Origin of the sequence: Planomonospora corallina (assembly GCF_042650625.1) — a bacterium.
In the GTDB taxonomy this organism is placed as follows: domain Bacteria; phylum Actinomycetota; class Actinomycetes; order Streptosporangiales; family Streptosporangiaceae; genus Planomonospora_B; species Planomonospora_B corallina.
Map to the genome: position 1 here is coordinate 1 of NZ_JBHSBM010000003.1, position 57,671 is coordinate 57,671.

48 protein-coding genes (1 of these 48 running past the window's edge) are annotated in these 57,671 nt (G+C 73.1%); 20 read left to right on the forward strand and 28 right to left on the reverse strand.

The annotated features are described in order from the left end of the window. From ACFOWE_RS00165 to lgt, 6 genes are all read left to right on the forward strand, one after another. A partial coding sequence (locus ACFOWE_RS00165; RefSeq protein WP_377284654.1) for an RICIN domain-containing protein occupies positions 1-594 on the forward strand: 594 nt, incomplete at its 5' end. A 180-nt stretch (positions 595-774) separates the two neighbouring features. After that, positions 775-2,208: a non-reducing end alpha-L-arabinofuranosidase family hydrolase gene (locus tag ACFOWE_RS00170; RefSeq protein ID WP_377284717.1), complete on the forward strand. Its 1,434-nt coding sequence runs from the start codon at positions 775-777 to the stop codon at positions 2,206-2,208. Positions 2,209-2,373: 165 nt separating this feature from the next. Further along, complete coding sequence (locus tag ACFOWE_RS00175; RefSeq protein WP_377284655.1) at positions 2,374-4,206, forward strand: serine hydrolase domain-containing protein; 1,833 nt, start codon at positions 2,374-2,376, stop codon at positions 4,204-4,206. Positions 4,207-4,224: 18 nt separating this feature from the next. After that, entirely contained in the window at positions 4,225-5,361 is a 1,137-nt protein-coding gene (locus ACFOWE_RS00180; RefSeq protein ID WP_377284656.1) for a sensor histidine kinase, read from the forward strand. Continuing rightward, on the forward strand, positions 5,358-6,023 hold the full coding sequence (locus ACFOWE_RS00185; protein WP_377284657.1) for a response regulator: 666 nt from the start codon (positions 5,358-5,360) through the stop codon (positions 6,021-6,023). Before ACFOWE_RS00180 ends, ACFOWE_RS00185 begins: the two co-directional genes overlap by 4 nt. Before the next feature lie 65 nt (positions 6,024-6,088). Then, on the forward strand, positions 6,089-6,949 hold the full coding sequence (lgt, locus tag ACFOWE_RS00190; RefSeq protein WP_377284658.1) for a prolipoprotein diacylglyceryl transferase: 861 nt from the start codon (positions 6,089-6,091) through the stop codon (positions 6,947-6,949). A 115-nt stretch (positions 6,950-7,064) separates the two neighbouring features. Here lgt and ACFOWE_RS00195 read toward each other — a convergent pair whose 3' ends face one another. The 3 genes from ACFOWE_RS00195 to ACFOWE_RS00205 form a co-directional block, all read right to left on the reverse strand. Beyond that, positions 7,065-7,562, reverse strand: a complete 498-nt coding sequence (locus ACFOWE_RS00195; protein ID WP_377284659.1) for a protein-tyrosine phosphatase family protein — start codon at positions 7,560-7,562, stop codon at positions 7,065-7,067. 52 nt (positions 7,563-7,614) lie between these two features. Further along, positions 7,615-8,259: a response regulator transcription factor gene (locus ACFOWE_RS00200; protein ID WP_377284660.1), complete on the reverse strand. Its 645-nt coding sequence runs from the start codon at positions 8,257-8,259 to the stop codon at positions 7,615-7,617. A 123-nt stretch (positions 8,260-8,382) separates the two neighbouring features. Further along, positions 8,383-9,000: a DedA family protein gene (locus ACFOWE_RS00205; RefSeq protein ID WP_377284661.1), complete on the reverse strand. Its 618-nt coding sequence runs from the start codon at positions 8,998-9,000 to the stop codon at positions 8,383-8,385. Positions 9,001-9,124: 124 nt separating this feature from the next. Here ACFOWE_RS00205 and ACFOWE_RS00210 point away from each other — a divergent pair, with 124 nt between their 5' ends. The 6 genes from ACFOWE_RS00210 (at position 9,125) to ACFOWE_RS00235 (ending at position 12,449) form a co-directional block, all read left to right on the forward strand. Further along, positions 9,125-9,268, forward strand: a complete 144-nt coding sequence (locus ACFOWE_RS00210; protein WP_377284662.1) for a hypothetical protein — start codon at positions 9,125-9,127, stop codon at positions 9,266-9,268. A gap of 508 nt (positions 9,269-9,776) precedes the next feature. Then, complete coding sequence (locus ACFOWE_RS00215) at positions 9,777-10,229, forward strand: iron chaperone (protein WP_377284663.1); 453 nt, start codon at positions 9,777-9,779, stop codon at positions 10,227-10,229. A gap of 131 nt (positions 10,230-10,360) precedes the next feature. Beyond that, positions 10,361-10,801: a MarR family winged helix-turn-helix transcriptional regulator gene (locus ACFOWE_RS00220; RefSeq protein WP_377284664.1), complete on the forward strand. Its 441-nt coding sequence runs from the start codon at positions 10,361-10,363 to the stop codon at positions 10,799-10,801. 142 nt (positions 10,802-10,943) lie between these two features. Next, entirely contained in the window at positions 10,944-11,468 is a 525-nt protein-coding gene (locus ACFOWE_RS00225) for a hypothetical protein (RefSeq protein WP_377284718.1), read from the forward strand. Positions 11,469-11,471: 3 nt separating this feature from the next. Next, entirely contained in the window at positions 11,472-11,762 is a 291-nt protein-coding gene (locus ACFOWE_RS00230) for a hypothetical protein (protein ID WP_377284665.1), read from the forward strand. A gap of 6 nt (positions 11,763-11,768) precedes the next feature. Then, the gene (locus ACFOWE_RS00235) at positions 11,769-12,449 is read left to right on the forward strand and encodes an HD domain-containing protein (RefSeq protein ID WP_377284666.1); all 681 of its coding nucleotides are present in this window, start codon (positions 11,769-11,771) and stop codon (positions 12,447-12,449) included. A 42-nt stretch (positions 12,450-12,491) separates the two neighbouring features. Here the strand turns inward: ACFOWE_RS00235 and ACFOWE_RS00240 are convergent, their stop codons facing one another. Beyond that, positions 12,492-13,034: a GNAT family N-acetyltransferase gene (locus tag ACFOWE_RS00240; protein WP_377284667.1), complete on the reverse strand. Its 543-nt coding sequence runs from the start codon at positions 13,032-13,034 to the stop codon at positions 12,492-12,494. A 32-nt stretch (positions 13,035-13,066) separates the two neighbouring features. Continuing rightward, complete coding sequence (locus ACFOWE_RS00245) at positions 13,067-14,026, reverse strand: GlxA family transcriptional regulator (RefSeq protein ID WP_377284668.1); 960 nt, start codon at positions 14,024-14,026, stop codon at positions 13,067-13,069. Positions 14,027-14,297: 271 nt separating this feature from the next. Here ACFOWE_RS00245 and ACFOWE_RS00250 point away from each other — a divergent pair, with 271 nt between their 5' ends. Further along, on the forward strand, positions 14,298-14,753 hold the full coding sequence (locus ACFOWE_RS00250; RefSeq protein WP_377284669.1) for a hypothetical protein: 456 nt from the start codon (positions 14,298-14,300) through the stop codon (positions 14,751-14,753). 149 nt (positions 14,754-14,902) lie between these two features. Continuing rightward, on the forward strand, positions 14,903-15,766 hold the full coding sequence (locus tag ACFOWE_RS00255; RefSeq protein ID WP_377284670.1) for an LLM class flavin-dependent oxidoreductase: 864 nt from the start codon (positions 14,903-14,905) through the stop codon (positions 15,764-15,766). 38 nt (positions 15,767-15,804) lie between these two features. Here ACFOWE_RS00255 and ACFOWE_RS00260 read toward each other — a convergent pair whose 3' ends face one another. The 4 genes from ACFOWE_RS00260 to ACFOWE_RS00275 are packed head-to-tail and all read right to left on the reverse strand — an operon-like array spanning position 15,805 to position 22,163. Next, complete coding sequence (locus ACFOWE_RS00260) at positions 15,805-17,136, reverse strand: UDP-glucose dehydrogenase family protein (RefSeq protein WP_377284671.1); 1,332 nt, start codon at positions 17,134-17,136, stop codon at positions 15,805-15,807. A gap of 33 nt (positions 17,137-17,169) precedes the next feature. Next, a complete protein-coding gene (locus ACFOWE_RS00265) occupies positions 17,170-18,321 on the reverse strand; it encodes a right-handed parallel beta-helix repeat-containing protein (RefSeq protein WP_377284672.1) in 1,152 nt (383 codons plus the stop codon). 3 nt (positions 18,322-18,324) lie between these two features. Then, positions 18,325-20,235: a right-handed parallel beta-helix repeat-containing protein gene (locus ACFOWE_RS00270; RefSeq protein WP_377284673.1), complete on the reverse strand. Its 1,911-nt coding sequence runs from the start codon at positions 20,233-20,235 to the stop codon at positions 18,325-18,327. Then, entirely contained in the window at positions 20,232-22,163 is a 1,932-nt protein-coding gene (locus tag ACFOWE_RS00275; RefSeq protein ID WP_377284674.1) for a right-handed parallel beta-helix repeat-containing protein, read from the reverse strand. The genes ACFOWE_RS00270 and ACFOWE_RS00275 overlap by 4 nt, the downstream gene beginning before the upstream one ends. Here ACFOWE_RS00275 and ACFOWE_RS00280 point away from each other — a divergent pair. Further along, on the forward strand, positions 22,162-22,644 hold the full coding sequence (locus ACFOWE_RS00280; protein WP_377284675.1) for a hypothetical protein: 483 nt from the start codon (positions 22,162-22,164) through the stop codon (positions 22,642-22,644). The genes ACFOWE_RS00275 and ACFOWE_RS00280 overlap by 2 nt on opposite strands. A gap of 6 nt (positions 22,645-22,650) precedes the next feature. On the opposite strand, the gene ACFOWE_RS00285 is transcribed toward ACFOWE_RS00280, so the two are convergent. After that, a complete protein-coding gene (locus ACFOWE_RS00285) occupies positions 22,651-23,730 on the reverse strand; it encodes a glycosyltransferase family 2 protein (RefSeq protein ID WP_377284676.1) in 1,080 nt (359 codons plus the stop codon). A gap of 847 nt (positions 23,731-24,577) precedes the next feature. Between ACFOWE_RS00285 and ACFOWE_RS00290 the strand changes: the two genes are divergently transcribed. Continuing rightward, the gene (locus tag ACFOWE_RS00290; RefSeq protein ID WP_377284677.1) at positions 24,578-25,582 is read left to right on the forward strand and encodes a GlxA family transcriptional regulator; all 1,005 of its coding nucleotides are present in this window, start codon (positions 24,578-24,580) and stop codon (positions 25,580-25,582) included. Between the two features lie 233 nt (positions 25,583-25,815). Further along, complete coding sequence (locus ACFOWE_RS00295) at positions 25,816-26,568, forward strand: MBL fold metallo-hydrolase (protein WP_377284678.1); 753 nt, start codon at positions 25,816-25,818, stop codon at positions 26,566-26,568. 126 nt (positions 26,569-26,694) lie between these two features. Here the strand turns inward: ACFOWE_RS00295 and ACFOWE_RS00300 are convergent, their stop codons facing one another. From ACFOWE_RS00300 to ACFOWE_RS00325, 6 genes are all read right to left on the reverse strand, one after another. Then, positions 26,695-27,354: a response regulator gene (locus ACFOWE_RS00300; RefSeq protein ID WP_377284679.1), complete on the reverse strand. Its 660-nt coding sequence runs from the start codon at positions 27,352-27,354 to the stop codon at positions 26,695-26,697. A 38-nt stretch (positions 27,355-27,392) separates the two neighbouring features. Next, complete coding sequence (locus ACFOWE_RS00305; protein WP_377284680.1) at positions 27,393-28,568, reverse strand: sensor histidine kinase; 1,176 nt, start codon at positions 28,566-28,568, stop codon at positions 27,393-27,395. Positions 28,569-28,571: 3 nt separating this feature from the next. Further along, on the reverse strand, positions 28,572-29,267 hold the full coding sequence (locus tag ACFOWE_RS00310; RefSeq protein WP_377284681.1) for an ABC transporter permease: 696 nt from the start codon (positions 29,265-29,267) through the stop codon (positions 28,572-28,574). 13 nt (positions 29,268-29,280) lie between these two features. Then, complete coding sequence (locus ACFOWE_RS00315) at positions 29,281-30,192, reverse strand: ABC transporter ATP-binding protein (protein WP_377284682.1); 912 nt, start codon at positions 30,190-30,192, stop codon at positions 29,281-29,283. Between the two features lie 150 nt (positions 30,193-30,342). Next, complete coding sequence (locus tag ACFOWE_RS00320) at positions 30,343-31,893, reverse strand: sigma-70 family RNA polymerase sigma factor (protein ID WP_377284683.1); 1,551 nt, start codon at positions 31,891-31,893, stop codon at positions 30,343-30,345. Beyond that, positions 31,894-33,759, reverse strand: coding sequence for an RICIN domain-containing protein (locus tag ACFOWE_RS00325; protein ID WP_377284684.1), 1,866 nt, complete (start codon positions 33,757-33,759; stop codon positions 31,894-31,896). It lies immediately after the preceding gene. A gap of 211 nt (positions 33,760-33,970) precedes the next feature. On the opposite strand from ACFOWE_RS00325, the gene ACFOWE_RS00330 reads away from it, so the two are divergent. Further along, positions 33,971-36,355, forward strand: a complete 2,385-nt coding sequence (locus ACFOWE_RS00330) for an ATP-binding cassette domain-containing protein (RefSeq protein WP_377284685.1) — start codon at positions 33,971-33,973, stop codon at positions 36,353-36,355. Between the two features lie 171 nt (positions 36,356-36,526). Here the strand turns inward: ACFOWE_RS00330 and ACFOWE_RS00335 are convergent, their stop codons facing one another. The 4 genes from ACFOWE_RS00335 to ACFOWE_RS00350 form a co-directional block, all read right to left on the reverse strand. Then, positions 36,527-38,314, reverse strand: coding sequence for an ABC transporter ATP-binding protein (locus ACFOWE_RS00335; protein ID WP_377284686.1), 1,788 nt, complete (start codon positions 38,312-38,314; stop codon positions 36,527-36,529). A 305-nt stretch (positions 38,315-38,619) separates the two neighbouring features. Next, the gene (locus ACFOWE_RS00340; protein ID WP_377284687.1) at positions 38,620-39,894 is read right to left on the reverse strand and encodes a Dyp-type peroxidase; all 1,275 of its coding nucleotides are present in this window, start codon (positions 39,892-39,894) and stop codon (positions 38,620-38,622) included. Continuing rightward, positions 39,891-40,571, reverse strand: coding sequence for a copper chaperone PCu(A)C (locus tag ACFOWE_RS00345; RefSeq protein WP_377284688.1), 681 nt, complete (start codon positions 40,569-40,571; stop codon positions 39,891-39,893). Before ACFOWE_RS00345 ends, ACFOWE_RS00340 begins: the two co-directional genes overlap by 4 nt. A gap of 303 nt (positions 40,572-40,874) precedes the next feature. Next, positions 40,875-41,474 (reverse strand): MFS transporter, encoded by a 600-nt coding sequence (locus ACFOWE_RS00350; RefSeq protein WP_377284689.1) that lies wholly within the window; start codon positions 41,472-41,474, stop codon positions 40,875-40,877. A 138-nt stretch (positions 41,475-41,612) separates the two neighbouring features. On the opposite strand from ACFOWE_RS00350, the gene nhaA reads away from it, so the two are divergent. Continuing rightward, on the forward strand, positions 41,613-42,935 hold the full coding sequence (gene nhaA, locus ACFOWE_RS00355; RefSeq protein WP_377284690.1) for a Na+/H+ antiporter NhaA: 1,323 nt from the start codon (positions 41,613-41,615) through the stop codon (positions 42,933-42,935). 9 nt (positions 42,936-42,944) lie between these two features. Here the strand turns inward: nhaA and ACFOWE_RS00360 are convergent, their stop codons facing one another. The 7 genes from ACFOWE_RS00360 to ACFOWE_RS00390 are packed head-to-tail and all read right to left on the reverse strand — an operon-like array spanning position 42,945 to position 54,050. After that, positions 42,945-43,220 carry an FCD domain-containing protein gene (locus ACFOWE_RS00360; RefSeq protein ID WP_377284719.1) on the reverse strand — a complete coding sequence of 92 codons (276 nt, stop codon included), beginning with the start codon at positions 43,218-43,220 and terminating at the stop codon, positions 42,945-42,947. After that, on the reverse strand, positions 43,135-44,493 hold the full coding sequence (locus ACFOWE_RS00365; RefSeq protein ID WP_377284691.1) for a cation:proton antiporter: 1,359 nt from the start codon (positions 44,491-44,493) through the stop codon (positions 43,135-43,137). Before ACFOWE_RS00365 ends, ACFOWE_RS00360 begins: the two co-directional genes overlap by 86 nt. Next, entirely contained in the window at positions 44,490-47,372 is a 2,883-nt protein-coding gene (locus ACFOWE_RS00370) for an NHLP bacteriocin export ABC transporter permease/ATPase subunit (protein ID WP_377284692.1), read from the reverse strand. Before ACFOWE_RS00370 ends, ACFOWE_RS00365 begins: the two co-directional genes overlap by 4 nt. Continuing rightward, a complete protein-coding gene (locus ACFOWE_RS00375; RefSeq protein ID WP_377284693.1) occupies positions 47,369-49,609 on the reverse strand; it encodes an NHLP family bacteriocin export ABC transporter peptidase/permease/ATPase subunit in 2,241 nt (746 codons plus the stop codon). The genes ACFOWE_RS00370 and ACFOWE_RS00375 overlap by 4 nt, the downstream gene beginning before the upstream one ends. Before the next feature lie 14 nt (positions 49,610-49,623). Then, positions 49,624-50,436 (reverse strand): HlyD family efflux transporter periplasmic adaptor subunit, encoded by an 813-nt coding sequence (locus ACFOWE_RS00380; RefSeq protein ID WP_377284694.1) that lies wholly within the window; start codon positions 50,434-50,436, stop codon positions 49,624-49,626. Between the two features lie 6 nt (positions 50,437-50,442). Then, on the reverse strand, positions 50,443-51,807 hold the full coding sequence (locus tag ACFOWE_RS00385; protein WP_377284695.1) for a SagB family peptide dehydrogenase: 1,365 nt from the start codon (positions 51,805-51,807) through the stop codon (positions 50,443-50,445). A 14-nt stretch (positions 51,808-51,821) separates the two neighbouring features. Further along, positions 51,822-54,050 (reverse strand): TOMM precursor leader peptide-binding protein, encoded by a 2,229-nt coding sequence (locus ACFOWE_RS00390; RefSeq protein ID WP_377284696.1) that lies wholly within the window; start codon positions 54,048-54,050, stop codon positions 51,822-51,824. A gap of 303 nt (positions 54,051-54,353) precedes the next feature. Here ACFOWE_RS00390 and ACFOWE_RS00395 point away from each other — a divergent pair, with 303 nt between their 5' ends. Then, positions 54,354-56,792 (forward strand): AAA family ATPase, encoded by a 2,439-nt coding sequence (locus tag ACFOWE_RS00395; protein ID WP_377284697.1) that lies wholly within the window; start codon positions 54,354-54,356, stop codon positions 56,790-56,792. Here ACFOWE_RS00395 and ACFOWE_RS00400 read toward each other — a convergent pair whose 3' ends face one another. Further along, a protein-coding gene (locus tag ACFOWE_RS00400) for an NAD(P)/FAD-dependent oxidoreductase (RefSeq protein ID WP_377284698.1) crosses the window boundary here: on the reverse strand, positions 56,793-57,671 show its 3' portion. 537 nt of this gene lie beyond the right edge of the window; 879 of the gene's 1,416 nt are visible here — the last part of the coding sequence; its start codon lies beyond the right edge, outside the window; it ends in the stop codon at positions 56,793-56,795. It abuts the gene before it with no gap.

Sequence of the window (57,671 nt, forward strand, 5' to 3'; positions counted from 1 at the left end):
AACGTCGTCAACGACTGCCTGGCGGTGCCGCGCTGCACCGGCATCACGGTCTGGGGAGTGCGCGACAGCGACTCCTGGCTCGGCTCCGGCGCCACCGCGCTGCTGTTCGACGGCAACGGCAACAAGAAGGCCGCCTACACCTCCGTCCTGAACGCGCTCAACAACGCGGGCCCCCGCCCCTCGCCGACCGCGACGCCCACGCAGAACCCCGGTGGCGCCGGTCAGATCCGGGGGACGGCGTCCGGGCGGTGCGTGGACGTGCCGAACGCCACCAGGACCGACGGCACGCAGCTGCAGCTGTGGGACTGCAACCCCAACGCCAACCAGCGGTGGTCCTACACCTCCGCGCAGGAGATCCGCGTCTACGGCGACAAGTGCCTGGACGCCGCCGGCACCGCCAACGGCGTCAAGGTGCAGATCTACTCCTGCTGGGGCGGCGAGAACCAGAAGTGGCGCCTCAACTCGGACGGCTCGATCGTGAACGTCCAGTCGGGCCGGTGCCTCGACGCCGCCGGCTCCGGCAACGGGGCCCGGCTCCAGCTCTACTCCTGCTCCGGTGGCGGCAACCAGAAGTGGACCTGGAACCGGGGCTAGGAATCGGATCATGAATCGGCACCGGCCGGTGCCGATCGGGGACCGAACGGTGCTCGCCGCAGTGGTCGCTGCGGTGAGCACCATCCCAACCGGCCGTCCCTCTGCGGGCGGCACGGCGACGAAGCCCTGATGAGATCGGAGCACGAAGTGAGAATCAGACCCCTGGCCGTCCTCACGGCCGTGACCGCACTGCTGGTGAGCCTGTTCGTGGCCGCCCAGCCGGCGAACGCGGCCACCATCGACACCAACGCCTGGTACGTCCTGGTCAACCGCAACAGCGGCAAGGCCCTGGACGTCTACAACCTGGCGACCGGCGACGGCGCCCGCATCACCCAGTGGACCAGGAACGACCAGAACCAGCAGCAGTGGCGGTTCGTCGACTCCGGCGGCGGCTACTACCGGCTCAAGTCCCGCCACTCCGGCAAGGTGCTGGACGTCCACAACTGGTCGACCGCCAACGGCGGCGCGATCGTCCAGTGGACCGACCTGAACGCCACCAACCAGCAGTGGCGGCCGGCCGACAGCCCGGACGGCCACGTGCGGCTCGTCTCGCGCCACAGCGGCAAGGCCCTGGAGGTCCAGGGCGGCTCCACCGCCGACAACGCCAACATCGTCCAGTACGACGACTGGGGCGGCACCAACCAGCAGTGGCGGCTCGTGAAGGTCGGCGACGGCTCCACGCCCACGCCCACGCCGACGCAGCCCGGCACGTGCAACCTCCCGTCGTCCTACCGGTGGACGTCGACGGGTCCGCTGGCGCAGCCGAGGCCGGGATGGGTCTCGCTCAAGGACTTCACCGTCGCCCCCTACAACGGCGGGCACCTCGTCTACGCCACCACGCACGACGGGACGCGGTGGGGCTCGATGGCCTTCAGCCCGTTCACCGACTGGTCGCAGATGGCCTCGGCCGGCCAGAACACCATGCCCTTCTCCGCGGTCGCGCCCACGCTCTTCCACTTCGCCCCGAAGAACGTCTGGGTGCTCGCCTACCAGTGGGGCCGGAGCGCCTTCTCCTACCGGACCTCGAGCAACCCCGCCAACCCGAACGGCTGGTCGGCGGAGCAGGTGCTGTTCTCCGGGAGCATCTCCGGCTCCGACACCGGGCCCATCGACCAGGCGCTCATCGGTGACGGCACGAACATGTACCTGTTCTTCGCCGGCGACAACGGCAAGATCTACCGGGCCAGCATGCCGATCGGGAACTTCCCGGGCAGTTTCGGCACGGCGTCGACGGTGGTCATGAGCGACACGAAGAACAACCTGTTCGAGGCCGTCCAGGTCTACAAGCTCCAGGGCCAGAACCGCTACCTCATGATCGTCGAAGCGATCGGCGCGCAGGGGCGCTACTTCCGCTCGTTCACGGCCACCAGCCTGAACGGTTCGTGGACGCCGCAGGCCGCGACCGAGGGCAACCCCTTCGCGGGCAAGGCCAACAGCGGCGCCACCTGGACCAACGACATCAGCCACGGCGAGCTGGTCCGCACCAGTGCCGACCAGACCATGACCGTCGACCCCTGCAACCTGCAGCTGCTCTACCAGGGGCGCAACCCCAACTCCGGCGGTGACTACGGCCAGCTGCCCTACCGGCCGGGTCTGCTGACCCTGCGGCGCTGACGGTGTGACACGCTCCGGCTCCGGTGGAGCCGGCCGGGCGGGCTCGGCGGAAGGCCGAGCCCGCCCGGCACGCGGATCGTCCGCCCCGCTCCCCCGCGCGGGGGAGAACGGAATGGGCGGCGTCGGCGATGTGCCGGAAGGGGTGTTCGCAGGAGTCTTGGCGGCATGTTCCTGGAACTCATCACCGCGCTGGTCCTCGCGGCCACCCCGGTGCACACCGCTCGGACACCGGACCTGCCGGGGCTCGACACGCTGGTCGACGAGCACGTCACCACGGCCATGGCCGAGGAGAAGGTCCCCGGCGTGGCCGTCACGGTGGTGGCCGACGGCCGGCGGGTGCTCCACAGGGGGTACGGCTGGGCCGACGTGGAGCGCCGCGTCCCGGTGGACCCCGAGCGCACGCGTTTCCTCATCGGGTCGGAAACGAAGCTGTTCACCGCCCAGGCCGCCCTGCAACTCGTCGACGCGGGCAGGCTGGACCTGGACGCCGACGTCAACACCTACCTGACCACCTTCGAGATCCGCGACACCTATCCGGGACGCCCGGTCACCCTGCGGCACCTGCTCACCCACACGGCCGGATTCGACGAGGACCACGTCCTGGGCAGCGGCGCGGACGTCCGGCCGCTGGGCGAGGCGCTCGCCGCGACCCAGCCCGCCCGGCTGCGCCCGCCCGGCACCGGCGTCTCCTACAACAACTACGGCGTCGCCCTGGCCGGGTACCTGGTGGAGACCGTGTCGGGGATGCCGTTCGAGGAGTACGTCCGGCGGAACGTGTTCGAGCCGCTCGGCATGAAGGACTCGGTGATCGCCTGCGGCGGGCTACGCGGCACCAGGGCGTACCTGCTGGACGGCACGGCGACCGACGTCACCTGCGCGGACTTCGCGGCCTCGGGCGCGGGCCCGGCCTCGACCGCCTCGGACATGGGCGCCTACCTGGAGGCCCAGCTGGAGCTGGACCCCCGGCTCGGGGCCGGGGTCGCGGCCGAGATGCAGCGGCGGCAGCACACCGAGGACCCCCATCTGCCCGGCACGGGCTTCATGTGGGAGGAGTCGCCGTACAAGGGGCACCGCATGCTCTTCAAGGGCGGTGACATGCCCGGCATGCACACCTACATGTTCCTGCTGCCGGAGCAGGGCATCGGCATCCACGTCATGTCCAACGGCGACGGCACCGGACGGCACGGGCTGGACGGGTTCGAGCTGGCCCGCAAGATCATCGACCGCTATCTCGCGGACGCCCGCCCGCCGTCCGTCACGGCCCTGCCCGGAGCCTCCGCCGAGCAGTACGAGGGCTGGTACCGGAGCAGCCGGACCAGCCACGGCAGCCTGCTGAAGGTGCAGGCGCTCACCGACTCGCCGGTGCACGTCACCGCGACCGCCGACGGCGCCATCCTCACCACCGGCCTCAGAGGCAGGCAGGTGCGCTGGGTCCAGTTCCAGCCCGGCGTCTTCCAGGAGGAGGGCGGCTGGGACCGGATCGCCTTCCCCGAGCCGGGGCAGCTGGCGATCAGCCGCAGCACGGTCGTCTTCGACCGGATCGGCCCGCTGGACCACCCGTCGCTGCACCTCGCCCTGCTGGCCGCCGCGCTCCTCGCCTCCCTGGCCGCCCTGCTGGGATTCCCCGTGGCGGCGATCCGGGCGGCTCGCGGCCGGCCGTCCCCGTCTCCCGCCGGGCCCGGCGCCCCGCGCCTGCTCGCCTGGTTCGCCGGTGCTCTCATCGTCGTCTTCACCGCCGGATTCGGCAGCCTGCTCACCGACGAGGCCCGGGCGCTGCCGCTGGTCCTGGAGGGCGCTCCCCTGCTGACCGCGCTGCTGGTGCTGGCGTCGCTGACGGTGCCGCTGGCCGCCGCCCTGCTGGCCTGCGCGGCGACGGCCTGGTGGAGGCGCTGGTGGCGGCCGGCCGGCCGGATCGCCTACACGCTGGTCGCCCTCGGCGTGACCGCGTTCGCGGTCGTGGCGGTCACGTACAACCTCGCCGGCCTCTCGCACACCTGAACTATGATCCACTCACTTATGCGATCTTCTGTCCGCGCCGTCCGCCGGATCCCCCCACTCGCCGCGGACCTCGCCGTCACCCTGGCGGTCCTCGCCGCCCACTCGGCCCCCTTCCTGCTGACGGCCCGGGCGGCCGACCCGGTGGCGGGCTACACGCTCCAGCAGTACCTCCCCGTGCTCGGCCAGGCGCTGCCGCTGATCTGGCGGCGGCGCGCACCGCTGGCGGTCCTGGTCGCGGTGGCGGCCGCGACCGGCGCGTACCTGCTGAACGATCCCGACACCGCGCCTCAGCCCGTCCCGTACGGGCTGCTGATCGCGGTCTACACGGTGGCCGTGCACGGCTCGCGGCGGGAGCGGACATGGGGGCTGGCCCTCCTCGGCGCCGGCGCCGCCGCCCAGCTCGCCGGGCTGGTCCTGCGCATGCCGAGTGCGGACACGACGGTGCGCGGCCTGGTGATGTACGTCGCGGCCTGGGCGATGGGGCGGGCGACGGCCAACCGGCAGGCCCACACCCGCCAGCTCGAACGGGAGAAGGAGCTGGAGGCGCGCCGGGCCGTCGAGCGGGAGCGGGCGGCGATCGCCCGGGACATGCACGACATCCTCGGCCACGCGATCAGCCTGATGGTGGTGCAGGCGGAGGCCGGGCCGCTGGCCGTACGGCCTGATCCCGGCCGCGCCGAGGCGGCCTTCGACGCCATCGCCGCGGCCGGGCGGGACGCGATGGACCAGTTGCGCCGCCTGCTCGGCCTGCTGGGAGAGGAGTCGTCCGAGGCCACTCCGACGGTGGCCCGCATCGGGGCGCTGGTCGAGAGCGTGGACCGCGCCGGGCAGCCCGCCGCCCTGACCGTCAGCGGGACGCCGCGCCCGCTGCCGCCGGACGTGGAGGCCGCCGCCTACCGCGTGGTCCAGGAGGCGCTCACCAACGTCGTCAAGCACGCCCGCGCGAGCAAGGTCTCGGTCGGGCTCGACTGGCGAGAGGACGCGCTGATGATCGAGGTGGCGGACGACGGCCGCGGCCACACCGGAGGAACGGGGCACGGACTGGTCGGCATCCGCGAGCGCGCGGCGGCCTGCGGCGGCTCGGCCTCCTTCGGCCGCGGGCCGGACCGGCGCGGCTTCGCCGTCTCGGTGCGCCTGCCGGGAGCCGCCGCGTGACCATCCGCGTCGTGGTCGCCGACGACCAGGAGCTCGTGCGCAGCGGCTTCGCCCTGATCCTCGACACGCAACCGGACATCACGGTCGTCGCGGAGGCCGGCGACGGCGCCCAGGCCGTGGAGGCGGCGCGCCTGCACGCGCCCGACGTGGTCCTGCTCGACATCCACATGCCCGTCATGGACGGCATCCGGGCCGCCGGGAGGATCTGCGCCGAGACCGCCGCCAGGATCATCATCCTGACCACGTTCAACAACGACGAGTACGTCTACGCGGCCCTGCACGCGGGCGCCAGCGGCTTCCTGCTGAAGGACGTGCGGAGGGACGATCTCGTCCACGCCGTCCGCGTCGTCATGGCCGGGGAGTCGCTGCTCGCCCCCGCCGTGACCCGCAGGCTCATCGACGACGTCATCCGGCGCGACGCCCGCCCGCCGGTCGCCGTGCCGGGCATGGACACCCTCACCGGCCGCGAGCGGGAGACCCTGGTGCTCCTCGGCCGCGGCCTGTCCAACCCCGAGATCGCCGAAGCCATGGTGGTCAGCGAGCACACGGTGAAGAGCCACGTCAGCGGCGTGCTGTCCAAGCTCGGCCTGCGCGACCGCATCCAGGCGGTCATCTGCGCCTACGAGTCCGGCCTCGTCCAGCCGGGCGGCTGGCGCCGCTGACGCCCGTCGCGGTACGGGCTCCGGAGGGATGTGCGACCGCGCCGGGCCGTACTAGATTGCCTGACATGTCGCTCGCCAGCATTCCCAGTCCCTCCGAAGGGGTCTGGCATCTGGGACCGCTGCCCATCCGGGGTTACACGGTCTGCGTCATGCTCGGTGTCGTGGTGGCCGTCGTCGTCGCCGAGCGCCGCTGGCGGAACCGCGGCGGGACCCCGGGGACCATGCTGGACCTGGCGACGTGGGGGATCCCGTTCGGCATCGTGGGCGCGCGGCTGTACCACGTCATCACCGACTGGCAGCTGTACTTCGGGCCTGACGCCCCGCACCGGCCGATCGACGCGATCCTGATCTGGAGCGACTCCGGGCCGGGCTGGCGCGGCCTGGGCGTCTGGGGCGCCGTCGCACTGGGCGGGGTGGGCGTGTGGATCGCCTGCCGCCGCCGGGGCATCGCCCTGAGCGCGGTCGCCGACACCGTGGCCCCGGCCGTCGCCCTCGGCCAGGCCGTCGGCCGGTGGTGCAACTACTTCAACCAGGAGCTGTTCGGCGGCCCCACCGACCTGCCGTGGGGGCTGGAGATCGAGGCGGGCCGCCCGGGGACCGTGCCGGGCGTCACCACCTACCACCCCACGTTCCTGTACGAGTCGCTGTGGAGCCTGGGCCTGGCACTGGCGCTGATCTGGGCCGGGCGGCGCTTCGAGCTCCGGCACGGCCGGCTCTTCGCCCTGTACGTGGCGGGCTACACCGCGGGCCGGTTCTGGATCGAGGGTCTGCGGGTCGACCCGGCCAACGAGATCCTCGGGATGCGGCTGAACCAGTGGACGTCGGTCGCCCTGTTCCTGGGCGCGCTGGCCTACGTCCACCTGACCCGGAAGAAGAGGTCCGAGGAGCCCCTGGGCGGCGAGCGGGTTCCCGCCGAGGTGGGCTGACCCCTGCGGGGACGCCTCCCAGGCGCCGCGGCCTGCCCCGCCCGGCCTGCCGGGCCCGGCACCGGAGGCCGGCCGCGGCACGGACCGGCGTCGACGTCCCGGGAGCGGCGCCCGGTCACGCGTCCGGGCGGGCGGGCGGCGGGAAGCGCAGCACCCAGCGGCGCTGCCACGGGGTCTCGACGGCCCGGCGGTGGTGGTGCTCGCGCGTCCAGGCGACGGCGCCGGCCGGGTCGAGACCGGCCAGGACCGCGAGGCAGGCGACGACCGTTCCGGTGCGGCCGACGCCGCCCTCGCACGCCACCTCCACCGCGGCGCCCGCCCGTGCCCGCTCGTGCAGGTCGCGGATCCGCCGTACGGCCAGATCACGGTCGCGGGGCAGGAGGAAGTCGGGCCATTCGATCCACTCGTGCGGCCACCGCAGCCCGCTCGCGTGGCGGCGGCGGAGCCGGTCGGAGCCGAGGTAGAGGCCGAAGTCGGGCTCCGGCCCCTCCGGCAGCGGACGGCGCAGGCCGCGGCCGCGGATCCAGGAGCCGTCCGGCAGCCGGAGGGCTCCCACCAGCGGCGGCTCACCCACCGGCCTGCCGGCTGCCGTACCGTCCATGGGGTCTGTCATCAGGTCCTCCTCGTGTCTCTTTCCGTACGGCTTGCGCGGCCTCCGTACGGCCTCAGGAGCCGAGGTAGCGCAGGACGGCCAGGACCCGGCGGCTGTAGCCGGTGGTGTGGGACAGCGACAGCTTGTCGAACAGCGCGTTGACGTGCTTTTCCACCGCGCTCTGCGACACGTGCAGCGTCTGGGCGATCGAGGCGTTGGTCAGCCCCTGCGCCATCAGCTCCAGCACCTCGCGCTCCCGGCCGGTCAGCCGGGCCAGCGGATCGGTGTGGCTGGTGCGGGCCAGGAGCTGCCGCACCACCTCCGGGTCGAAGGCCGTGCCCCCGGCGCCCACCCGCTCCAGCGCGTCCAGGAAGTCGCCGACCTGCGCCACCCGGTCCTTGAGCAGGTAGCCGACGCCGTCGATGTCCCCGCTCATCAGCTCGGTGGCGTACTTCTTCTCCACGTACTGCGACAGCACCAGCACCTTCACCCGCGGCCGGCGGCGCCTGATCTCCAGGGCGGCGCGCAGGCCCTCGTCGGTGTGCGTGGGCGGCATCCGCACGTCCACGACGACCGCGTCGGGCTCCCGCGCCTCCACCGCCTCGACCAGCGCCTGCCCGTCACCGACGGCGGCGAGCACCTCGTGGCCCTCGTCCTCCAGCAGCCGCACGAGCCCCTCGCGGAGCAGGGTCGAGTCCTCGGCCAGGGTCACCCGCACGGCGGCACCGCCCCGCCCGCACCGTCACCGTGCACGCACACGGCGACCATGATGTCATCTCCGCGAGCCTCGGCGGTGACACCGGCGCGGGCGCGGACCACCGTCCTCGGCGGCTGCGGTCCCTCAGCCGCGGAGCGCATGCCGCCCCTTGCGCCGTTCCGCCAGCCTGGTGCCCACGAAGACGAGCACGGCCAGCAGCACCAGGCCGATCACCGTGTTGGTGCCCATCCCGACGTAGGTCTCGACCAGCGACCAGTTCGCGCCCAGGGCGTGGCCGGCCAGCACGAAGACCGTGTTCCAGATGAGGCTGCCGGCCGTGGTCAGCAGCGTGAAGACGCCCAGCGGCATGCGCTCCACCCCGGCCGGGATCGAGATGAGGCTGCGGAAGATGGGGATCATGCGCCCGAAGAACACGGTCTTGCGGCCGTGCTCGAGGAACCACGCCTCGGTCCTGGTGATGTCGGAGACCTTCAGCAGCGGGATTCCGGCGGCCAGGGCCAGCATGCGCTCGCGGCCGAGCAGGGCGCCTGCCCAGTACAGCGCCAGCGCGCCCACGACCGAGCCCGCCGTGGTCCAGGCCAGCACGCTCAGCAGGCTCATCTCACCCCGGGAGGAGGCGAAACCGGCCAGCGGCAGGATCACCTCGCTGGGGAGGGGCGGGAAGAGGTTCTCCAGCGCGATCGCCAGACCCGCACCCGGCGCTCCGAGGATCTCCATCAGTTCGATCAGCCAATCCGTCATGCCTCGAAGGCTACGAACGATCATGATAGGTGCGGAATGGTGCGCATGGCCGTTCCGGGGCTGCGGAAAACCACAGGGGCGGGCGGGCCGACGCCTCATCCCGCCGGGAGCGGAGGACGTTTCGATGACCGTGCACAGGACCGGCGCGCCTTCTCCGCGCAGGAGACGGGCGAGGAGCGGCCTCTGGGCTCCCGCCCTGGTCAGCCTGGGCCTCGGTGTGCCCGCGGGCATGCCGCTCCATCTGGCGTGGTGGCTGCTGACCGAGTAGGTGCCGATGGACTGCAGGAGTACGGAGGACCTCGCCGAACCCGGTCTCGTCAACTGCGAGTACACGACGCTCGATCACGCGGCTCCCGTCATGTTCCTCCTGGCGGTGACCGGCGTCCTCAGTGGCGTCGGTGGTCGTGATCGACGTGGTCCTCCCGCTCCGGCGCGGACGGGGCCCGGCGGCACGGCTCGGTGCGGCCGGGCTCATCCCCCTTCCGTTCGCGGTGTTCCTGGCGCTGGCCGGACAACCGCACGGACGCCGTCCCCATGCCCGCCGTTCCGCCGCCCACGACCTCGGTCGTCACCCTCACGGGCTCCTCGCGGTCCCACCGGCGGAGGAGTCCTCGGGCGATGAGCGGGTGCCCGCCGAGGTGAGGTGATCTCACGCGGCGGGGCCCCGGTCCAGAGCTCTGGCCTCCCCCGATGCCATCGCATCGTCATCGCATAGCGGATGTATCAATACGGACGGGCACTCTTGTCTCACACCGAGAACGACGGAGGAGAACACGATGAGCAGCACCGGGACCGGCGCGTACGAGGGGTTCACGGCCGAGGAGAAGGCCGCGATGAAGGAGCACGCCCAGGAGATGAAGAAGGCGGCGCGCCGCAGTTCGCGGGCGGACAAGGCCGCGGAGGCCGAGCGGGACGTGCTCGCGAAGATCGCCGAGATGCAGGACTCGGACCGGGTCATGGCCGAGCGCGTCCACGCCGTCGTCAGGGCCAACGCCCCGGTCCTCGCGCCGAAGCTCTGGTACGGGATGCCCGCCTACGCGCTGGACGGCAAGATCGTCTGTTTCTTCCAGAGCGCGGAGAAGTTCAAGTCGCGCTACGCGACGCTCGGCTTCAACGACCCGGCGAAGCTGGACGAGGGCATGATGTGGCCGACCGCCTTCGCCCTGACCGAGGTGACGCCCGAGGTGGAGGCGCGGATCGCCGCGCTGGTGAAGCAGGCGGTGAGCTGAGGCGCACCCGGCAGGGCGATCCCGTTCCCGGCGGAGCCGGCCCCCGGCGCCGGGGTCCCCGCTCCGTGCGAAGCGGTCACGGAGTCCCCGGCTCCGTGCGAAGCGGTCGTCCGGCCGGGGACACTGGAACGGTGTCTGAGCCCTCTCGTCCCGCCCCGCCTGTGACCAGCACCTCGATCGTGGTCCTGACGCTGGCGCGCCAGGTCGAGGCGGAGTTGAACGCGGCGCTGGCACCGCTGGAGCTGACGGTGAGCAGGCTGGGGCTGCTGGGGCACATCGCGGCCGTGCCCGGGGTGTCGTTCAGCGACCTGGCGCGCATGTCGGGGATCACCGTGCAGAGCGTGCACACGGCGGTGAAGGCGCTGGAGCGGGCCGGGCTGGTGCGTGACAGCAGCGCCCGCGCCGGTTCGGCGTCGGCCATCGAGGTGACACCGGAGGGCACGCGCCTGCTGCGGGCGGCGCGGGAGGCGGTGGCCGGGGTGGACGAGCGCCTCTTCGGCCCGGGCTCCGATCCGGCGCGTCGGCAGGTGGGCGAGGCCGTCCGGGCCGCCTTCCGCGGCGCCGCAGGCTGACCCCTTCTCCTCGGCGGCACGTCCTCTCCTCGGCGGCACGTCCGGCGCGTCCGGCGACTCCCCCTCATGCGACCCGGCTTTCAGGCTGGCTGAAGCATGGGCTAGGCTTCAGGCAACCTGAAGGTCGGAGGAGCCGTCCATGCTGGAAGACGTCCTGCTGTCCCTGCACGTCCTGGCCGCCATCGTGTTCATCGGCGGGTCCGCCGTCGCGACGAGCCTGTTCCCCCGCTACGCGCCCCTCGCCGCGACCGCTCCCACGGAGGCCGCGACCGTCCCCGTGGGCGCCGCGACCGTTCCCGCGGAGGCCGCAGCCGCTCCCGCGGGCGCCGCTCCGGGCCCGGACGGACGCGCACCCGCCGTCGCGGCCGCGCTGCACCGCGTCACCCGCGGCTACGCCGTCGCCGGCCTCATCGTCCCGGCGGCCGGGCTCGTCCTCGCGGCCGTGCAGGGGCGGATGGGAGAGGTCTGGATCATCCTGTCGATGATCCTCGCCGCCGGAGCTGCGGGCCTGCTGGCCACGCAGATCGTCCCGCGCCAGCGGGTGGCGCTCGGCACGCCCGGCCCCGCCGCGCCGCTGCGCACGCTGTCCATGCTCTCCGGCCTGTACAACCTGCTCTGGACGATCGTCGTGATCATGATGATCGTCCGGCCCGGGGCCGAGGGCTGAGGCATGCGGCTGCTGCGCGTCGCGACCGCCGTCGAGACCGTCTCCCTGGCCGTCCTGCTGGCCAACCTGCTCACCGTGCACGCCGAGGTGATCACCACGTACGGCGGCCCGGTGCACGGCGTCGCCTACATGACCGTCATCGTGGCGGCCTCGCTGAGCCCGTCCGCCACGTCCGCCGTCCGCTCGCGGGCCTTCGTCCCGGTCATCGGCGGACTGCTCGCCCTGCGCGCCCTGCGACCCCACGCCCACGCCCACGCCCATGCCCACGCCCACGCCCACGCCCAGAAAGGCTGAACGCCTGTGGACCCCTACCGCGACCTGCCGCTCCCCAGGACCCCGCTGGCGCTGGAGGCGATCCGCTTCGCCCGGAGCGTCGAGGACGTGTCGATCTTCAACCACAGCATGCGCACCTACCTGTACGGGCGCCTCCTCGGCGAGCAGCGGGGGCTCCGGCCCGGCCACGACTACGACGACGAGCTGCTGTTCCTCGGCTGCGTGCTGCACGACCTCGGCCTCAGCGAGCCGGGCGACGGCGAGCAGCGCTTCGACCTCGACGGCGCCGACCTGGCCGCCGACTGGCTCACCCGGCGAGGGCTCGCACCGGAGAAGGTCGAGGTCGTCTGGGACGCCATCGCCCTGCACCTGGTCCATGACATCGCCTGCCGCAAACGGCCCGAGATCGCGCTGGTCACCATCGGCGCCGGTTACGACCTCGGGCTGGCCGGCCCCGCCCTGCCGGCCGAGTACACCGGACGCGTGGACGCCGCCCTCCCCCGCCTGCACGCCGCCGCCGTGCTCCGCGACGCCATCGTCGCCCAGGCGACGGCCAAACCCCACAAGGCACCGCCGTTCAGCCTGCCCGGCGAACTCGTCCGCCAGGTCACCGGCCGGTCATGGCCCACCTGGCGGGACATGACCAACGGGGCCGACTGGGACGGCTACGCCGGCCACCGGACCGGCGGGACCGCGCCGCCCGCCTGACCCCGTTCTCCCGCGCCCCGGGATCCTCCCGGCGACCGGCCCTCAGCCCCGCGTCTCCCAGACCACGTCGACGCCGGTCTCCGCGGGCGCGACCGGGTCCCGGGCGACGCGCTCCACCTCGCGGTAGCCGAGACGCCGGGGTACGGCGCCGCTCGCGTGGTTCGCCGCGTCGTGCTTGATCACGATCCGCTCGATCCCGGGCAGCGCGAGCCCTGCGGCGGTGAGCGCCCCGGCCGCGGCCGTCGCGTACCCGCGGCCGGTGTGACCGGCGTGCAGCCAGTAGCCGATCTCCAGGGCGCCGGGGCCGACGCGGGCCATCAGCCCGATGGACCCGGCGACCGTGCCGTCCGCGAGGCGGATGAGGTAGTTGAACTCGGTGCCCTCGGCCCAGCCCTCCTCGGAGCGCCGGACCCAGCCGAGGGCGTCGTCGAGCGAATGCCCGTCATGGGCCCAGGGCATCCAGGGCCGCAGATGGGCGATCGACTCGCCGACCGCCGCCGCGACGCCCTCGGCGTCGGCCTCGGTCACCCGGCGGAGGACGACGGGGCCCGCGTCGATCTCCTCGGGAGGTGGGACTCGTTCCATCGCAGGATGGTCGCACGAGGGGATGAAAGGGATCAACGGCTATTCACCCGTCCCCGGAAGGCGTGCCGGTAGGCGTTCGGGGTGGTTCCCAGGCGCTGGGCGAAGTGGTGGCGCAGCGTGGCGGTCGAGCCGAATCCGGCCCGTTCCGCGATCGTGGTGATCGGCTCGTCGGTGTTCTCCAGTTCCCGCTGGGCGAGCAGGATGCGCTGGCCGGTGAGCCACTGGAGCGGGGTGGTGCCCATCTCCTGCTGGAAGCGCCGGGCGAAGGTGCGCGGCGACATGCGCGCCTGGCGGGCCATGATCTCCACGGTCAGTTCCTCGTGCAGGTTGGCCTCCAGCCAGACCTGCAAGGAGGAGAACGGCCCGGCCCCGGACCCGGCGTTCGGACGCTTGACGTACTGGGCCTGGTTCCCCTCCCGGTGCGGAGGCGCCACCATGCGCCGGGCGATGTCGCCCGCGACGGCGCTGCCCTGCTCCTTGCGCACCAGGTGCAGGCAGGTGTCGATGCCGGCGGCGGTCCCGGCACCGGTGATCACCGGATCCTCGTCGACGAAGAGGACGTCCACCTCCACCCGGGCCTTCGGGTAGCGGCGGGCGAGCTCCGCGCCGTAGCGCCAGTGCGTGGTGCAGCGGCGGCCGTCCAGCAGACCGGCCTCACCGAGCAGGAAGGCGCCGGAGCAGATGCTGAGCACCCGGGCGCCGCGCGCCACCGCGGCCCGGAGCGCCTCGTACAGTTCCGGCGGGTGCCGGACGGCGGGGTCCGACGCCGGGACACCGATGAGATCGGCCGACTCCAGCCGCTCCAGGCCGTACGGGGTCTCCACCCGGAAACCGTGCCTCGTCCGCACGCTCGGGCCCGAGGGCGATACGACCGCGAAGTCGTAGACGGGCAGTCCGTCGTCCCCGCGGTCGATCCCGAAGATCTCACAGAACACGCCCAGCTCGAACGCGTGCCCGCCGTCGAGGGCGAGCACGGCGACATCGCGCAGCATCCGGGGTTCTCCTGAGCGGTACGGGGGCGGAACACGGAGTGGCAGGAATTTCAGCTTAATCGGCTTTCCTGCCACTCTCGCGACGGGCGTCCCTCTGCGAGATTGGATCCGCAGGGCGAACGGATCCGCGAGGACCGGCGACTGCGGCTCACTTTTCCTTCATCTCCACAGGTAGGCGCACGATGACGAGCAACCCCGCCCCCCGCGTCGAGGAGACGTCCGAACGGGCGGCCCAGGTCCTGCGCAGGCTCGCGCTGGACGAGGACCTCAAATGGCGGGTGCCCGCGGACCCGCTGATCGGCGGCGTCGCCCGCCGGGTGGCCCGGCGCTGCTCGACCTGCCGGGCCGGATCCGCCTGGTCAAGGGCGCCTTCCTGGAGCCGGAGACCGTCGCCTACGCGCGCGGGGACAAGGCCCTGACCACCGCCTACCTGCGCTACGCCGAACTGCTGGCCGCCTCGGGGCATCCGTGCTCGTTCGCCACCCACGACCGGGAGCTGATCGACCACATCGACCGCCATCTCGGCGCACCGGGCCACGGCGACGTGCCCTGGGAGTTCGAGACCCTGCTCGGCCTCGGGCCCGACCGGCTCGCCGCGATGGCCGAGAGGGGGCACCCCACCCGGGAGTACGTCGTCTTCGGCACCGAATGGTGGCTGTACGTGTGCAACCGGCTGGCCGAGGACCCCCAGCGCCTGCTCCAGGCCCTCGTCGACGCCGCAACCTGACGCCGGGCCGGGCCGGACGCGGGCCACCGCCACCGGCCGCGGCCGGTGGCGGGTCGCCCGTCACCGCGGAAGCCGCGTACCATGCCCGACCGTCTGTCATGAACCGGCCGGAGCAGACCTCCGGCCACCGACCGGAACGGTGGACCTCCGTGAACCTCGATGTGATCATGTGGCCGGACTCGCCGTGGCCGGTGATGCGGCAGGAGTGGCGCAGAGCCGAAGAGCTCGGCCTCGGCCGGGGCTGGCTGTACGACCACCTGAACCTGGACGGCCGGCCCGTCTGGCACGAGGCCTACACCACGCTCGCGGCCGTCGCGGCGGCCACCTCGCGCATCGGCGTGGGCACCATGGTGACCGCGCCGAACTTCCGCCATCCGGTCACCTCCGCCAAGGCCGCGCTGAGCCTCGACGCCCTGTCCGAGGGCCGCTTCGTGCTGGGCATCGGCGCCGGAGGGCCCGGCGGGGACTCCGGCGCCTTCGGCGGCGCCCCGCTCACCCGCGCCGAGCGCACGGCGCGGTTCGCCGAGTGGGCCGAGCTCACCGACCTGCTGCTGACCCGGGCCGAGACCGACCGCACCGGCCGGTACTTCGCCGCCCACCGGGTCGCCCTCGGCGGCGGCACGCCCCGCAGGCCGCCGCTGGCGGTCGCCGCCACCGGCAGGCGCGGTATGGAAGTGGCCGCCCGCCTCGCCGACCTGTGGATCACCCAGGACGTCGGCCAGGACCCGGCCGTCTACGCCGGCACGCCCCACGCCGAGGTACGGCGGCAGCTCGCCCTGCTGGACGAGGTCTGCGCGGAGCAGGGACGCGACCCCGGCACACTGCCCCGCCTGGCGGTGCTGGGGTACGGCGGCGAGCGCCCGCTGGCCTCGATCGAGGCGTTCCGCGACTGCCTGGGCCGGTACGGGCAGCTCGGCGTCACGACACTGGCCGTCCTGTGGCCCCGCGGGGACGAGGCCCGCGGCCGGCTCGCGGTGCTGGAGCAGGCCGCCGCCGAATGCCTCGGGCACTGAGCGCACGGCCTCGCCCGCGCACCGGCCGCCGGCCGTGTTCAGGGGCGGCCCAGCGCGCGGTACTCCCAGCCCGCCGAACGCCAGGCGTCCGCGTCGAGCGCGTGGCGGCCGTCCACGATCCGGGGGTGCCGGACCGCCTTCGCCAGCACCGCGGGGTCGATCTGGCGGAACTCGGTCCACTCGGTGAGCAGGACCACCACGTCCGCGTCCCGGGCCACGTCCATCGCGCTCGTGCCGTACCTGAGCTCCGGGTAGGCACGGCGGGCGTTGTCCAGCGCGGCCGGGTCGTACACCCGGACGGTGGCGCCCAGCCCGTGCATCGTCCTGGCCACGTCCAGGGCCGGCGCGTCCCTGATGTCGTCGGAGTCGGGCTTGAAGGCCGCGCCCAGGCAGGCGACCCTCGCGCCGTCGAGACGGCCGCCGAGCAGCTCCCTGACCAGGTCGATGGTCCGTGAACGGCGGCGCCGGTTGATCGCGTCGACCTCGCGGAGGAACGACACGGCCTGTCCGACGCCGATCTCCTCCGCCCGGTGCGCGAAGGCGCGGATGTCCTTCGGCAGGCAGCCGCCGCCGAAGCCGAGCCCCGGCTGGAGGAACCGGCCGCCGATCCGGTCGTCGTGGGCGAGGGCCCGCGCCAGGTCGCGGACGTCGGCCCCGGTGGCCTCGCAGACCTCCGCCATCGCGTTGATGTAGGAGATCTTGGTGGCCAGGAAGGAGTTGGCGGCCACCTTGACCAGCTCGGCGGTGGCCAGGTCGGTGACCACGACCGGTGTGCCGAGGTCGAGGATGGGCTGGAACGCCGCGGTCAGCCGCGCGCGGGCCCACTCCGAGGCGACGCCGAAGACCAGCCGGTCCGGGTGGAGCGTGTCGTCGACCGCGAAGCCCTCCCGCAGGAACTCCGGGTTCCAGGCCAGCTCCACCTCCTGTCCGGCGGGGGCCAGCTCGTGCAGGAGGCCGGTCAGCCGCCCGGCGGTGCCGACCGGGACGGTGGACTTGCCCACCACCAGGCAGCGCCGGGTCAGGTGCGGAGCCAGGCCGCGCACGGCCGCTTCGACGTAGCTCAGGTCGCAGGCGTCCAGACCGGGCTGCTGCGGGGTGCCCACGCAGACGAAGTGCACGTCGCCGTGCTCGGCCGCCTCCTCGTAGGAGGTGGTGAACCTCAGCCGGCCCGAGTCCATGGTCTTGGCCAGCAGCTCGGGCAGGCCCGGCTCGAAGAACGGCACCTCTCCGGACCGGAGCTTGCGGATCTTGCGTTCGTCCACGTCGAGACCGACCACGTCGTAGCCGAGCGAGGCCATGCAGATCGCGTGCGTCGCCCCGAGATAGCCGGTCCCGATCACGGTCAGCCGGGGGGATTCGGTCTGGCTCATGTCGATGTCTTCCTCTCGCGTCGTACGGGTCCCTCAGGAACAGCCGTCTTTCTTGGTGAGCGGACCGCCGGTGACCTCGTTGTCACAGGAGATCGTGTTTCCGCCGACCGTGTCGTTGATCCCGACGCCGCCCGAGCCGCCGAGGTCGATGACGTTGGCCCGGAACACGTTGCGGGTGCCCCAGCCGTCCACGATCTCGTGGGTCTGGAAGCCGTCGGCGCTGGTGTCGCTGCCGGTGTTGCCCTCGATGAGGTAGCCGTTGCCCTTGACGTCGACCCACGAGTCGTTGTGCTTGGAACCCGCGAGGGCGGAACCGTCGAAGACGTTGCCGACGATGCGGCCGCCGGAGGTGCCCTCCTTGACGTCGACCGCCTCGGCGGTGGCCCGGATGACGTTGCCGCGCACGAGGTTGCGGTCGCTGCGGTCCATCTGCCCGCCGGAGAAGGTGCCCCAGTTGCTCTCGGCGGTGCCGAGGTAGACGCCCTCGCCGAACTTCTCCCGGCGCAGGCCGGTCGCGTAGACCGTGCAGTACTGCACGGTGTTGTCGCTGCTGAAGTTCCGCAGGTGGACGGCCTCGTCCCCGATGTCGTGGACGGTCAGGCCCTGGATGACCGTGTGGCTGGTCCGGTCGGCCATCACGCCCTTCTGGCTGTTGCGGACGGTGAAGCCGACGAGCCGCCAGTGGCTGACCTGGTCCAGGTGGAAGGCGTAGCCCTTCTTGACGCCGCCGCCGTCGACGACCGCCTCCGGCGGGCCGCAGACGAAGATCGGCTCCTCCTCCGTGCCCGGGGTCGCGGCCACGAACCTGCCCGCGTAGAGTCCCGGCTCCAGGGCGATCACCGTGCCCGGCTCGGCGGCCTCCAGCGCCTCGGCGAGCCCTTCGGCGTCACCGACCGTCACCGTGGCCTCGGGGCAGTCGATCACGCCCTCCCCCACGGGGACCGGGATCCCCGGCGGCTCCTGCGACGGGGTGAACGCCTCGGCCTCTTCCTCACCGTCGTCCTCCACCCGGGACACCCCCTTCTCCTCCGAGGTGCCCTCCGCCTTCGGCCGGATGTCCTCGACGGAGGTGCCCGGGCCGGCGCCTCCGCCGAACAGGGTGTGGAGCAGGACCACGACCACCACCGTGATCACCGCTCCGGAGAGCATGCCCGTCAGCGTCCTTCTGTCGATGTCCAGGCGCATCGCTCAACTCCTCCCCGCCGGGACCTCTGAACCGGCGGTGCGCAGGATGCGGACCGGCCGCTCCTCCAACAGGGTCTGCTTGCCGTACGGGTCGACGAAACGGCGGCCGACCCGCGGACCGTCGCCGCCGAGCGACCGGAACGCCGCGACCACGATGAGGAGGATCACTCCGAACCAGATCAGGTTCATCGGCTTGGCGATCCGTCTGACCGTCGTCCAGAAGCCGGCCGTGTCCTGCCAGCCGTCCACGTTGTTCCGCGTGACGGCCGGTTCTCCTCTGGCCCGGCCGGTGTCGAGCGCGCTGCGGCCGGCGCCGCCGAGGGTGTTGCCCTCGATCCGGGTGCCTTCGGCCGCGCCGAGCACGGAGATCGCGTGCAGCGACGCCGACTGCACCGTGTTGGCCGAGACGGTGGCCTTCGAGTCCCGGACGTAGATGGCGGTCGGCGTGTCCCGCACGATGTTGCCGCTGACTCTGGCCGACAGCACTCCGTCGCGGAGCGCGATGCCCTGGCTGCGCTGGCCCCGCAGGCGGTTGCCGGAGATCTGGACGTCGGTCGCGTCCTTGCTCACCACGATGCCCATCTCCCCGCCGACCACCTCGGTGGTCTGCACGACGGGTTTGACGCCGCCCTGGATCTCCACCCCGTAGCGGCCGTTGTCCCGCGCCGTGCTGCTGATCAGCGAGCTGCCGCCGAAGCTGCGCAGCGACTCGCCGGACGCCGACGGTTCCCGGGCCAGCGGCAGGCCGCTGATCGTGAAACCGTTGCCGGTGTTGCGCTCGGCCCGCGAGCCGGTGATCGTGACGTTCTGCGTCCCCCGCGACAGCACGAACCCGTCGCCCCTGCTGGCGGTCACGGTGGTGTTCTCGACGGAGGCGTTGCGTGCGAAGCGGTGCAGCAGCACGCCGTGGACCAGGCTGCCGGTGACCGACACGTTGACGATCCGGGTCTCGTCGGAGGCCGTGATGAAGATCCCGTACGCGTTGCCGACGACCTCGGTGTCGGTGATGACGCCGGTGACCAGGTTCGCCTCGGGCAGCCGGTAGGCGACCTTGCCGCCGCCCGTCCCGTCGGTGATCTCGATCTCGTCGTCGCCTCCCCTGCTGGGCACGAGCAGGCCGTTCGGCAGGAGCAGCCGCTGCGCGGAAGCGGCCGGAGCCCGTGCGGCGGGCGCCGCCCGCTCCGCGTTCCGGGTCGGGCGGTCGCTGCCGGTCAGCGCCAGCCCGCCGGTCGGGCCGCTCCAGAAGCCGAGGTGCTCCACCGACGCGTGGCCCATCTTCAGCTCTCCGCCGACGGCGCGCAGGTAGGCCCGGCCGTCGGAGACCTTCGTGTCCGCCGTCCTGGCCTGGGAGTCCCAGCTGGTGATCCGCACCGGGTTCTGCGCCGAGCCGTTGATCCTGATGCTCGCGCCGAAGCCCACGACGGAGACGAACGTCCCGGGTTCGCTGCGCATCCGGATCACCAGCGGGCCGGTCGCGTTCTGCAGCACCAGCTTGGCCCCGGGGCCGAGGAACACGTTGATGCCGAGCACGTAGGAGTCGTCCGACTGCTTCTGGAACTGCTCCCCGCCCAGCCGTTCCAGGTCGGCGACCCGGTAGGGCTCACGGCGCTGCGGCAGCACCAGCGTCCGGCCGTTGGCCGAGCTGGAGATGTGCGGCACGCGCGCCTGCGCGGCGGCCGGCCCGCCCCGGGCCAGCGCCGACGACAGGGTCGCGCGGGTCTGCATGATCCGCAGGCTCTCCTGGTCGACCAGCGTCGACTGCTGCTGGGCCTCCGCCTGCGACACCTGGTCGACGCCGGGGGTCGGGGCGGGCCGGTCGACGTAGGACAGGTACGCCCAGGTGCCGGCGGCGACCAGGCTCAGCACCAGGACCACCAGGAGTGTGCGGCTCTTCCTGCGCCGTGAGCCGCTCATGCCCTGCCCCCCGACGTGGGCGCGGGGACCGCGTGCCCGGTCAGGGACGGCTGGCGGCGCCGGGCGCCGTCGGCACGCGCCGCGCGGTCCGCTCCGGGCACGGTGTCGTGCACCGTGCCGTTCACCGCGTCGTTCACGGTGCCGTTCACGCCGGCCGGGCGCAGTTCCGTGACGGGCCGCTCCTCGAGCACCCGCTGCGGGCCGTAGGGATCACCGGCCCGGCTCCGCCTCCGTTCGACGGCGGCGCGGGACCGGAGCGCCGACACGACCACCAGGAGGATGACGCCGGCCCAGATCACGTTCATGGGCTTGACGTAGCGCCTGGCCTTGACCCAGAACGACGAGGTGTCCCGCCACCGCTCCTCGTCGTTGTCGCGCTTGTCCACCTCGCCGTCGGCCCGTGCGACGCTGATCGCGCTGGTCCCCGAGCCGGCGACGGTGTTGCGGGTGATCTCCGTGCCGTCGGCGGCGCCGATCACGGTGATGCCGTGGGCGTCGGGCTTCGACAGGGTCGTGATCTTGTTGCCGACGATCCTGCCGGTGGAGTCGCGCACGTAGATCCCGGTGACGGTCCCCGTGATCGTGTTGCCCGCCACGTGCGCGCCGGTCGCCCCGTCGCGCAGCGCGATCGCCTGGCGCCGCTGGTCCACCAGCTTGTTGCCGGAGATCTGCACCTCGCTGGCGCCCTCGCGCACCACGACGCCCATGTCGCCGCCGACGACCTCGCTGGTGTGCACGGCCAGCCGGGTGCCGCCGAGCACCTCGATGCCGTACCTGCCGTTGTCGCGGGCGACGCTGTCGTTGACCGAGCTGTCACCGAAGACGGCGAGCGACTCGCCGCTCGCGGACGGGCCGTGGGCGAGCGCCCGGCCGTTGAGCGTGAAGCCGTTGTGCCCGTTCCGCTCCGCGACGCACTTCGTGATCCGCACCTTCTCGGTGGCCCGCGACAGGACGAACCCGTCGCCGCCGCTGCCGGTCACCCTGGTCTCCTCGATCACCGCGTTCTTCGTGAACCGGTGCATGAACACGCCGTGCACCAGGCTGCCGGTGATCTCGTTGTCGATGATCCGCGTCTGGCTGGAGCCGGACACGAACAGGCCGTAGGCGTCGCCGGTGACGGTGCTGTGCCGGATCGACCCGGACACCAGCTCGTCGGCGAGCACGTGCGTGGCGGTGCCGGGACCGATCGGGCTGGTCTCGACGTCGCCGAAGTCGCTCCCGCCCCGGCCGGTCCCGGCGGCGGCGAGGCGTTCCCGCTTGTCGCGGTGGCGCTGCTCCTTGGTCCGGTGCCGGTACTCGCTGGCCGGCCGCTCGGTGCCGGTGAGCGCGATGCCCCCGGTACGGCCGCTCCAGAACCCCAGGTGGGAGACGTGCGCGTGCTCCATCTCGAAGTTGCCGCCGACGGCCCGGATGTAGGCGCGGCCGTCGGTCGTGGTCCGGTCGGGCCGCCGGGTCCGGACGTCCCAGCTCGTGATCCGCACGGGCCGCTCCGCCGTCCCCCTGATCTCGATGTCCCCGCCGAAGGCGATGACCGAGCTGAACGAGCCGGGCAGGCTGCCCATCCGCAGTGTCAGCGGACCCCGCAGCTGCAGGGTCGCCCCGTCCGCCACGAAGACGTGCACGCCGAGCAGGTAGGAGCCGTCCTTCAGCTTCCGCAGGTACCGGCCGTCCTCGACGGCCGCCAGGTCCCTGACGGTGTACGGCGCGCTGGTGCTGCGCGCGGGGAGCACCAGCGTCCTGCCGTGCGCCGAGACGAAGACCTGGGGCCGCTTGCGCTGCGCGGCCGCCGTGCCGCCGGTCTGCATCAGGGCCGTGAGGGCGGCCCGGACCTGCACGATCCGCTGGTCCTCGACGTCGACCAGCATCGCCTGCGCCTCGGCGTCCGCCGCCGGCACCGTACCGGCCTTCAGGGTCTCCTCGTCCGCCATGACCGCTTCCTCGATCGGAGCCGGGGCGGCGTCCGGCTCCTCGCCGGCCTCCGCCTGCGGACCACCGGTCGGGGAGGTCCGGGCCTTCTGCGTCACGCGGGGCCGCGCACCGGCCTCCGGCGGAGCCTCGGATGCGCGCGCGGGAGGCGTGCGGGTGGGGGCCGTACGGGTGGGAGCGGCCTTCGGCGCCGGCTCGGGCGTCGCACTGGAGGTGGGCGTCGCCCTGGACGGGCGCGTGGGCGCGGCCGCCGGGGCCGGCTCGTCCGCGGGAGGGGGGCTCTCCTGCGGGTCCGAGCCCTCCTCGAGCCCCGGCCCCGCGGGTTCCACCGGGACCTCCCGCGCGAGGGCCGGGACCGCCCCGGCCGCCGGAGCCGTCACGGGACCGGTGGCGGAGACCGCCGGCGGGGCGGCCCCGGCCGCCAGGGCGGTCCCCGACCCGAGCGTCAGCGCCGCGGCGGCCAGAAGCGAGCGGATCACCTGAGCCATGTCAGCCCACGCCCTTGAGGGTGGCGGCGTTCTGGCCCGCACCGCCCACCTGGTCGGAGGCGCGGGTCAGCCAGCCCTGCTTGTTCATCGTCACGAACGCCCAGAGCTTGATCGGCAGCGCGATCATGATGACCACCAGGCAGAGCAGCGGCAGCAGCACGATCTCGCCGGGGTGGCGGCGCAGGTGCGACCAGCCGCGGACGCCCCGGCCGAGGAGCACCCAGCCGAGGGCCAGCCCGATTCCCTGCGGGGTGAGCTCCAGCCGGCTGAAGAGCAGGTAGGCGAGCGTGATCCCCATGGTCACCGGGGTGAGCAGGATCTGCAGCACGGTCACCTTCGTGACCAGCGGGGTCTTCCACAGCCACCCCTTCCACAGCGCGGTCAGATAGCAGCGGTAGGAGTTGCGGCTCCACCGGACGCGCTGCTTGACGAAGGCGCGGAAGGAGTCGGGGAACATCGAGACGGCGCGGGCCGTGGACTGGTGCACGGTCTTGTACCCGGAGGCGAGGACGAGCCAGGTCAGCCGGCCGTCGTCGCCGGCGACGCACCGGCGGCCGAGGAAGAACTCGTTCTCCAGGTGGTGGACGACCGGCAGGATGGCCGAGCGCCGGTAGGCGGAGGTCCGGCCGGACAGGCAGGCCACCCCGCCCCTGCTGCCCATCGCCGGCACGTAGTCGTAGTAGCGGAGGTTGACCAGCCAGTCCGCGATCCGCCGCCAGACGCTGGTGGTCCGCTGGTACACGTTCTGCTGGGTGCCGACCCCGCCGACCGCCGGGTCCTCGAAGGGCATCTGCACGGCTTCCAGCAGACCGGGCTGCCACCACGTGTCGGAGTCGGCGAAGACCACCAGCTCGCCCATCGCGGCCCGGATGCCCACGCCCAGGGCGGAGCGCTTGCCCGCGTGCTCGTACACCAGGACGCGCAGCCGGCCGTCCGCCACCTCGCGGAGCCTGGCGTGGCACTCGGTGTCACCGACGTCCACCACGATGATCACTTCGAAGGGGTCCTGCGACAGCCAGCTGTCCAGGCAGCGCACCAGGATCTCGGGATCCTCCCGGTAGGACGGGACGACCACGGACACCGTCGTCCGATGGCCGTTCACGACCGGCTTGGCCAACCTGGACAGGACCACCCGGTAGAGCCACAGTCCCCAGACCAGCAGTCCGGCCAGGCCCAGTGGGACGAGATCCCGCCACGACCCGTTCGCACTGGAGTGGACAGCCCATTTATAAACAGCATCAAACCAGCTTGAATCAGACACGATGCTCCTTCTAGGGATGCTTGTGCATGATCCTCATTGATCATTCCTGCACGGCGACACCAAAAGATAGGGGAGCCTTCAGGCGAAGCTGGCGAGACCGTTCCAATCGTTATTTATTTGAAGAGATTATCTCTATAGGGCAGTTGGGATTGTCAGGGCTGATGGGGTGATAGGGAATATCCGCCGATTTCCCCCAGACCCCCGCCCCGACCATGGGGGATCCACGCCCGAGAGGTCCCGGCCCCGAGGGCCGCACCCCGGACGGAGATCGCCCACTCCTCGACACCCGGACGGATTGTCCGGAATCTGGCTTTCATGCCGCCATTCCGCTCCATGCCCATGCATATCATTTCTGGCAATTAACCGGATTCAGGCGGAACAGCCGATGAACCATCCCTTCGCATGGGATATCCGCCGAGGACACCGATAGGTGCGTCTGCGACCGAAAGTTGATCCGTGCGGCGTTTCCGATGGATGCGCGATGGGCGGCGGGAGGGGCGCGCCCGAGGAACCCCGCGCGAGAGCCGTCCCGCGGTGGAACCCCGAGCGCGGCGTGCGGGCAGCGCGCTCCCGGGAGCACCCGTGACGCACCGCTGCGACGATCATGGCAGGATCCTGCAATGACCTGTCATTGCCGACAACCGGTGGTCACCCGATAGTTGAGGGCATGAGTGCCCACCCCAGCGTCCCCCACGTCGTCGTGATCGCGATGTTCCCGGGAGTCGACACGCTCGACGTGACCGGCCCCGCCGAGGTCTTCGCGATGGCCGGCCAGTTCCTGGGCGGGCGGCGCGCAGGTTACGAGGTGCGCCTGGCCGGCGAGCGGCGCGGACCGGTGCCGACCTTCTCGGGCGTACGGCTCTGCGTGGAGGAGGAGTTCGCCGAGCAGCCTCAGACGATCGACACGCTCCTGGTGCCGGGCCGGATGCTGATCGGCCCGGACGGGCCGGTCCCGCAGGTCGACCCGGGCGTGGTGGCGTGGCTGCGCGAGGCGGGCCCCCGGGCGGGCCGGGTGGCATCGGTCTGCGCGGGCGCGCACATCACCGCGGCCGCCGGGCTGCTGGACGGGCACCGCGCCACCACGCACTGGGCGACCGTCGGACGGCTCGCCGCCGACCACCCCGAGATCCACGTCGAGTCCGACCCCATCTTCGTCCGCTCGGGCCGGATGTGGACCAGCGCCGGCATCACCTCCTCCATGGATCTCGCCCTGGCACTGGTCGCCGAGGACCACGGCGACCGGGTCGCCCTCGACGTCGCCCGCGCGATGGTCATGTACCTGCAGCGGCCGGGCGGGCAGAGCCAGTTCAGCGTGCCGCTGGCGCAGCGTCCCGGCGACCGCGGCGACATCCGCGACCTGCGGTTGTGGATCGGCGAGCACCTGGACGCCGACCTGTCGGTGCCCGCGCTGGCAGCGCGGATGATGATGAGCGAGCGGAACTTCGCCCGGGTCTTCCACGCCGAGACCGGCAGCACACCGGGCGCGTTCGTCGAGAGCATGCGACTGGAGGCCGCTCGCCGGCTGCTGGAGCGCACCGGCCGCCTGCCGTCCGACATCGCCAGGGCCTGCGGGTTCCGTTCGGTGGAGACCCTGCACCGGGTCTTCCGCGACCGGCTGGGCACCACCCCGGGCGAGTACCGGCGCAGGTTCCGCACCACCGCTCCCTGCTGACCCCGGGCACGCCGCTCCCCCGCCCCCTCCCCACAGCCTCCCGGAAGCCCTCCCCACAGCCTCCCGGAAGCCCTCCCCACAGCCTCCCGGAAGCCCTCCCAGCCCCTCACGGCAGTCCTTCCAGCCCCTCACGGCAGTCCTTCCGACAGCCCTTCCCGCAGCCGGGCCGCACCCGTGCCGCCGGCCGATCCCGCGTGCCCGGACAGGGCACGCACCTCACCGGAGAGAACCACATGAAGATCACCGCCACGCACATCGGCACCGCGACCGTCCTGCTGGAGATCGGCGGGCTGCGCCTGCTCACCGACCCGGTCTTCGACCCCGCCCCGGCCGAGTACGACTACGGTCCCGTCGTGCTGCGCAGCACCGCGGGACCGGCGATCGAGGCCGGCGACCTGCCGCCGGTGGACGCCGTCCTGCTGAGCCATGACGAGCACTACGACAACCTGGACACCGTCGGCCGCACGCTGCTCGACGGGCGGCCGGTGCTGACCACCGTCAGCGGCGCCGGTCGCCTCGGTGGCGGCGCCGTCGGCCTGGAGCCGTGGGCCACCCGTGAGCTGACCGTCGGCGGCAGGAGCCTGCGGATCACCGGCACCCCCGGCGTGCACGGTCCCTTCGGCGACGTCACCGGCTTCGTCGTCGAGGAGCCCGGCCAGGACGAGGCCCTCTACATCTCCGGTGACACCGTCTATTTCGACGGACTCGACGAGATCGGCCGCCGGTTCGCCGTCGGCACCGCCCTGCTGCACCTGGGGGCCCCGCGCATCCAGAACTTCGGCGGCGGCGAGCTGATCTGCATGGACGGCGCGCAGGGCGCGGCGCTCGCCCGCTCGCTACGGGCCCGCCGGGTCTGCCCGATCCACTACGCCTCCTGGGAGCACTTCACCGAGGACCGCGACCAGGTCACCGCGGCCTTCACCGCCGCGGGACTCGCCGACCGCCTCCACTGGCTCGCCCCCGGCGTGCCCGAGATCCTCGGCTGAGGAACGGGCCGCACCCGGGACACACCCGGACGGGCCACGCCGGAAGGGACGCACCCGGACGGGACCGCTCCCCGCTCTCCGCCGGAGGGCCGGACCGGTCTCCACCGGAGGGCCGGACCGGGCCGGTCAGCCGCCGTCCAGAGTGAGCAGGCCGCGGCGGAAGGCCGCGGCGACGGCGGCCGCGCGGTCGTTGACGCCGAGTTTGGTGTAGATGTGCAGCACGTGGCTCTTCACCGTGGCCTCGCTGATGAACAGGCGGGCGGCGACCTCGCGGTTGGTGGCGCCCTCGGCGATGAGGACGAGGATCTCCAGTTCCCGGGCGCTCAGCGGGGCGGCGGGGGTGCGGACCTGGCCGAGGAGACGGGTGGCGACCGACGGGGAGAGCACGGCCTCGCCCCGCGCCGCCGTACGCACGGCGTGCACGAGCTCGTCGCGGCCGGTGTCCTTGAGGAGGTATCCGGTGGCCCCGGCCTCGATGGCGGGCAGGACGTCGCGATCGGTGTCGTAGGTGGTCAGGACGAGCACGCGCGCCCCGATGCCCGTCCGGGCGAGTTCCTTGATCGCCGCGACGCCGTCCATCCCGGGCATGCGCAGGTCCATGAGGATCACGTCCGGGTCCAGCGCCCGCGCGAGCTCGACGGCCTGGGCGCCGTCGGCGGCCTCGCCGAGGACCTCGAAGCCCGGGTCGCCGGTGAACATGCCGCGGATGCCGTCGCGGACGATGGGGTGGTCGTCGGCGATCAGCAGCCGGATCGGGTTTCCGGCGGTCGCGGGGGTCTCAGCCACGGGCCACCGCCGGGACGCTCGCGGAGATCCGGGAAGTCTCAGCCACGGGCCACCGCCGGGACGCTCGCGGAGATCGCGGTGCCCGCGCCGGGCTCGGACTCGATCTCCAGGGTGCCCGCCAGCCGGCTCACCCGCTTGCGCATCGACGTCAGGCCGAACCCGCCGGCCTCGCGGACGCGCTCCGGGTCGAACCCGGCGCCGTCGTCGCGCACGTCCAGGGTGACCACGTCCTCCATGTACGACAGGGTCAGGCCGATCCGGGACGCGCCGGCGTGCTTGGCGGCGTTGGCCAGCGCCTCCTGCGCCGTGCGCAGCAACGTCTCCTCGACCTCCGGATGCATGGGACGGACCGTACCAGTGACGGTGAAATCCGCGCGTACCCCGTTGAGTTCGCCCCACCGGGCCACGACGTCCTCCAGCGCCTCGGGCAGCGGCGCCGCCTCCAGCTGGCCGGGGCCCACCGCGTGCACCGAGCGCCGGGCCTCGGCGAGGCTCTCCCGCGCCAGCCCTATCGCGTTGTCCACGTTGCGCCGCCAGTCCTCGGCCTGCTTGGCCGCCTGGAGCTGGGTGATGATGCCGGTCAGGCCCTGGGCGAGGGTGTCGTGGATCTCCGCCGCCATGCGCTGCCGCTCGTCCATCACGCCCGCCTCGCGGGCCTGGACCAGCAGCTGGGCCTGGAGTCCGGCGTTCTCGCGCATGGCCTCTTCGAGCCGCGCCACCATGCGCTTGCGCTCGGCGCTCCGCTCGGCGGTGACCTCTCCGACGAAGCTGAACAGGCTCACCGCCGCGACGATGGCGGCGGTGAAGAACAGGTAGGTGAAGACAGCGGAAGGGGTGGGCTCGGGCAGTCCCCCGTTGTAGGCCGCGACGCTGATCGCCGCCGTGGCGCCCACTCCGGCCAGCCGCCACCTCCCCTTCAGGTACTGCCAGGAGTGGAGGTATCCGATGAAGCCGAAGAAGCTCGCGAACCACACTCCCTGCGTGCAGAGCACGCCGATCAGGATCACCAGTCCGGCCACGTAGACCGCACCGCCGGCCACGCCCCGCGGCGCGAGCCGCATCCAGGCGACCGCGAGAGCGGTGAGGCCGAGCGTGGCCCAGGGGCTCGCGCCGGTCAGCAGGGAGAGCACCGTGGAGATCACCAGCAGCACGTACGGCGCGGCCGCCATCTGGCGCTCCAGCAACCGTTCCCATCGGTCGAGCCGGCCGGTCATCCGTCACTCCCAGCGGAAGAACTTGGCCGCCGCGATGCTGACGACCAGGGCGTAGCCGGCCAGCACACCCAGCAGCAGGGGGCTGGGAGCAGCACCCGCCCAGATCTCGCGCATGCTCTGCCCGAAAGCGCCCAGAGGGGTGTACTCCCCGATGCGGGCCACCATAGCGGGCATCTGATCCTTGGGCTGCATGAGCCCGGCGAGGTAGGCCATCGGGAAGTACAGCAGGACCCCGATGCCGTTGGCGGCCCGGCCGTTGGGCGCCAGCGCCGCGATGAGCAGGCCGATCGCGAACATGCTCGCCGTACCGAGGAGGAACACCAGCACGGCGGACGGCACCCCGGTGGGCAGGTGGGCGCCGAGGACGGTGCCCGCGACGGCCAGCAGCAGGCCGCAGGCGGTCACCGCGAGGATGAGCTGCAGGACCAGCTGCACCACCAGCAGGTTGCCCGGACGCACCGGGGTGGCCGACAGCCGCCGCAGGATGCCCCGCTCGCGGTAGGTGGCCAGGGTGGTGGGCAGCAGATAGAGGCCCACCATCCCCACGGCGATGGCCAGCGCCATCGGCAGCAGCACGGTGTCGCCCGGCTCGATCGAGCTTCCGAACACCACCAGGATGAACAGCGGGATGAGCAGCGAGAACAGCGCCCCGGGCTCCCGGGTCAGCAGCTTGGCCTCGACGACGGCGAGCTTCATCATGATCTTGATTCCTTTACTCGAAGGACCGGCCGGTCAGAGCGGCGAAGGCGTCGTCCAGGGTGCGCCTGTCGATGCGGAGGTCACCGACCAGGACGTGGTGGCGGGCCAGGTGCGCGGTGACCGCCGTGGCGAAGTCGCCCCGGCCGGTGACGACCACCCGGTCCCCCTCGCGGGACACCCCGATCACCTCGGGCAGGTCCTCCAGACCGGCGACGCCCTCCGTGCCGCCCGCGCCCCCCGCCATCAGCCTGAACCGCATCCGGTGCTCGCCGCCGACCAGTCCGGCCGGGGTGTCGACCGCCACGACCTTGCCGCGGTTGAAGACGGCCACCCGGTCGCACAGCTCCTCCACCTCGTCCATGAAGTGGCTGACCAGCACCACCGTCACACCGTTCGCCCGGACCCGCTTGACCAGCTCCCAGGTGGTACGGCGGGCCTGCGGGTCCAGGCCCGTGGTCAGCTCGTCCAGGAAGGCCACCTTCGGGTTGCCGACCAGCGCCAGCGCGATGAACAGCCGCTGCTGCTGGCCGCCGGAGAGCTTGCCGAAGCGGGCGTTGCGCTTGTCCGCCAGGTCCCACTCCTCCAGCAGCTCCCGCCAGTCGCGCGGCTCGGCGTAGAAGGAGGCGTACAGGTCGAGGGCCTCCCACACCTTGATGTTCTCCGGCAGCCGGGTCTGCTGGAGCTGCACCCCGATCAGCTCGCGCACCTTGCGCGCGTCCTCGACCGGGTCGAGCCCGAGGACCCTGATCGTCCCGCTGTCGGGCCGGCGCAGGCCCTCGACGCACTCCACGGTGGTGGTCTTGCCGGTGCCGTTCGGCCCGAGGATGCCGAAGATCTCGCCCTCCTCCACGGAGAACGACACCCCGTCCAGAACGGTCAGGTCCGCGTACCGCTTGCGGAGGTCTGTGACTTCGATGACTGCCATGGATCAAGGATCTTCCGCCCGCGCCCGGGGCGAATCGATCCACCGGCCATACTCGGCCGCGGATCGTGATGACCCGAGAATCAACCGAACGGTTGATACCGCCGCCGGGGAGCCGTGTGCCGGTTCCTCCCGGGTTTCCGCGCTCCCCGGTCACCGCGTTCCCTGGTCGCGTCCGGACGCGAGAGTGATCCGCTGGTCGGCCGAGCCGGTGTAGGCGCCGTAGAGGATGAACGCGGTCGGCGGGCGTTTGCCGCCGAACTCCTTGCCGACGGAGAGCGCCATGCCGGTGGGGACGTTCACCAGGCGGGGCACGCCGTCGCTGAAGACGGGCCTGCTCCAGAGCTGGGTCTCGGCGCCGGAGCAGGACGCGAGCCGGGCCGCGCGGATTCCGCCCCCGTTGAAGGAGGCGGTGTCGTACTTCTCCGCCGCCGTCAGGCAGCGCCCGCTGACGACGTTGACGAGCCGGAACCGCTGCGGCTCGCCCTCCGTGCGCCAGGCCGTACGCGGGTCGGCGCAGCGCAGTGCCGCGATCCGTCCGTCCGCCGCGCCGACGCACCGGCCCGCGTAGGTGATCCGGGTGCCCGCGACCGCCTCCGGAGCAGGGCTCCGGGTCGGCTTCGACGTGGGCTTCGGCGTGGGTTTCGGCGTGGGTTTCGGCGTGGGTTTCGGCGCGGGGCTCCGGGTCGGCTTCGGGGTGCGTCGCCGGGTGGGCTTCGGGGTGGGCTTCGGGGTGGCTTTCGCGGTCCTGGCGGGTGCGGAGGAGGCCGCGGGCGCGGGTGGCGTGCTCCGCGCCGGCACGGCGGCCGTAGGCGGAGGGTCCGGCGGCAGGGAGAACACGATCACGGCCACGGCGGTGACCGCCGCACCGGCCGCCGCGGGGATCGCCCAGCCCAGCGCCTTCGCGGAGACGGCCCCCTTCGCTCCGGCGGCCTTCCCCAGACCACCAGCGGCGGCCTTCCCCAGTCCTCCCGCGGCGAGCGGCAGCAGCGCGAGCGGCAGCGCGGCCCGCAAGGTGGCGTTGAGGTCGAGCAGCTCGCCGTGGGCCCGCGCGCAGCTCGGGCAGGACTCGAGATGCGCGCGCAGCGCCCGCGGCAGGCGGCCGCTCTTCTTCCGTACGGCCGCCGCCAGCGGTTCGGCGTACTCGCGGCAGCGGGGCGAGGCGCCCGCGACGTGGGCGGCCAGATACGCCTTGCGCAGCCCCTCCCGGGCCCGGAAGGCCAGCACGCCCACGTTGCCGGGGGTGGTGCCGAGGATCTTCGCGACCCGTTCGGGCGCCTCGTCCTCGATCAGGGTGTGCCAGAGCACGGTCTGCCAGCGCGGCGGGAGCGACCGGTAGGCGCGGGTCACCAGGTCGTCGGGGAGTTCCGGCCCGGGCGCCGTCAGATCGCCCTCCTGGAACTCGGCGGTGAGGACCCGCCGCCGGTCGGAGCGCGCCCAGTCCGCCGCCGTGTTGCGCACCACCGCGTACAGGTAGGGGCGCCACCCGCCGGACGGACCGCCCGCGCCGGAGCGGACGGTCCGCAGGGTGCGGGCGAACGCCTCACTGGCCAGGTCCTCCGCGGTGTGCGGGTCCGGGCAGAGCCGACGGGCGAAGGCGAGGACGGCCTCGTGGTGCCGCTCGTACAGCTCGGCGGCGGCGCGACTGTCCCCGGCCCTGACCCGGCGGGTCAGGGCCATGTCCTCGCTCGTCGGATCTTCCATCTACCTGATCATGAATTTGAGGGACTTCTTCGCGTACGCGGCCTTGGCGTAGATATGGGTGGGTTTGGCAGCGTATCGGATGATACGGGTGGCCTTCGTGGTGGCGCTCTTGAGCGTCACGGCGCCGCCCCGCTGGGGCTCGAGCAGCCAGCGCTGCCCCTTGCTCGCCTTGCTGCACTTGGCGAGGACCAGCGAGCGCGCGGTCCGGCCGGCCTTCCCGAGGGTCAGGCAGCGGCCGCCGCTCCGCACCTGCACCGCATCGCCGCCGGCCGGCACCAGGCGCCACCGCGTCCGGCACGTCCCCAGCCGCACCGCCGGACCGGCCGCCGTCAGGCAGGTGCCGTGCGTGCTCCTGAGCGTGACGTTCCGCCCGGTCGGCGACGCCGGCGTGCCCACCGGCTCCGGCGCCCCGGTCGGGAGCGGGCCCGGCATCGTGGCCGGGCTCGTCGGAGCCGTCGTGGCCGGAGCCGTCGGGGCCGTCGTGGCCGGGGCCCCGGTCGGAGCCGGGGTGGCGGCCGGCGTCTTGGCCGGAGCCGAGGTCGGGGCCGGAGCCGAGGTCGGGGCGCCCGCCCCGCCCGAGCCCTTCACCGGGCTCGGCTGCCACATCCGGCTCGAGACCGGCTCGGCCATGAACGTGCTCCCGCCACCGCGCACCACCGGAGCCCCGTCCCGGGTCTCCTTCTTCTGCACGGCGAGCGACGCCCCCGCCTTCCCGGCGGCACGGCTGGTGAAGTTGATCTTGTCCTGGCCCGCCTGCGGCAGCCACTGCTGCGCTGGCTTCTTCGCCGCGCACGGCGCGGTGACGACGGCACTGGCCTTGTCCGCCGCGTCGGCCAGCGTCAGGCAGCGGCCGGTCGCGACGTTGCGGATCGTCAGGTAACCGTCACGGTCGATGCTCCGGCGCCAGACCGTTCCGCTGCCCGAGCACGGCCCCTGCACCACCTGGTCGCGGGCGCCGTCGACGCACTTGCCGCTGTCCACCACCTTCAGCCGGAAGTCCAGTGCGGGGGTCGGCTGGTCCTGGATCAGGTACGGGCTGAACCCCACATTCCTGATCTTCGGCAGTTCCTCCGGCTTGGGCTGCGAGGCCGCCGTCGGCTCGAAGTAGCGGAACTCGTCCGCCCGGCACGAGTCGAGGTGGTAGTTCGACGCGGCGTCGCTCGTGCACTCGGGCCGGTTGCCCATGTTGCGGCAGACCGGGTCGTCGCCGTTCGGGCCCACCGTGCTCTGGCCGCAGTGGCTGAGCCCGAAGGAGTGGATCATCTCGTGGGTGAACCCGGCCTCGCCCCAGCACCAGCGCGGCAGGATGACGCCGCCGTTGCTGAGCCCGGCGTTGGCCCCGCCGCCGGTGCACGAGTTGGTGATCTCGTTGTCCCGGACGAAGAACATCAGCTTCACCCGGTTGGTCGCCACGAGCTTGCGCACCAGCTCCGGCTGGGCGGTCATGTTCTCGTTGAGCGCCTTGCCCATCTCGGCCCGGTTGCGGCCCTTGGTGAAGGCCAGCTTCGCCACCACCGGGCGGCAGCCGGCGTCCTGCACGACCCGCAGCCGCCGGGAGACCCCGAAGCGGTGGGCGCTGGCGTCGAAGGTCTGGTCGGTCTCCCAGAGCGTGCGCACCACCGAGTCCACCTCGGAGGCGTAGGAGTCCTGACCGGGCTGGTGGACGTAGACCGGCAGCACCCATCCCTTCTCCGGCGTGTCCGTGGTGTCGCAGGCGAACCCGGACGTGCCCGCCGTACCGGCGGTCCGCGTCTCCGCGGCGGCGGTCGCCTCCAGCCCGGGCGCGCCGGACACCGGTCCGGCCAGCAGGCTCGCGGCCACCGTCGCCGCGAGCGACAGCGCGAACGTCAATCTGATCTTGCTCATCGAAACTCCTCTCACCGGAGAGGAGTCAGCCCGCCCGCGGCGATTACGCGGTTTCACAAAAAATTTCCCGAGAAGTCCGCCGCGCGGGCCGCACGCCGCGCACCGGACCGGTCAGGAATCGAGAAGCGCCGGGTCCCGGGCCGCACATAGCCTGATCACCGTGGGCGTCACCGTCCGCACGAGCTTCCCCACGGTTGGAGACACGACGAGCATGACCCCGAGGACGGACACGCAGCCGCCCGCGCCGGACCCCGCCGACGGCCACGACCTGATCCGCGTGCACGGCGCGCGCGTGAACAACCTCAAGGACCTCAGCGTCGAGATCCCGAAACGCCGGCTGACGGTGTTCACCGGAGTCTCCGGGTCGGGCAAGAGCTCGCTGGTCTTCGGCACGATCGCCGCGGAGTCGCAGCGACTGATCAACGAGACCTACAGCGCCTTCGTGCAGGGCTTCATGCCGGCGCTCGCGCGGCCGGAGGTCGACGTCCTCGAAGGGCTGACGACCGCGATCATCGTCGACCAGCAGCGCATGGGCGCCGACCCCCGGTCCACGGTCGGCACCGTCACCGACGCCAACGCGATGCTGCGCATTCTCTTCAGCCGGCTCGGGCGGCCGCACATCGGCTCGCCCCAGGCGTTCTCCTTCAACGTCCCCACGGTCCGGGCGAGCGGCGCGATCACGGTCGACCGCGGCGCCCGCAAGGCCGAGAAGGTGAGCTTCACCCGGGTCGGCGGCATGTGCACGCGCTGCGAGGGCCGGGGCACGGTCACCGACATCGACCTCACCCAGCTCTACGACGACTCCAAGTCGCTGTCCGAGGGCGCGTTCACCATCCCAGGCTGGAAGTCGGACAGCTTCTGGACCGTCCGGGTCTACGCCGAGTCGGGCTTCGTCGACCCGGACAAGCCCATCCGGGACTACACCGGCAAGGAGCTCCACGACTTCCTCCACAAGGAGCCGGTCAAGGTGAAGGTCGACGGCGTCAACCTCACCTACGAGGGGCTCATCCCGAAGATCCGCAAGTCGTTCCTGTCCAAGGACCGGGAGGCGATGCAGCCGCACATCCGGGCCTTCGTGGACCGGGCGGTCACCTTCACCACCTGTCCCGGGTGCGACGGCACCCGGCTCAGCGAGGAGGCCCGCTCCTCGCGGATCGGGGGCGTCAACATCGCCGACGCCTGCGCCATGCAGATCAGCGACCTGGCCGGCTGGGTCCGCGGCCTCGACGAGCCGTCGGTGGCGCCGCTGCTCGCCAAGCTGCTGCACACCCTCGACTCGTTCGTGGAGATCGGGCTGGGCTACCTCTCGCTCGACCGGCCGGCGGGCACGCTCTCGGGCGGCGAGGCGCAGCGCGTCAAGATGATCCGCCACCTGGGCTCCCCGCTCACCGACACCACCTACGTCTTCGACGAGCCGACCGTCGGCCTGCACCCCCACGACGTCCAGCGGATGAACGAGCTCCTGCTGCGGCTGCGGGACAAGGGCAACACGGTGCTCGTCGTGGAGCACGAGCCGGAGACGATCGCGATCGCCGACCACGTCGTCGACCTCGGCCCCGGCGCCGGTACGGCGGGCGGCACCGTCTGCTACGAGGGGACCGTCGCGGGCCTGCGGGCCGGCGGCACCGTCACCGGCCGCCACCTCGACGACCGGGCCGCGCTCAAGGAGACGGTCCGCACGCCCTCGGGCACGCTGGAGATCCGCGGCGCCACCCGCCACAACCTCCGGAGCGTCGACGTCGACATCCCGCTCGGCGTGCTCTGCGTCGTCACCGGCGTCGCCGGGTCCGGCAAGAGCTCGCTCGTGCACGGCTCCATCCCCGCCTCCGCGGGCGCCGTCTCGGTCGACCAGGCGCCCATCCGCGGCTCGCGGCGGAGCAACCCGGCCACCTACACCGGGCTGCTCGACCCGATCCGCAAGGCGTTCGCGAAGGCCAACGGCGTGAAGCCGGCGCTGTTCAGCGCCAACTCCGAGGGCGCCTGCCCCGACTGCAACGGCGCCGGCGTCGTCTACACCGACCTGGGGATGATGGCCGGCGTCGCCACCACCTGCGAGGAGTGCGAGGGGAGGCGGTTCCAGGCGGCGGTGCTGGAGCACCGCCTCGGCGGCCGCGACATCAGCGAGGTGCTCGCGATGTCGGTGGCCGAGGCAGGGGAGTTCTTCGGCTCCGGCGAGGCTCGGGTCCCGGCCGCGCACACGATCCTGACCCGGCTCGCCGACGTCGGGCTCGGCTACCTCGGCCTCGGCCAGCCGCTCACCACGCTGTCCGGCGGCGAGCGGCAGCGGCTCAAGCTGGCCGTCCACCTGGCCGACGAGGGCGGCCTCTACGTCCTCGACGAGCCGACCGCCGGCCTGCACCTCGCCGACGTCCAGCAGCTGCTCGGCCTGCTCGACCGGCTGGTCGACTCCGGCAGGTCGGTCATCGTGGTCGAGCACGACCAGGCGGTCATGGCGCACGCCGACTGGATCATCGACCTCGGCCCCGGCGCCGGCCACGACGGCGGCCGGATCGTCTTCGAGGGCACGCCCGCCGATCTCGTCACCGCCCGCTCCACCCTCACCGGCGAGCACCTGGCGGCCTACGTCGGCGCCTGACCGAGGCGCACGCGGCGGTCCGCCGGCGGCGTGCGGGGCGGTGTTCCCACCGTCGCCCCGCACCGCGCCGGCTCGCCGTCACCCCCGCCCCGCCCCGCCCCGCACCGGCCCACCGTCGCCCCGCAGCACCGCCGGCCCACCGCCGTCCCCGCGCCGCCGCAGGTCCGCCCGTCAGGTCCTGACCCGCACGGACGAGTCATCGGCCTCCACGCTGTCGTCGTCGGCCAGGAAGCCCCCGGACTGGTGGTGCCAGAGCCGGGCGTAGGGACCCTGGGCCTGGAGCAGCTCGCTGTGGCTGCCCTGCTCCACGACGCGTCCCCGGTTGAGGACGACGAGCCGGTCCATGCGGACGACGGTGCTCAGGCGGTGCGCGACCACGACCGCGGTCCGGTCCTGCATCAGGCGCCACAGGGCTTCCTGGACGAGGATCTCGCTCTCGGAGTCCAGGGCGCTGGTCGCCTCGTCCAGCAGCAGGATCGGGGTGTCGCGCAGGATGGCGCGCGCGAGCGCGACACGCTGCCGCTGGCCGCCGGAGAGCTTGACGCCGCGCTCGCCGACCAGCGTGTCGAACCCGTCCGGCAGGGACTCGACGAACTCCGTGACGTGCGCCGCCCGCGCGGCCCGGAGGATCTCGGCCTCGGTGGCGCCCGGCCGGGCGAACGCGATGTTGTCCCGCACGGACCGGTGGAACATGGCGGGTTCCTGCGGGACGTAGGCGATGAGGCTGCGCAGGTCGGCCTGGCGCAGCCGGGTGATGTCCTGCCCGCCGATCAGGATCCTGCCCCCGTCGGTGTCCATGAGCCGCAGCAGCAGCCGGGTGAGCGTGCTCTTGCCCCCGCCGGACTGGCCGACCAGCCCGATCTTGGCGCCGTCGGGGATGTCCAGGTCGAGGTCGTCGAACAGGGGCGGGCCGTCGCCGTACCCGAACCGCACCCGCTCGAAGCGGATGCCGGCGTCGGCCGGGCGGAGCGGCTGCGGGTCGGGCGGGTCCACCACGGTCGGCGGCACCAGGAGCAGCTCGGTGAACTGGGCCGCTTCGGTGAGCACGCTCTCCAGACGCCGGTATATCTGGTTGAACTCGAACATGATGCCGACCGTGTTCGAGTAGTAGGTGAACGTCACCACGATGGCCTCCACCCCGAGGCCGCCGCGGAGCGCCACGGCGAGGAGCAGGCCGACGGTGCTGGTGAGCACCGAGATCGGGGCGATGACGGTGTCCACCCGGAGGTTGCCGTAGTCCCAGGAGCGGAGGGTCAGCCGGTGCTGCTCGGCGACCCTGGCCCGGTGCTCGGCGGCCTCGCGCGCCTCGGCGGCGAACGCGCGGACCGTGTCCATGTTGGCCAGCACGTCGGCGACGTGGCCCGACACCCGCACCTTGGCGGCCTCGCGCTCGTCGACCAGCGCCTGGCGGCGGCGGATGAGCGGGGCGACGAGGAAGCCGGTGACGACGATGAGGCCCACGAGGACGAGGACCAGCAGCGGGTGGTACTGCCACAGCACCACCGAGGCGAACACCAGGGGCACCATCTTGGCCATGATCGAGAAGGCGAGCATGTCGCCGAAATCCTCGAACCGGGAGGAGAACCCCAGCACCCGTTTGGTCAGCGAGCCGGCGAAGTTGTCGTGGAAGAACGCGGCGTCCTTGGCCAGCAGCTCGTCCATGCCCAGCACGCCGAGCCGCTCGATGCCCCGGGCGTCGGTGCGGTTCAGGAAGTGCATCCCGAAGCGCCACAGCACCTCACCCGTCAGCAGCAGCGCGCCGAAGCCGAGCACGTACGGCAGGAGCGTGTCGAAGGAGCCGTCCCCGCCCTCGGACAGATGCCCCACCAGACCGGCCACCGCCAGCGGCGCCAGATAGAACAGGCAGATGTTCCCCATCGCCGGCAGCGTCAGCGCGGGCACCGCGACCCGCCACTGACGCCTCAGCTCACCGCAGTAGTAGCGCAGGACCAGCAGCACCGCCGTTTTCCTCTTCGACGGACCGCCCCCAGAGTCCCCGAGTGATCCGAGCACCGCCACCCGCCCTCCCGAATGCCGACACCACCGTGACCATGCTGTCGCAGGGCGTACGGGGAGGGCGAACGGTTTTCCTCCCCCGGGCCCGGGCTCCTGAGGGCCCGCCGCACGTCCCGGCGGGAAGGGCCCGCCGGGACCCGCCGGCGGCGCCCTCGGCGGTCTCCGCACCCGGGGAACGGCGCCTGCGGTCACGCCCGGTGGGTCCCGGCCGCCCGGCCGGGACCCACCGGCGGTCACCCGCGTCCTCGTCAGGACAGCAGGGTCTCGCCGATCCATCCCCCTTCCGCGCAGCCCGGCGGGATGGCGAACACGGCCGAGCCGACCGGCGTCGTCCACTCGTTCAGCAGGTCCGCCTCGGCCAGGCGTTCCTGGACCGGGACGAACTGCCGGGCGATGTCCGCCTGGTAGGAGGCGAACAGCAGCCCCGAGTCGGCGTGCCCGTCGGCGGACAGCCCGTCGTCGTAGTTGTAGACCCGGCGGAAGATCCGCAGGCCCGGGTCGGCGACACGGGCCCTGCGGATGTGGGCCTGCTCGGCGATGACGGTGAACCCCTCCGGGGTGAGCGCGGCGAAGTCCGGCTCGTCGTGCTCCTTGCTCCCGGTGAGCGGGGCGCCGGTGTCCAGGCGACGGCCGACCGCGAACTCCTTTCCTGTCCGGTCGACGGCGTCCCAGGTCTCCAGCTCCGCCCGGATGCGGCGCAGCACCAGCGTGGTGCCGCCCCGCATCCCCTCCGGACCCCCGGACATCCACACGGCCCTGTCGAAGTCCGCCGTGCCGGGCCGCGGGTTGACGGTCCCGTCGAGCTGGCCCATGACGTTGCGCTGGGTCAGTCCGGGCGCCTGGACGTGCGGCGGGCGCCGGAAGCCGCGCTGGATCCAGCGCACCCGGGCGAAGGAGCGGGCGTCCTTGACCGTCATGCGCAGCGCGTGCGCCACGGTCAGCGCGTCGTCGGCGCAGATCTGCAGCAGCAGGTCCCCGCCGTTCCACCGGTCCTGGAGCTTGTCGACGGAGAAGCCCGGCAGTGGCGCGACCGACTCCGGCCGCAGATGCCCCGCCCCGGCCGCGGTGAACAGGCCGGGGCCGAAGCCGAAGGTGACGGTCAGCCGGGCCGGGAGCACGGCCAGTTCCGGTTCGGTGTCGGCGAGCGCGGGGGCGCCCTGGGTCAGGCGGCGCGCGTCGTCGGTGAGCAGCCGCATCATCCGCGCGATCGCCTCGCGGTCGGCGCCGGGGCGCAGGTCCAGGCCGACGAAGGCGGCGTGGGTCTGCGGCGGTGTGGCGATGCCCGCCTGGTGGACGCCGTGGAAGGGCTCGACGGCGGTGCCGCCGGGCGCCGCGGCGGGCGCTGCGGTGGACGCTGCGGCGGATGCGGGGGCGGGCCCGCCCGCGGAGGGGTTCCGCCCGCCTCCGGCGCCGGTCCGGGAGGCGGGGGCGGGATCGGCGGCGCAGGCCGCCACGGCGCCCACGGCCGCGGCGGCGCCGCCGGTGAGCAGTCCGCGCCGGGTGATGCGGGACCCGGCCGTCACCGGTCGCCCCCGTTCGCGTGCGCGTCCTCGCCCTTGTCCCCGTGTCCGCCCTTGTCCCCGTGGCCGCCGGTGTCCCCGTGGTCCTCGTCCCCGTGGCCGCTCTTGCCCCCGGCGTTCTCGCCGCCGTGGCCGCCGGTGTCCGTGCCGGGCTGGTAGTGCTCCTCACCGCCGGCGAAGTCCTTGCCGACGGCGGTGAACTCCAGCTTCGAACCGTCCGCGAGGGTGAGGGTGAAGGCGATCTGCGCGCCGGGCTCCACCTCCTCGGTGACGCCCATCAGCATGATGTGGTCACCGCCGGGCCGCAGGGGATGGGTACCGCGGGCGGGGACGGTGAAGCCGCCCTCCTTGGGACGCATGACCATCTTGCCGCCGGAGTCGGCGACCTCGTGCAGCTCCACCTTCGGCGAGAGCGGGGAGGCCCCGGACACGACGACCACGTCGGTGTCGCCGTTGTTGACCAGGGTGCCGAAGGCGGCCGTCATGCCCTCCTTCGTGGTCTTCACCCACGGGTCGGTGATCGTCAGCGGGGACGGGGCGGAGGAGGCGGCCGGTGGAGCGGCCGCGGCGGGCGCGGTCCCGGTGGGCGCGGCCGAGGTGGTGGTCTGGGAGGCGCACGCGGTGAGCGCCACCGCGACGGCGAGCAGCGCGGTGGCGGAACAGGTACGGCGGACGAGCATGATGAGAGCCTTTCTGGCACACGGCAGGCCGCCACGGGCGCGAGGCCGCGTCCGGACGCGCACGGGCGTGGGGCCGTACCGGAGGAACGAGGTCACACGGATCGGATCGCCGGACCGCCGGTCGCGGCGGTCGCGGCACGGGCACGCGCACGCGGGTCTGAGGCGACCGCGCCGCGCGAGGCCCGGAACGAGCACGCGCGGGCCTGAGACGACCGCGCGAGGCCTGAGACGACCACGCGCGCGCCACAACGGCCGCACCCGGCCCGGGATCGGCGCCGGACCGCCCCTCGGTGACGTGAGAGGTCAGCAGGAGGCGGCGGCGACCCGCCGGGGAGGACCTCGCCGGTGTACGGCGTGGCGCAGCAGCACCGCCAGGCGCGGCGCCACCGGCTCGGTCGCGGCGGCGGTGAAGAACGGCACCGGGTCCGGGAGCCGGTAGACCAGCAGGAGGCGGCGCAACCGCAGCGGCAGCCTCCGCAGCAGCGCCCAGAGCGCCGCCTCGCCGCGGGCCAGCCAGAGCGCGGTCAGGGCGACCGTCCAGCCGTGCGTGACCAGCATGCCCAGGCTCGGCATGAGGCCGGTGTGGGCGGCCGCCTCGGCCACGGGTACGGCGTGGGCCATGGAGGCGTGGCTCAGAGCGCCGTGGGTGAGGGCGCCGTGGGCCATGGAGAACAGAACGTGCAGCACGACCTGCGCTCCGGCCAGCAGCGGCAGGATCACCGCCAGCGGGCGCTCCCGCCCGGCGGCCGCCGCGCCCGCGGCGAACGCCAGCACCAGCCCGGTCGCCGCGCTCCGCGCGCAGACCTCTCCCCCGGCCAGCAGGTGCGCGGCCGCGCTCAGCCCGACGCACACCACGGCGAAGGCCGCGGCGCGGGCGATGCGCAGGAGGGGAGCGGCGGTCATGACGCGCTCATCATCGCACGGGGCTCCGGCGCCCCGCCGCCGCGGATGCCCGAAGTCCGTTCGGTAAGCTGGGGGGCGGTGCGCCGGGAAGTCTGGTCGGCAACGGCCGACCCGTACCCGAAAACCCTGGAGCGCCTGATGACCCAACCCGCCCCGTCCCGGAAGCCGACCCTGCTCAGCCGGGGCTCCTGGCCCGAGGCCCGCCGGATCGGCGCCATCCTCCGCAAGGAGACCGTCGGCGGGGCGCTGCTGCTGGCCGGCGCCGTGGTGGCGATGATCTGGGCCAACTCCCCGTGGGCGGAGACCTACGAGAGCCTGCGCGATCTGCGGGTCGGGCCCGAGGCGCTGCACCTGAACCTCTCCCTGGCCACCTGGGCAGGCGACGGCCTGCTGGCGATCTTCTTCTTCGTGGCCGGGCTGGAGCTCAAACGCGAGTTCGTCGCCGGAGACCTGCGCGACGTGCGGCGGGCCGCCGTCCCGATCGCGGCCGCGCTCGGCGGGGTGGTCGTCCCCGCCCTGCTGTACCTGCTCATCACCCGCGGCGTGGAGGGCGCGGGCAAGGGGTGGGCGATCCCCACCGCCACCGACATCGCCTTCGCCCTGGCGGTGCTGGCGGTGATCGGCCGGTTCCTGCCGACGGCGCTGCGCACCTTCCTGCTCACCCTGGCCGTGGTCGACGACCTGGTGGCCATCGTCATCATCGCGCTGTTCTACACCGACCACCTGGCGCCGGTCCCGCTGCTGGCGGCGCTCGTGCCGCTGGGCATCTTCACCGTGCTGGTGCAGCGCCGGGTGCGCTCGTGGTGGCTGCTGCTGCCGCTGGCCGTGACCGCCTGGGCGCTGGTGCACGCCTCGGGTGTGCACGCCACCGTCGCCGGTGTGCTGCTGGGCTTCGCCGTACCGGTGCTGCGCAGCGACAAGGCCGGTGGTCCGGAGGCCGGGCCGGGCCTGGCCGAGCACTTCGAGCACCGTTTCCGCCCCCTCTCGGCCGGGGTGGCGGTGCCGGTGTTCGCGTTCTTCTCGGCGGGTGTGGCCCTGGGCGGGCTGGACGGCCTGGTGGGCGCGTTCCGCGACCCGGTCGTGCTGGGGGTCGCGGTCGGCCTGGTGGCGGGCAAGCCGATCGGGATCATGGCCGCGACCTGGCTGATGTCCCGTTTCACCCACGCCGACCTGGACGAGGGCCTGGCCTGGGTGGACATGCTGGGGCTGTCGATCCTGGCGGGCATCGGGTTCACCGTCTCGCTGCTCATCGGCGAGCTGGCCTTCGGCGTCGGGGGCGACGAGCACGTCAAGGTGGCCGTGCTGAGCGGTTCGGTGGCCGCCGCGCTGCTGGCGACGGTGATCCTGCGTCTGCGCAACCGCGTCTACCGGCGCATCCACGAGATCGAGACCGCCGACCTCGACCACGACGGCGTTCCGGACGTCTACGAGACCGACCGGCCCGGCGTCGCCGGCGGCTGAGGACGGCGGCTACGGCTGCGGGACTCGGACCCCCGCGAGCGCCACCACTCCGGCGTCGGACTTCCCCGCCCGGGAGATCTGGACGATGACGTCGCTCAGGTGCTCGCGCATGGCCGCCTCCGCCGCCGCGGGGTCCCGCGCCACGATCGCGTCGACGATCTTCTCGTGCTGCACCAGGGAGACGCCGGCCCGGCCGTCCTCAGGCCGCCCGGATCCGCCCCTCCTCCTCCCGTGCCCTCTCCTCCGCGGTCTGCCGGATCCGGGCCACGGCGACGCGCAGGACAGGCGGGGCCATCAGGGAGGTCACGATCGCGACCAGCACCACGATCGTGTACGCCTCACCGCTCAGGATGCCCAAGCGCAGACCGGTCATCGCCACGACGATCTCGATCACCCCGCGGGCGTTGAGGCCGGCGCCGACGGAGACCGCCTCCCAGCGGCCGAGACCGCTCAGCCTGGCTCCGGCGTAGGCCCCCAGGAACTTCCCGGCGACCGCGGCGGCCAGTACGGCCAGCGCCGACAGCAGCACGGCGGGCCGGGCCAGCGCGGTCAGGTCGATCCGCAGGCCCGCGGTGGCGAAGAAGATCGGCGAGAGGACCGACAGCACGATCGTGTTCACCGGGGCGAGCCCGGCCCGGCCGGCCTCTCCCGAAGAGCAGATCAACAGGCCGCAGACGAACGCGCCGAGCACCGCCTCCAGGTCCAGCGCGTGGGTCCCCGCCGCGGCCAGCAGGATCAGGACCACCACGGTCGCCGCGCGCGGCCCGGGGTCCTGCGGCCCGCCGGCCAGCCGCAGCGCCCCGCGCACGAGCGGGCGGCCGACCGTGAGCGCGAAGACCGCCACCGCGAGCAGCCGGAGCAGTGCCGCCGGTACGGTGCCGGCCGTCACCGCACCGGCGGCCATGGCACTGACGATCGACAGCATGAACCAGCCGAAGGCGTCGTCGATCATCCCCGCGATCAGCAGGAGCTGCCCCACGTCGCGGTGGAGCAGCCTCATGTCCAGCAGCGTCTTGGCGATCACCGGTATCGCGCTGACGCACAGCGACGTCCCGAGGAACAGTGCGAAGACGAGGGGGTCGGTGCCCTCCCCGGCCAGCGAGCGGGGGAGCAGGAGACCGGCGCCGATCCCCAGGCCGAGGGGCACGATCAGGCCGCCCGCGCTGACCCCCGCCGCCGCGGCACCGCGGCGGCGGATCAGTCCCGTGTCCATGTGGGCCCCGGTGAGCCCGACCAGCAGCAGGACGCCGATCGACCCGACGGCGTCCAGGAGGTGGAGCTGCCCGGGATCGGGGGGAAAAAGCCAGGCGTGCAGACCGGGTGCCAGGCGCGCGAGGAAGGACGGCCCCAGTATCACGCCGACGAGCAGTTCTCCGACGACGGTGGGCATTCCGAAACGCATGGCCAGGCGGCCCAGCAGCAGTGCCAGGGCGAGCAGCAGGCCGACCTGGAGCAGGAAGACGAGCAGGCTGTGCGCGGCGATCGGCCCCGCCTGGCCTCCCGGAACGCCGGAGGTGACTCCCAGGACGAGCGGCGGGCCGCGGAACGCACCCGTCACGAGAGCTGTCGGGCGGCCAGCCGGGCGAAGAGCCCGTCGGGTACGGCCAGCAGCTCGTCGTGGGTGCCCTGCTGGACGATCCGCCCCTGGTCCATGACCACGATGCGGTCGGCGTCCACCACGGTGGAGAGCCGGTGGGCGATCACCACCCGGGTGGCGTTGAGCCGGCGGGTGCTCTCGGCGACCAGGCTCTGCGTGGGGTTGTCCAGCGCGCTGGTGGCCTCGTCGAAGAAGACGATCCGGGGCCGCGCGACCAGCGAACGGGCGATCATGAGGCGCTGCCGCTGGCCGCCCGAGAGTGTGCTGGTCCCCTCGGAGAGCACGGTGTGCATGCCCATCGGCATGGCCCTGATGTCGTCGGCGAGTCCGGCCATCTCGGCCGCCGCCCAGGCGTCGTCCACGGTGTGCGCGCCGTTGCCGACGATGTTGGCCTGGATGCTGCCGGCTTGCAGCGAGCCGTTCTGGAGCACCACCCCGCACTGGCGGCGGACGGCGGACACGTCGAGTTCCGCGAGGTCCTGGCCGTCGTAGAGGACGCTGCCGGACACCGGGGTCTCGAACCCGAGCAGCAGCCGCAGCAGCGTGGACTTGCCGCTGCCCGAGGGGCCGACCAGGGCCACGAACTCACCGGGCTCGATCGCCAGGGTGACGTCGTCGAGGGTGAGCGGTCCGTCGTGGCCGTAGCTGAACGACACGTGGCTGAGCGCGAGCCGTCCGGACAGGTCTCCGGGGTCGGCCTTGGTGCCGTCGGTCTCGGACCGGGCCTCCAGGATCGGCTTGATCTTCTCCAGCATCGGCACGACGCCCATGGCGGTGACGGCCGCGGCGGTGAACTGGAGGCTGGAGGCCAGCAGCAGGTTGAGCGCGGTGAAGAACGGCAGGAACGTGGCGATCGTGATCTGGCCGCCCAGCGGACCCGACACCAGCGCGAACACGACCGCCGTGCAGACCAGCGGGAACCCGGCGTTGAACGTGGTGACCGCGTTCTGCACCCGGCGGGCCGCGGCGGTCAGCGAGCGGCCCCTGGTGGCCTCGCGGGTCCACTCGGCGAACGCCCGCTCCTCCGCCGCCGCCGCCCGCAGTTTCGGCATCGCGGTGAGCATCTGGAAGACCCGGGCCGACATGGTCTGCTCCTGCTCGTAGGCCTGCCGCTGCCAGCGGAGCTGCGACCGCCCGGCGAGGACGGCGAACCCGGCCCCGATGAGCGTCAGCGCCGTGGCGACCAGGGCCAGGCGCACGTCGTAGAAGTAGACCAGGACCAGGTTGGCCGAGCCGGTGAGCAGCCCCAGCGCGGCCGTGGTCAGCATGCCGGAGAGCACCTCCTGCGCCGAGCTGATGCCGAGCACGGTGGTCCCCAGCTCGCCCGTGGAGTAGCGGGCGAAGAATCCGGCGGGCAGGGAGAGCAGCCGGGTCCACAGGCCCGACTGCATGACCGAGGCGGACCGGCTCTCGATCCGGAGCACCGCGATGTTCTGCACCACCGACAGCGCCGCGATCGCCAGCCCCGAGCCGATCACCACCAGGGAGCCCTGCACGATGAGGTCCCGTTCGGCCCGGACCGTGAACACGCCGAGCACCTTGCCCGTCATGACCGGGACGAGCAGCCCGAGCAGGGCGACCAGCACGCCCATGACGGCGAAACGGACCAGGTCGCGGCGGTTGCCGTCACCGAAGAGCCCGAAGCTCAGCAGGGCTCCGACGGTCCTGACCGAGGCGGGCAGCGACCGGTACAGCACGTGTGCCCGGTCCTGCAGGCCGCGGGCGACGGCCTCGGTGACCGGACTGACCTGGCCGTCGTCCACCATGACGTAACCGCGCCCCAGCGTCAGCAGCGCCACGGGGCGGCCCGCCGTGGTGGCGCCCACCATGGGCCCCAGGTCCTTCGTCCACCACCGGCCGTCCAGCCGGACGACCCGGGTCCGTACGCCGGAGGCCAGCGCGATCGCCTCCAGGTCGTACACCGGGCGGCCCTGGCCGCCGCGCCGCGCCGGCGGCCGGACCTCGAAGCCCTGGTGCGCCGCGACCAGCCGGGCGGCGGCCAGCGCGGGCGGGTCGGCGGCCACGTCGGCCAGCCGTACCTGGACCTCGGTGTCCCGCAGCACGGCGTCGAAGCTCCGGGCGGCCTGCGCCAGCACGGTGCGGTCGCGGTCGCGGAGGTCGGCCAGGGCGGCGCGCTCGTCCTCGCGCCGCCGCTCGATGCGTCCGTCGACGGTGGCCAGCAGGCGGGCGGCGTGGGCGGTCAGAAGCTCGCCGAGCCCTCCTTCGTCGAAGACCGCGCGGAGCGAACGGCTCCGCAGACGGGCCTGTCCGAGGGCGACCAGCCACTCCCGCTCGGTCAGGCAGAGGTCGCCGCCGGCGCCGACGGCCGGGCAGCCGCCGTCGCCGATCTCCACCTCGCCCGTCTCGACGCGCACGCAGCGCACCCCGTCGACCGACCGCACGGTGCGGCCCGCGTCCAGGTCGACCGTCCCCTCGGTGGGCAGCGGGACGAACTGGCGCGGCGGCAGCGAGCCGGGCAGCGCCCGGCCCAGCAGTTCGATGCCGCGGCCGAGCCCGTTCACCAGCCAGTCGGCGGCCTCGGAGGACAGACCGCGCAGCGCGGCGGTCCCGACGCGGGACAGCACGGTGCCGGGCACGGGACGGGCCACGATCACGTGCTCCGGCCCGGTCGGCGCGCCGCAGGCCAGCACCATGCCCGCGCCGGCCCGGCCCAGGAAGTTCCAGCGTCCCTCCAGCGCACCGCGTTTTTTCCGGACCGCGAACAGGTCGACCGCGCCGGCCTCGACCAGCAGCATCCAGCTCGGGTCGTCGAGGGTCGTGAAGCGCTCGGTGCCGAGGTCCAGCGCGACGGCGACCCCGGCGAGCACGGCGGCGCTCACGTCCCGTCCCCGGTGGTGAACAGCCGCGTGTAGACGCCGCCCGCGGCGAGCAGTTCCTCGTGGGTGCCGCGCTCGGCGACCCGGCCGCGCTCCAGGACGATGATCTCGTCCGCGTCCCGGACGGTGGACAGCCGGTGGGCCATCAGCAGGCAGGCGCAGCCGCGGCGGCGCAGGTTGTCCATGATGACGCGCTCCGTCTCCGGGTCCAGGGCGCTGGTGGCCTCGTCGAGCACCAGCAGGGTCGGCTGGGCGGCCAGGGCGCGGGCGAGTTCGAGCCGCTGCCGCTGGCCGCCGCTGAAGTTCCGGCCGTCCTCGCGCACGAACGAGTTGATCCCTCCGGCGCGGGCCAGCACGGTGTCGAAGACCGCGGCGTCGCGCAGCGCGGCGAGCACGACCTCGTCCGGGACGGCCTCGTCCCACAGCGTCAGGTTGTCGCGTACGGTCCCGGCGAACAGCGCGATGTCCTGGTCGACGTAGGCCATCGAGGCGGCGAGCATGGTACGCGGGATCTCGTCCAGCGGATGGCCGTCCAGCAGGATCCGGCCGGAGCGCGGCTCGTACAGGCCGGTCAGCAGGCGGCCCAGGGTGGACTTGCCGCTGCCCGAGCCGCCCACGACCGCGATCCGGCTGCCCGGGGTCACGGTCAGCGAAAGGTCCTCGATGACCGGGTCGGACAGCGGGCCGTACCCGAAGGTGACGTCCCGCAGTTCGAGGCGGCCCTCCAGGCGGGTGCCGGGTCCCGCGTCGCCGCCGACGCGCTCGAAGCAGCGGGCGGCCGGGTACCGCTCCACGTCGTGGATGCGTTTGAGGTCGGCGGTGAGGTCCTGCAGGCGGCTGCCGAGGTTGGTGAGCTGAGTGACCGGTCTGCTGAGGGCGGCCAGCAGGGTCTGGAAGGAGACCAGGATGCCGATGCTGAGCGCGCCCTCCACCACCCGCAGCCCGCCGATCAGCAGCATCAGACCGGTGTTCACGGTGGCCAGCAGGGGCGGGACGGCGACCAGCACCGCGGTGGGCACGCCGAGCCGCTGCCTGGCCGAGACGACCTTGGCCAGGAACCCTGCCCAGCGGGTGAAGGCGTAGGGCTCCGCGCCGGTGGCCTTGACCGACTCGATCATGCTGAGCGTGGCGAAGGTGGTGCCGGTGAGGTTGCCGCTGTCGGTGCGGAGCGTGGTGACCGCGTCCTTGCGCACCCGGGACACCCAGTGCAGCACCAGCATGTTCAGCGCCGCCATGCCGATGCCGACGACGCCGAGCAGCACGTCGTAGCGGATCAGCAGCGCCGCGTAGAACACCACCAGCACCAGGTTGATCACGGTGAGGGCGAGGTCGCGGGAGAGGATCTCGGCCACGGTGTCGTTCGTGGAGACCCGCTTGGCGACCTCGGCGGGGCGGCGCTGCAGGAAGAACTCGATGGGCAGGCGGAGCAGGTGGCGGAAGAAGCGGGCGGAGCCGACCAGCCCGATCCTGATCTCCAGCCTCAGCAGGTAGTACTGCTGCACGGAGGTCAGCACGAAGACGGCCAGCGCGGTGAGCGCCATGACGGCCAGCAGCCACGGCAGCAGGTCCGGTGAGCCGCCGCCCAGTATCCGGTCGATGAAGACCCGGTAGTACGCGGGCCCCGCGATGCCGGGGATCACCAGCAGCGCGCTGGCCAGCAGCACCAGCGGCAGGGCCCGCCCGGACGGCAGCCGCCACTTGAGCAGCGCGGGCACCAGCCTGGTGCGCTCGCCGCCGGGCGTGAAGCCGGGGCCCGGCTCGAACGTCAGCATGATCCCGGTGAAGCCGGAGTCGAACTCCGACCACTCCATCAGCCGCGGCCCGCTCGCCGGGTCGTTGACCGCGACCACCGTCCGGCCGAACCTGGTCAGGACCCCCTCGACCACCATGAAGTGCTGGAAGGCCCAGAAGATGATCACAGGCCCGGGCTGCTCGAACAGGTGCTCGGCCTCGACCTGGAAGCCCTTGGCGACCAGTCCGTAGGAGCGGGCCGCGGTGATCATCGAGGACGCCTTGGCCCCGTCCCTGGACACCCCGCACCTGCGGCGCAGCTCCTCCAGCGGCACGTGCCTGCCGTGGTAGGCCAGGATCATCGCCAGCGCGGCGGCACCGCACTCGACCGACTCCATCTGGATCACGGTCGGCACCCGGTGGCGGCGCCCTCCGCGGCGGCGCCGGGCCCGCGGCCGCCGCTCCGCCGGCGCGGGCCCGGGGGGCCGCGCGGTCGTCGTCTTCGTCATCGGCGAGGCTCCTCTCAGCGCCCGAGCACCAGGTCGAACGGCGTCTGCTCGCGCAGGTGGATGGAGGCCGAGACGGTCACCTGGGAGTCGAGCTGCACGGGCGGTCCCTGCGCGGTCGACCAGGCGTACCCCGACCGGGAGTCCGCGTCGGGGATCAGGTCCACGATGACCATCAGGGGAGCCTGGACGGTGGCGTACCTCCGGGCGGCGAGCTGACCGCCCACCAGGCCGGCCAGCGCCTCCTCGGTCAGCGGGTAGCGGCCGACCGAGGTGACCCGGCCGCGCAGCAGCCCGAAGGCCGCGGCGGGCGCGGTGGACACCGACAGGTCGACCGGGCGGCCGGGAGCGATCCACGCCGCCCGGTCGGCGGGCACGAACACCATGGCGACCAGGCGGTCGCCCGGGATGTCGGTCCGCTCGACCGTGGCGACCGTGCCGCCGATGGCGACGACCTGGCCGTCGCTGACCGTGGTGCCGACCACCTGACCGGTGAACGGGCTGTCCACCGTCCGGGTCCTGCCCTCGGCGTCCAGCAGCTCCGCGACGGGCTGCCCGACGATCACCCGGTCGCCGGGCCGTACCAGGACGCGGCGGGTCAGGCCGGTGTAGTGGCTCTGGATGAGAGCCGTGCCCCCCGGGTGGGTGAGGACGCCGGGCGCGGTGACCGAGATGCGCAGCTGGCCGACGAAGGACCAGACCAGCACGCCCGCCATCATGATCATCACGACGAAGACCGCGATCCAGCCTCGGGGGGTGGCCAGCAGGGTGGGCGAGTCCAGCTCGTCGGGCTCGCGCATCCGCTGCAGCGCCTGGTAACGGAACTTCATCGCGGCCTATCCGTCCGTCCGGGGCCGGGAGCCGAGCACGAGCTCTCCGACGGTGCCTTCCACGAGCGGGTCGCGGCCCGAGGCCGCGGCGAAGGCCGCGGCGTCCCCGCCGCCCAGGCCGCACAGGGCCAGGCCCATCGCGGTGGCCACCAGGTAGAGGGTCTGGTAGAGCACGCCCACGTGCTTGAGCACCAGCGGGTAGGCGACGGTCTCGTACTTCCACATCACCCGGCCGAACCGGGCCGTGACCAGGAGCACCACCTGCGGGTCGGCGGCCAGCATGGCGGCGCTCCGGGCCTCGGCGACCAACCTCTCGGTGGCCTTCCCCGGCTCGGCGACGAGCTCCAGCTCGTGCCGGTCCGTCGCGTAGTGCCACAACCCCGCGGGCAGCCCCTCGCACGCCGTCACCAGCGGGTAGACCTCCAGCTCGTGCACGGCCCCGCCGCTCGGGTACGGCCGGTCGGCCAGCTCCTGGCCGTCGCCTCCCGTCATGGTCGCGCGCCTGCGCAGACTCCGGTAGAGCAGCTCGCCGAGCTGGGCGAGGGTGATCGGCGCCCCGGTGTCGTGGGCGCGGACCGAGCGGCGCCGCTCGATCACCTCGGTGAGCGGCGGGTCGGCGGCCGCGATCGCGTCCAGGTCGGGCACCGGCAGCTCGACCACGGTGGCGCCGGAGGGCGGCGGGGAGACCGGTTCCGGGGGGAAGCGGTCGCCGGTGGGATGGGTCCCGCCGTATCCGGGGGCCGCGGCGGGGGTGCGGGTGCGGGCGTGGAAGGCCAGGTCGGCCGGGTGCCACTGCGCGTAGGAGCGCTCGGACGCCTCCAGGTCCCGGTCCGGGCCGCCCGGCGCCAGCAGCCCGGCCGTGGCCAGCAGCCGCAGCACCGGGGCGGGGGTCGCCGTGCCCCAGTCCGCCAGCTCGCCGAGCAGCCCGGCGGCCTGGGGCAGCAGCTCGACGGCGAGGTGGTTGCCGGGCGCCCTGAGCGTCAGGACGCCGTCCGCCGCCCGCGCCTCGGCGAAGCGGGACAACCGGACGGGACCGGACGGGACCGGCGCCGGGAGGATCGGGCCCCGGCCGACCGGATAGAGCCTGACCGCGACGGCGCCGTCCGCCCGCACGGCGTGTTCGAGCATCCCGGAGAGGTTCAGCCGGCGCGCCAGCAGGTGCCAGCGGAGCAGCCCGGCCTCGCCGTCCGCCGCGGTCACCGCGGCGGCCAGGGCGCTCTCGTCGTGGTCGCCGTCGGCCAGCAGCTTCACGGCCGCGCTCTGGCCCGGTGACAGGTTCGCCAGGTCGAGGGCGGCCGTGGCCGTCCGGACGCGCTCACCGGTGAACGACGCGTCCCGGCGCAGCCGGGAGACGATGGTGGGGTGGTTCATGGGGGCCGTCCGTCTCAGAAGAACACGTTCCAGGAGTTGATCTCCTCCTGGGGTGTGGGCCGGTCGAGCCAGCCGAGCCGTACCGGCGCGTCGTAGAGGCGGCCGGGGGCCAGGCGGCGCCAGAAGTGCCTCAGGCCCGGCGCCATCACCTTGACGACGTTCAGGTCCAGGTCGGGACGGGTCTGGTCCAGGACGATCACCTCGGAACCGGCCGCCCCGATCGCGGCCACGCATCCGCGCACGCACTCGGCGAGGTCAGTGGAGGCGGACGGGCCGACGGTGACCGGCTGAAGGTCCGGGTGGGGCGACAGCCAGGGCTCCCGGTCGAGCTTGGCGCCCCTGCACCAGCCGAGCATCTCCGGATCGTCCATGAGGTAGACCGTCTCGCCCCGTTCGTCGCGCTGTTCCACGCTGGGCAGGAACTGGTTGAGCTCGGTGAGCGCGCGGAACGCCGCGATGCGCGAGTCCGGGTGCGCGCCGAAGCCGACCATGATGTCCTCCACCGCGTGGCGGCGGCGGGAGACCGCGGCGTACACCGGCATGCCGATGTCGGTGGTGAGGTCGAGCATCCACAGGTCGCGGTCCATGGACGCGTAGAAGCTCCGCAACCGGTCCACGTACGGGTCGTCCAGCGAGTCGAGGTCGAAGGCGGGCCGGCGCACCCGGTTGTACCACCACAGGGCCACGGAGTCGCGCTCGACCAGCTCGCACAACCCCTGCAGGATCGCCTCCTCCAGGGTGTTGCCGGCCGCGCTGCCGTTGGAGTCGGCGACGCAGAAGAAGTGGCCGTTCAGGTCGGGGTGGCCGTACCAGGCGTAGGCGGCGGGGACCAGCCGCTCCTCGTCGCGGGTCAGCGACCAGGCGCGCGACCAGTCGAACGGCACGGTCTCGTCGAACGGGTCCGGCACCTGCTGCAGCCGGTGCGCCGGGTCGGCGTTCCACTCCTTGCGGCCGGCCCGCTGCTCGTCGGAGAAGAGCAGCAACCGGTCGGGGTGGACGGCCGCGGCCGGGTCCAGGTCGGCGTAGGCGGCCCGGACGACCGGCTCACCGCCCCGCCACACCGCCGAGTACCGTTCGATCGCCTCGCAGAGCGCGCTGACCTTCGCCTGGATCTCCGAGCGGCCCTTGCCTCCGCTCTGCCCGCGCAGGTTGCGGCGGAGCAGGTCCATGCTGTCGTTGACCATGGCGAAGTTGTGGCCGGCGACGTAGCTGTAGGTCAGGCCGCCCGCCTCGGCGCCGAGGGGGACCAGCTTGGTGATCGCTCCCAGGTGGGGGCTGATGTGCCGCTCCAGCCGCTCGAAGGTCGCCTGCGGCGGGTCGACCCGGTAGCCGCCGTCGGTGGTGTGGGCGGCCCGCCTCGCGGTGAGCACGATCTTCGGGTCGCGTTCGGACGGCGTGCCGCACGACGGGCACTGCGGCTGGCGCACCAGCGGGTGCCGGGTGGTCTCCAGCGTGCCCAGGTCGAGGGTGACCATCTGGCCGCAGAGCGCACCCGGCTCGCCGGTCGCCACGATCCTGGCGGCCTCGGCCGCCAGCATCCCGGCCAGCGCCACGGGGCCCGCCGCGATCCCCGCGCGTGCCGGGTGGTACGGCACCCGCCCGCCCCGTTTCCCGGCCAGGTAGCGCTCCAGCTGGCGGTTTCCGGCCAGCCGCTGCGCCAGGCACGACCAGCAGCCCGTGTGGTCGGGGCGGAGGAAGGGGCCGAGCCACGGGCTGACGCCGCCCGGCCGAGCCAGGAGCCAGGGCAGCCCGGCCGCCAGCTGCAGCGCGTTGCGGTGCTCGAGGGCCGGGTCGAGGTAGTCGTCCACGAGCACGACCGACAGCCCCTCTGCGGGGATCTCGTCGATCGCGCCGGTGCGCGTGTTCAGCCCGAGCCCGGCCAGGGCGTCCGTGACCGGGGTGGCGTCCACGCCCTCGGCGGCCGAGACCGTGACCGGTGTTCCCTTCGTGACGGCCGCCGGGTCGACGTCCAGCGCGTCCCAGTAGGCGAGTACCGCCTCCGGCAGGTCCGGCCGGTCCTCCGCGAGGTGTCCGGCCGCCTCGTAGCGGCGCAGGGTGGTCAGCACCGTGGTGAACGGCACGCTCCCGGCCAGCTCCTGGATTATCTCGCTCACGGTCCTGCGGCCGTCGAGGTGGGGGAGCACCGCCACGGCGGCCTTCCCCGGAACCAGGAAATCCTTTCCCTCCGCGAACAGGAAGACCTTGGACCCATCCACGACATCGACATGGAAATGGGCTTTCAAGCGCGGCTTCTCCACCAAGTCCCACCTTTTTCCACAAGGTCCCCGAATCATCTTCATTGCGGATTCAAACACGGGACGGGCCGGTGAGTGAATGCGTAAAAAATCGTACGCATCATCCGGCGGATACTTATGCGGCCTACGTGTCCGCCGCGGCCCTCCTAGGTATCCACGCCTCCCGCATCCCCTGTGCCGCAGGGGATCCGGTCGCGCGGCGCGCCGGCGGGAGCCCGGATCCGGCCCGCGCCGGAATACCCGCGCGGAGCCCGTTGAGATCCCCACCCGAATAGTGGGACCATGACCCATATGCCCCCTTTGCTGCACCGGGACAGGGAACTCGCCGTCTTCAAGGACGCCATCGACGGACTCCGGATCGGCCGCCCGACCATCGCGGCGATTCTGGGAAGAAACGGAATGGGAAAGAGCGCCCTGCTCGGCGCGATAACGGAGATGCTGCCCCCGCGCAGCGTGGTGCTGCGCGCCCGCTGCCATCCGAGCGAGAGCCATTTCGCCTACGGCGTCGTCCGCCAGCTCTTCGACCCGGTGCTGTCCGCCGGAGGGCGGCCCCGCGGCCAGTTCGACCGGGCCTCCACCGGTGACGGCACGGCCAGTCACGACCTCCTGCTGAGCCTGTTCGACATCACCCGCGACCTGATCACCCAGCAGCCCGCGGTCATCGTGATCGACGACCTGCCCTTCGCCGACACGCCGTCACTGCGCTGGTTCTCCTCCCTCGCGCGCCGCCTGGACGACCTGCCCGTCATGATGGTCGCCACGCTGTCCGCCGACGCCCCCGCCGGTCTGGTCGCGGAACTGGGCGGCCTGCCGTACGCGCGCCTCACCCAGCTCAGGCCGCTCTGCGCCACCTGCACCGGCGACTTCGTCGCGCAGGAGCTGGGCGCGCCGCCCGACGTGGAGCTGGCCTCGTTCTGCCACACGTTGTCGCAGGGGAACCCGCTCGTGCTCCGCGAGCTGACCAGCCGGATGCGGCACGAACGGGTCAGTCCGGGCGCGCCCGACCCCGACCAGGTGCTGGAGATCGGCACGGCGACCCTGTCCGACACCGTGCTCGAGTGGCTGCGGGAGCACGACCCCGTCGCCTTCGAGCTGCTGACCCAGCTCGCCGTCATGGGCTCCAACACCGACCCCACGGTGGCGGCGATGCTCTCGGGCCAGGGCGAGCTGCAGGTCCAGCAGGCCCGCCGGACCCTGGCGCAGGAGGGCCTCGTCACCGCGGGGACCCCCGTGCGGTTCCGCCACGCGGTCTTCCGCGCGGCGGCGCTGTCGCGCATCGGCACCGACGCCCGGATCGACCTGCACGAGCGGGGAGCCGCGCTCCTGGCCAGGCTGGGTGCGCCGGCCACGCAGACCGCCGAGCACCTGATGCTCACCGTCTCCGGCTGGGGGGTCCCGGTGCTGCGCACGGCTGCCACCGAGGCGTCCACGGCCCGGCAGTACGGCGACGCGACCCGCTACCTGCGCCGCGCGCTCGCCTGCTCCGACGATCCCGCCGTCATCCACGAGCTGATGTCGCAACTGGCCGCGGTCGAGCTCCACCACGACCTCGACGCGTGCGCCCGGCACGCCGACGCGCTGGTCACCGCGGCTCCGGACCCGGCCCGGCTGGCCGGTCCGCTGCTGGGCCTGGCCAGCCCCGCCCTGGTCGCCGGCGCGGTGGGGGCCAGGCCGTTCGTCACCGTGGTGCAGGAGCTGGCCGCGGCGCCGGACCCGCCGAGGGAGCCGCTGCTCCGGCTGACCGCGCAGGTCCTGCTCTGGGGCCATCGCGCGGGGCTGCGCAGGTCGGTGCGGACGGCCGCGGCGAACCCCGCGGACGGCCCGGCCCGGGAGTTCTCCGGCGCGCTGGCCGCGATGGCCGCCGCGGGCGGGCGGTATCCGCGCACCGCCCGGCGGCTGGCGGCGCGCGCCGTGCTCGGGCCCTCCTCCCCGGACCGGCCCGCCGGGGCCGGCCTGGTGGGCGCCGCGCTGGCGTTCGCCTGGACGGGGGACCCGGAGGAGGCGCTGGCCGTGTGCGCCCGGATCGTCGAGGAGGCCCGCGCCTGGGACCAGCCGGAGCTGGCCGTGCTCGGTCTGCTCATCCGGTCCGACATCGGCCAGCGGCGGGGCGACGCGGCCGCCGGCCTGCGTGACGCGCTCGACGCGCGGGCCAGGGCCGAGGCGATCGGCGCGTGGATGCTGGCCGCGGCGGCCCGCGCCTGCGGCGCGCGCGCCCTGGTCGCCCTGGAGCGTACGGAGGAGGCCGCGGCGCTGCTGAGCCAGTCCACGGTCCCGGCCAACGCCCATCCTCTGATCAAAAGCCTGGCCCTGGAGGCCCAGGGGCTGGTCGCCGCGGCGGACGGCGACCACGCCACCGCGCTGAACCTGTTCCTCGACTGCGGCCACCGGCTCTCGGCCCGCGGCGTCACCAACCCCGCCTGCCTGCCCTGGCGCACGCACGCCGCCAGGGCGTACACCGCGCTGGGCGAGCACGCCGCGGCCCGCACGATCGTCAGCGAGCCGCCCGTGACGCGGGACCGCGCGCCGGACGAGCGGCAGCCGCAGGGGCAGTCCCTCCTCACCCCCGCCGAGCTGCGGGTCGTCGAGCTCGTACGGCAGGGCATGAGCAGCCAGGAGGTCGCCGAACGGCTCTGCCTGAGCAAGCGCACCATCGACACGCACCTGGGCCGCATCTACCGCAAGCTCGGCATCCGAGGGCGGCACCAGCTGGCCGCCGCCCTCGGACATTGATCAGCGGGTGGGCGCCGGCGCGGCGGCCCGCGCTATCCCCAGGCGCGGCGCGGTGACCAGATACAGCCCGCTGGTCGCGTCGTAGAGGTCGTTGAGGCCCATCCGCACGGGGATCGGCTGGTCGGCGGCACCGGCGGCCACCTCGGCGGCCAGCACCTTGGCGTCCAGCGGGGCCGTACCGCCGACGCGGGTGGCGTCGTCCAGGTCGGTCAGGCCCGAGGTGAGCGAGGCGAAGGCGGCGTCCGGGGGAGCCTCCTCGCTGCGGCTGCGCCTCCTCATCAGCTCCGGGTACTGGCCTCTGGCCAGGCGCTGCGCCAGCCAGAAGTAGCTGGCCTTGCCCCGGTACTGCTCGTAGAACCCGGCGACCATGGAGAACAGGCGGCCGTAGGCGTTGCGGTAGAGCGACTCGTAGAACGCCAGCGCCTCGTGCTCGGCGACCTCCCCCTCCCGCGTGGAGAGGATCGACGCGGCGGCCAGCATGCCGCTGTACATCGCCAGGTGCACGCCGGTGGACAGCAGCGGATCGAGGAAGCAGGCGGAGTCGCCGGCCATGAAGTACCCGGGGCCGCAGAAGCCGTCGGCCGAGTAGGAGAAGTCCTGCTCGACGCGGACCTTGCCCTGGAAGCCGCCGCCCGCCACCAGTTCCGCCACCGTCTCCGACTCCCCGACCAGGGTCGGGAGCATCTCCTCCAGCGAGGAGAACTCGCTCCTGCGGGCCAGGAAGTTGTCCTGGTGGGTGACGAAGCCCACGCTGTGCACGCCGCCGCTGAGCGGGATGACCCAGTACCAGCCGTCGGGGGAGGAGATCACGTTGATGCCGCCCCGGGGGGTGCCGGGCAGCAGGGAGCCCCCCTGGTAGTAGCCCCAGACGGCCACGTT

Coding starts and splice junctions, on each gene's coding strand:
- ACFOWE_RS00175 (WP_377284655.1), top strand. CDS start 2,374: ATGTTCCTGGAACTCATCACCGCGCTGGTCCTCGCGGCCACCCCGGTG.
- ACFOWE_RS00180 (WP_377284656.1), top strand. CDS start 4,225: ATGCGATCTTCTGTCCGCGCCGTCCGCCGGATCCCCCCACTCGCCGCG.
- lgt (WP_377284658.1), top strand. CDS start 6,089: ATGTCGCTCGCCAGCATTCCCAGTCCCTCCGAAGGGGTCTGGCATCTG.
- ACFOWE_RS00195 (WP_377284659.1), bottom strand. CDS start 7,562: ATGACAGACCCCATGGACGGTACGGCAGCCGGCAGGCCGGTGGGTGAG.
- ACFOWE_RS00205 (WP_377284661.1), bottom strand. CDS start 9,000: ATGACGGATTGGCTGATCGAACTGATGGAGATCCTCGGAGCGCCGGGT.
- ACFOWE_RS00210 (WP_377284662.1), top strand. CDS start 9,125: ATGACCGTGCACAGGACCGGCGCGCCTTCTCCGCGCAGGAGACGGGCG.
- ACFOWE_RS00215 (WP_377284663.1), top strand. CDS start 9,777: ATGAGCAGCACCGGGACCGGCGCGTACGAGGGGTTCACGGCCGAGGAG.
- ACFOWE_RS00230 (WP_377284665.1), top strand. CDS start 11,472: ATGCGGCTGCTGCGCGTCGCGACCGCCGTCGAGACCGTCTCCCTGGCC.
- ACFOWE_RS00240 (WP_377284667.1), bottom strand. CDS start 13,034: ATGGAACGAGTCCCACCTCCCGAGGAGATCGACGCGGGCCCCGTCGTC.
- ACFOWE_RS00245 (WP_377284668.1), bottom strand. CDS start 14,026: ATGCTGCGCGATGTCGCCGTGCTCGCCCTCGACGGCGGGCACGCGTTC.
- ACFOWE_RS00250 (WP_377284669.1), top strand. CDS start 14,298: ATGGCGGGTGCCCGCGGACCCGCTGATCGGCGGCGTCGCCCGCCGGGT.
- ACFOWE_RS00260 (WP_377284671.1), bottom strand. CDS start 17,136: ATGAGCCAGACCGAATCCCCCCGGCTGACCGTGATCGGGACCGGCTAT.
- ACFOWE_RS00265 (WP_377284672.1), bottom strand. CDS start 18,321: ATGCGCCTGGACATCGACAGAAGGACGCTGACGGGCATGCTCTCCGGA.
- ACFOWE_RS00270 (WP_377284673.1), bottom strand. CDS start 20,235: ATGAGCGGCTCACGGCGCAGGAAGAGCCGCACACTCCTGGTGGTCCTG.
- ACFOWE_RS00280 (WP_377284675.1), top strand. CDS start 22,162: ATGACCGCTTCCTCGATCGGAGCCGGGGCGGCGTCCGGCTCCTCGCCG.
- ACFOWE_RS00275 (WP_377284674.1), bottom strand. CDS start 22,163: ATGGCGGACGAGGAGACCCTGAAGGCCGGTACGGTGCCGGCGGCGGAC.
- ACFOWE_RS00290 (WP_377284677.1), top strand. CDS start 24,578: ATGAGTGCCCACCCCAGCGTCCCCCACGTCGTCGTGATCGCGATGTTC.
- ACFOWE_RS00295 (WP_377284678.1), top strand. CDS start 25,816: ATGAAGATCACCGCCACGCACATCGGCACCGCGACCGTCCTGCTGGAG.
- ACFOWE_RS00305 (WP_377284680.1), bottom strand. CDS start 28,568: ATGACCGGCCGGCTCGACCGATGGGAACGGTTGCTGGAGCGCCAGATG.
- ACFOWE_RS00310 (WP_377284681.1), bottom strand. CDS start 29,267: ATGATGAAGCTCGCCGTCGTCGAGGCCAAGCTGCTGACCCGGGAGCCC.
- ACFOWE_RS00315 (WP_377284682.1), bottom strand. CDS start 30,192: ATGGCAGTCATCGAAGTCACAGACCTCCGCAAGCGGTACGCGGACCTG.
- ACFOWE_RS00320 (WP_377284683.1), bottom strand. CDS start 31,893: ATGGAAGATCCGACGAGCGAGGACATGGCCCTGACCCGCCGGGTCAGG.
- ACFOWE_RS00325 (WP_377284684.1), bottom strand. CDS start 33,759: ATGAGCAAGATCAGATTGACGTTCGCGCTGTCGCTCGCGGCGACGGTG.
- ACFOWE_RS00330 (WP_377284685.1), top strand. CDS start 33,971: ATGACCCCGAGGACGGACACGCAGCCGCCCGCGCCGGACCCCGCCGAC.
- ACFOWE_RS00345 (WP_377284688.1), bottom strand. CDS start 40,571: ATGCTCGTCCGCCGTACCTGTTCCGCCACCGCGCTGCTCGCCGTCGCG.
- ACFOWE_RS00350 (WP_377284689.1), bottom strand. CDS start 41,474: ATGACCGCCGCTCCCCTCCTGCGCATCGCCCGCGCCGCGGCCTTCGCC.
- nhaA (WP_377284690.1), top strand. CDS start 41,613: ATGACCCAACCCGCCCCGTCCCGGAAGCCGACCCTGCTCAGCCGGGGC.
- ACFOWE_RS00375 (WP_377284693.1), bottom strand. CDS start 49,609: ATGACGAAGACGACGACCGCGCGGCCCCCCGGGCCCGCGCCGGCGGAG.
- ACFOWE_RS00380 (WP_377284694.1), bottom strand. CDS start 50,436: ATGAAGTTCCGTTACCAGGCGCTGCAGCGGATGCGCGAGCCCGACGAG.
- ACFOWE_RS00385 (WP_377284695.1), bottom strand. CDS start 51,807: ATGAACCACCCCACCATCGTCTCCCGGCTGCGCCGGGACGCGTCGTTC.
- ACFOWE_RS00395 (WP_377284697.1), top strand. CDS start 54,354: ATGCCCCCTTTGCTGCACCGGGACAGGGAACTCGCCGTCTTCAAGGAC.